Origin of the sequence: Psychrobacter proteolyticus (genome assembly GCF_038155145.1) — a bacterium.
Classification (GTDB): Bacteria; Pseudomonadota; Gammaproteobacteria; order Pseudomonadales; family Moraxellaceae; genus Psychrobacter; species Psychrobacter proteolyticus_B.
Genome location: NZ_JBAKAY010000003.1, coordinates 1 through 57671 on the forward strand (window position 1 = coordinate 1; position 57671 = coordinate 57671).

At 43.1% G+C, this 57671-nt stretch carries 50 protein-coding genes and 1 tRNA gene (1 of these 51 running past the window's edge); 15 read left to right on the forward strand and 36 right to left on the reverse strand.

All coding sequences use genetic code 11. The features are described 5' to 3' along the window. From V6252_RS04355 to V6252_RS04365, 3 genes are all read right to left on the reverse strand, one after another. Window positions 1-673 (reverse strand): hypothetical protein (locus V6252_RS04355; protein ID WP_341609440.1); only part of this gene is annotated, 673 nt, incomplete at its 3' end. 913 nt (window positions 674-1586) lie between these two features. Next, window positions 1587-2270 carry a cupin domain-containing protein gene (locus tag V6252_RS04360; protein ID WP_341609441.1) on the reverse strand — a complete coding sequence of 228 codons (684 nt, stop codon included), beginning with the start codon at window positions 2268-2270 and terminating at the stop codon, window positions 1587-1589. Window positions 2271-2362: 92 nt separating this feature from the next. Next, entirely contained in the window at window positions 2363-3226 is an 864-nt protein-coding gene (locus V6252_RS04365) for a universal stress protein (protein WP_341609442.1), read from the reverse strand. 363 nt (window positions 3227-3589) lie between these two features. Here V6252_RS04365 and V6252_RS04370 point away from each other — a divergent pair, with 363 nt between their 5' ends. The 7 genes from V6252_RS04370 (at window position 3590) to V6252_RS04400 (ending at window position 12054) form a co-directional block, all read left to right on the forward strand. Further along, a complete protein-coding gene (locus V6252_RS04370) occupies window positions 3590-4123 on the forward strand; it encodes a DUF2058 domain-containing protein (protein ID WP_341609443.1) in 534 nt (177 codons plus the stop codon). Window positions 4124-4578: 455 nt separating this feature from the next. Further along, window positions 4579-4983 (forward strand): hypothetical protein, encoded by a 405-nt coding sequence (locus V6252_RS04375; RefSeq protein ID WP_102078490.1) that lies wholly within the window; start codon window positions 4579-4581, stop codon window positions 4981-4983. Between the two features lie 348 nt (window positions 4984-5331). Beyond that, window positions 5332-7380: an FAD-dependent oxidoreductase gene (locus tag V6252_RS04380; RefSeq protein ID WP_341609444.1), complete on the forward strand. Its 2049-nt coding sequence runs from the start codon at window positions 5332-5334 to the stop codon at window positions 7378-7380. 210 nt (window positions 7381-7590) lie between these two features. Next, a complete protein-coding gene (locus V6252_RS04385) occupies window positions 7591-8889 on the forward strand; it encodes an ABC transporter substrate-binding protein (protein WP_341609445.1) in 1299 nt (432 codons plus the stop codon). After that, complete coding sequence (locus V6252_RS04390; protein ID WP_341609447.1) at window positions 8886-10649, forward strand: ABC transporter permease; 1764 nt, start codon at window positions 8886-8888, stop codon at window positions 10647-10649. Before V6252_RS04385 ends, V6252_RS04390 begins: the two co-directional genes overlap by 4 nt. A 79-nt stretch (window positions 10650-10728) precedes the next feature. Next, complete coding sequence (locus V6252_RS04395) at window positions 10729-11361, forward strand: ATP-binding cassette domain-containing protein (RefSeq protein ID WP_341609448.1); 633 nt, start codon at window positions 10729-10731, stop codon at window positions 11359-11361. 66 nt (window positions 11362-11427) lie between these two features. Further along, window positions 11428-12054 carry a CDP-alcohol phosphatidyltransferase family protein gene (locus V6252_RS04400; RefSeq protein WP_341609449.1) on the forward strand — a complete coding sequence of 209 codons (627 nt, stop codon included), beginning with the start codon at window positions 11428-11430 and terminating at the stop codon, window positions 12052-12054. A 43-nt stretch (window positions 12055-12097) separates the two neighbouring features. Here V6252_RS04400 and V6252_RS04405 read toward each other — a convergent pair whose 3' ends face one another. From V6252_RS04405 to speB, 6 genes are all read right to left on the reverse strand, one after another. Beyond that, window positions 12098-12709 (reverse strand): helix-turn-helix domain-containing protein, encoded by a 612-nt coding sequence (locus V6252_RS04405; RefSeq protein WP_341609451.1) that lies wholly within the window; start codon window positions 12707-12709, stop codon window positions 12098-12100. A gap of 247 nt (window positions 12710-12956) precedes the next feature. Continuing rightward, window positions 12957-14483, reverse strand: a complete 1527-nt coding sequence (locus tag V6252_RS04410) for an aldehyde dehydrogenase family protein (protein WP_341609452.1) — start codon at window positions 14481-14483, stop codon at window positions 12957-12959. A gap of 155 nt (window positions 14484-14638) precedes the next feature. Continuing rightward, window positions 14639-16045: a YjiH family protein gene (locus V6252_RS04415; protein WP_341609453.1), complete on the reverse strand. Its 1407-nt coding sequence runs from the start codon at window positions 16043-16045 to the stop codon at window positions 14639-14641. Continuing rightward, window positions 16026-17852, reverse strand: a complete 1827-nt coding sequence (gene dld, locus V6252_RS04420) for a D-lactate dehydrogenase (RefSeq protein ID WP_341609454.1) — start codon at window positions 17850-17852, stop codon at window positions 16026-16028. The genes V6252_RS04415 and dld overlap by 20 nt, the downstream gene beginning before the upstream one ends. Window positions 17853-17946: 94 nt before the next feature. After that, entirely contained in the window at window positions 17947-19668 is a 1722-nt protein-coding gene (locus tag V6252_RS04425) for a 5-guanidino-2-oxopentanoate decarboxylase (protein WP_341609456.1), read from the reverse strand. 149 nt (window positions 19669-19817) lie between these two features. Then, on the reverse strand, window positions 19818-20786 hold the full coding sequence (speB, locus tag V6252_RS04430; protein WP_057760617.1) for an agmatinase: 969 nt from the start codon (window positions 20784-20786) through the stop codon (window positions 19818-19820). 320 nt (window positions 20787-21106) lie between these two features. On the opposite strand from speB, the gene V6252_RS04435 reads away from it, so the two are divergent. Continuing rightward, window positions 21107-22027 carry a LysR family transcriptional regulator gene (locus V6252_RS04435; RefSeq protein ID WP_341609457.1) on the forward strand — a complete coding sequence of 307 codons (921 nt, stop codon included), beginning with the start codon at window positions 21107-21109 and terminating at the stop codon, window positions 22025-22027. Between the two features lie 150 nt (window positions 22028-22177). On the opposite strand, the gene V6252_RS04440 is transcribed toward V6252_RS04435, so the two are convergent. The 3 genes from V6252_RS04440 to V6252_RS04450 form a co-directional block, all read right to left on the reverse strand. Then, a complete protein-coding gene (locus tag V6252_RS04440) occupies window positions 22178-23968 on the reverse strand; it encodes a potassium/proton antiporter (RefSeq protein ID WP_165597632.1) in 1791 nt (596 codons plus the stop codon). Window positions 23969-24247: 279 nt separating this feature from the next. Beyond that, on the reverse strand, window positions 24248-24583 hold the full coding sequence (locus V6252_RS04445) for a GlpM family protein (RefSeq protein WP_227511140.1): 336 nt from the start codon (window positions 24581-24583) through the stop codon (window positions 24248-24250). 189 nt (window positions 24584-24772) lie between these two features. Further along, window positions 24773-26443 (reverse strand): alpha-keto acid decarboxylase family protein, encoded by a 1671-nt coding sequence (locus V6252_RS04450; protein ID WP_341609459.1) that lies wholly within the window; start codon window positions 26441-26443, stop codon window positions 24773-24775. 260 nt (window positions 26444-26703) lie between these two features. On the opposite strand from V6252_RS04450, the gene V6252_RS04455 reads away from it, so the two are divergent. Beyond that, window positions 26704-26778, forward strand: a tRNA-Gly gene (locus tag V6252_RS04455). 460 nt (window positions 26779-27238) lie between these two features. Here V6252_RS04455 and V6252_RS04460 read toward each other — a convergent pair. The 5 genes from V6252_RS04460 to V6252_RS04480 all read right to left on the reverse strand — a co-directional run bounded on the left by V6252_RS04460 (window position 27239) and on the right by V6252_RS04480 (window position 29083). Beyond that, entirely contained in the window at window positions 27239-27364 is a 126-nt protein-coding gene (locus V6252_RS04460; protein ID WP_341609460.1) for a hypothetical protein, read from the reverse strand. Between the two features lie 4 nt (window positions 27365-27368). Continuing rightward, window positions 27369-27593: a hypothetical protein gene (locus tag V6252_RS04465; RefSeq protein ID WP_341609462.1), complete on the reverse strand. Its 225-nt coding sequence runs from the start codon at window positions 27591-27593 to the stop codon at window positions 27369-27371. Window positions 27594-27688: 95 nt separating this feature from the next. Next, the gene (locus V6252_RS04470) at window positions 27689-28102 is read right to left on the reverse strand and encodes an Imm44 family immunity protein (RefSeq protein WP_341609463.1); all 414 of its coding nucleotides are present in this window, start codon (window positions 28100-28102) and stop codon (window positions 27689-27691) included. Between the two features lies 1 nt (window position 28103). Beyond that, window positions 28104-28550: a hypothetical protein gene (locus V6252_RS04475; protein ID WP_341609464.1), complete on the reverse strand. Its 447-nt coding sequence runs from the start codon at window positions 28548-28550 to the stop codon at window positions 28104-28106. An 11-nt stretch (window positions 28551-28561) separates the two neighbouring features. Beyond that, the gene (locus V6252_RS04480) at window positions 28562-29083 is read right to left on the reverse strand and encodes a hypothetical protein (RefSeq protein WP_341609466.1); all 522 of its coding nucleotides are present in this window, start codon (window positions 29081-29083) and stop codon (window positions 28562-28564) included. A 297-nt stretch (window positions 29084-29380) separates the two neighbouring features. Here V6252_RS04480 and V6252_RS04485 point away from each other — a divergent pair, with 297 nt between their 5' ends. After that, window positions 29381-29692 carry a DUF1244 domain-containing protein gene (locus V6252_RS04485; protein WP_341609467.1) on the forward strand — a complete coding sequence of 104 codons (312 nt, stop codon included), beginning with the start codon at window positions 29381-29383 and terminating at the stop codon, window positions 29690-29692. An 87-nt stretch (window positions 29693-29779) separates the two neighbouring features. On the opposite strand, the gene V6252_RS04490 is transcribed toward V6252_RS04485, so the two are convergent. From V6252_RS04490 to V6252_RS04520, 7 genes are all read right to left on the reverse strand, one after another. Beyond that, entirely contained in the window at window positions 29780-30223 is a 444-nt protein-coding gene (locus V6252_RS04490) for an SRPBCC family protein (RefSeq protein ID WP_341609469.1), read from the reverse strand. An 81-nt stretch (window positions 30224-30304) separates the two neighbouring features. Then, complete coding sequence (rluF, locus tag V6252_RS04495) at window positions 30305-31303, reverse strand: 23S rRNA pseudouridine(2604) synthase RluF (RefSeq protein ID WP_341609470.1); 999 nt, start codon at window positions 31301-31303, stop codon at window positions 30305-30307. 306 nt (window positions 31304-31609) lie between these two features. Next, window positions 31610-32314 carry a hypothetical protein gene (locus V6252_RS04500; RefSeq protein ID WP_341609471.1) on the reverse strand — a complete coding sequence of 235 codons (705 nt, stop codon included), beginning with the start codon at window positions 32312-32314 and terminating at the stop codon, window positions 31610-31612. A gap of 303 nt (window positions 32315-32617) precedes the next feature. Continuing rightward, window positions 32618-33775 carry a CaiB/BaiF CoA-transferase family protein gene (locus tag V6252_RS04505; protein ID WP_341609472.1) on the reverse strand — a complete coding sequence of 386 codons (1158 nt, stop codon included), beginning with the start codon at window positions 33773-33775 and terminating at the stop codon, window positions 32618-32620. Next, window positions 33768-35960, reverse strand: coding sequence for a 3-hydroxyacyl-CoA dehydrogenase NAD-binding domain-containing protein (locus tag V6252_RS04510; RefSeq protein WP_341609473.1), 2193 nt, complete (start codon window positions 35958-35960; stop codon window positions 33768-33770). The genes V6252_RS04505 and V6252_RS04510 overlap by 8 nt, the downstream gene beginning before the upstream one ends. Window positions 35961-36016: 56 nt before the next feature. Further along, window positions 36017-37225 (reverse strand): acetyl-CoA C-acetyltransferase, encoded by a 1209-nt coding sequence (locus V6252_RS04515; protein WP_341609474.1) that lies wholly within the window; start codon window positions 37223-37225, stop codon window positions 36017-36019. Window positions 37226-37330: 105 nt separating this feature from the next. Continuing rightward, window positions 37331-38482, reverse strand: a complete 1152-nt coding sequence (locus V6252_RS04520) for an acyl-CoA dehydrogenase family protein (RefSeq protein WP_341609476.1) — start codon at window positions 38480-38482, stop codon at window positions 37331-37333. 379 nt (window positions 38483-38861) lie between these two features. On the opposite strand from V6252_RS04520, the gene V6252_RS04525 reads away from it, so the two are divergent. After that, entirely contained in the window at window positions 38862-39500 is a 639-nt protein-coding gene (locus V6252_RS04525; protein ID WP_341609477.1) for a TetR/AcrR family transcriptional regulator, read from the forward strand. A 183-nt stretch (window positions 39501-39683) separates the two neighbouring features. Here V6252_RS04525 and V6252_RS04530 read toward each other — a convergent pair whose 3' ends face one another. The 5 genes from V6252_RS04530 to V6252_RS04550 form a co-directional block, all read right to left on the reverse strand. Next, entirely contained in the window at window positions 39684-40319 is a 636-nt protein-coding gene (locus tag V6252_RS04530; RefSeq protein ID WP_341609478.1) for a hypothetical protein, read from the reverse strand. A gap of 404 nt (window positions 40320-40723) precedes the next feature. Next, the gene (locus tag V6252_RS04535) at window positions 40724-41707 is read right to left on the reverse strand and encodes an MDR family oxidoreductase (protein WP_341609479.1); all 984 of its coding nucleotides are present in this window, start codon (window positions 41705-41707) and stop codon (window positions 40724-40726) included. Between the two features lie 80 nt (window positions 41708-41787). Then, window positions 41788-42420, reverse strand: a complete 633-nt coding sequence (locus V6252_RS04540; RefSeq protein WP_341609481.1) for a TetR/AcrR family transcriptional regulator — start codon at window positions 42418-42420, stop codon at window positions 41788-41790. A 96-nt stretch (window positions 42421-42516) separates the two neighbouring features. Beyond that, window positions 42517-43101: a YqiA/YcfP family alpha/beta fold hydrolase gene (locus V6252_RS04545; RefSeq protein ID WP_341609483.1), complete on the reverse strand. Its 585-nt coding sequence runs from the start codon at window positions 43099-43101 to the stop codon at window positions 42517-42519. Window positions 43102-43158: 57 nt separating this feature from the next. Further along, entirely contained in the window at window positions 43159-44073 is a 915-nt protein-coding gene (locus tag V6252_RS04550; protein ID WP_341609484.1) for a hypothetical protein, read from the reverse strand. Between the two features lie 736 nt (window positions 44074-44809). Between V6252_RS04550 and V6252_RS04555 the strand changes: the two genes are divergently transcribed. The 3 genes from V6252_RS04555 (at window position 44810) to V6252_RS04565 (ending at window position 49941) form a co-directional block, all read left to right on the forward strand. Then, entirely contained in the window at window positions 44810-46009 is a 1200-nt protein-coding gene (locus V6252_RS04555) for a sugar transporter (protein WP_341609485.1), read from the forward strand. Between the two features lie 370 nt (window positions 46010-46379). Further along, entirely contained in the window at window positions 46380-47675 is a 1296-nt protein-coding gene (locus V6252_RS04560; RefSeq protein WP_341609487.1) for an MFS transporter, read from the forward strand. A gap of 412 nt (window positions 47676-48087) precedes the next feature. Beyond that, complete coding sequence (locus V6252_RS04565) at window positions 48088-49941, forward strand: autotransporter domain-containing protein (RefSeq protein ID WP_341609489.1); 1854 nt, start codon at window positions 48088-48090, stop codon at window positions 49939-49941. A gap of 151 nt (window positions 49942-50092) precedes the next feature. Here the strand turns inward: V6252_RS04565 and arfB are convergent, their stop codons facing one another. The 6 genes from arfB to V6252_RS04595 all read right to left on the reverse strand — a co-directional run bounded on the left by arfB (window position 50093) and on the right by V6252_RS04595 (window position 56436). Then, on the reverse strand, window positions 50093-50506 hold the full coding sequence (gene arfB / locus V6252_RS04570; protein ID WP_102091188.1) for an alternative ribosome rescue aminoacyl-tRNA hydrolase ArfB: 414 nt from the start codon (window positions 50504-50506) through the stop codon (window positions 50093-50095). 185 nt (window positions 50507-50691) lie between these two features. Then, window positions 50692-51534: a CoA ester lyase gene (locus tag V6252_RS04575; protein ID WP_341609490.1), complete on the reverse strand. Its 843-nt coding sequence runs from the start codon at window positions 51532-51534 to the stop codon at window positions 50692-50694. A gap of 344 nt (window positions 51535-51878) precedes the next feature. After that, entirely contained in the window at window positions 51879-52643 is a 765-nt protein-coding gene (locus V6252_RS04580; RefSeq protein ID WP_341609492.1) for an SDR family oxidoreductase, read from the reverse strand. Window positions 52644-52814: 171 nt separating this feature from the next. Beyond that, window positions 52815-53597, reverse strand: coding sequence for an SDR family NAD(P)-dependent oxidoreductase (locus V6252_RS04585; RefSeq protein ID WP_341609494.1), 783 nt, complete (start codon window positions 53595-53597; stop codon window positions 52815-52817). Window positions 53598-53600: 3 nt separating this feature from the next. Further along, entirely contained in the window at window positions 53601-54608 is a 1008-nt protein-coding gene (locus V6252_RS04590; RefSeq protein ID WP_341609495.1) for an NADP-dependent oxidoreductase, read from the reverse strand. 22 nt (window positions 54609-54630) lie between these two features. Next, window positions 54631-56436 carry an acyl-CoA dehydrogenase gene (locus tag V6252_RS04595; RefSeq protein WP_341609496.1) on the reverse strand — a complete coding sequence of 602 codons (1806 nt, stop codon included), beginning with the start codon at window positions 56434-56436 and terminating at the stop codon, window positions 54631-54633. Window positions 56437-56617: 181 nt separating this feature from the next. Here V6252_RS04595 and V6252_RS04600 point away from each other — a divergent pair, with 181 nt between their 5' ends. Further along, on the forward strand, window positions 56618-57640 hold the full coding sequence (locus V6252_RS04600) for a GlxA family transcriptional regulator (RefSeq protein ID WP_101205632.1): 1023 nt from the start codon (window positions 56618-56620) through the stop codon (window positions 57638-57640). Between the two features lie 19 nt (window positions 57641-57659). Here V6252_RS04600 and V6252_RS04605 read toward each other — a convergent pair whose 3' ends face one another. After that, on the reverse strand, window positions 57660-57671 hold the 3' end of the coding sequence (locus tag V6252_RS04605; protein ID WP_341609497.1) for an LD-carboxypeptidase. It continues 1266 nt past the right edge of the window; the window shows 12 of its 1278 coding nt (coding positions 1267-1278); its start codon lies beyond the right edge, outside the window; its stop codon occupies window positions 57660-57662.

Consider the following 57671-nt stretch of genomic DNA (forward strand, 5'->3'; position numbering starts at 1 on the left):
CAGCCTCTTCGTCCTCCTCATCATCATCATCAGCGTCAGCATCAGCATCAGCATCAGCTTCTGCTTCTGCTTCGGCTTCGGCGTCTGCATCGGCTTCTGCATCGGCGTCTGCATCGGCGTCTGCATCGGCGTCTGCATCGGCGTCTGCATCGGCATCAGCGTCTGCATCACTATCATCGCCACTGCTAGAGAAAGCGGCGGATGCTAAACCTAGTCCTGCAAGACCCAATACCCATGGTGCCAGATTATTTTCTTCACTATTTGTAAAACTCTGCCACCAAGTATTCGTTTGTACGTTCTCGCTAACTAATTGATCCTGAACATCACTTCCTTGTAACTCATTTGCATAATCTACAATTTGACCTGTTTCAGTCGAATAGTAGTGATAACCGCCGTCTTCAGCAATACCTACAATTGCACTGTCAATAGTATCGTAAAATTCTTTAATAATTAGATCAGGATTTACGCTTTCTCCTTCAAATGAAACATGAAGATCTTTGTCTACTCTTTTAGTAGCGATACTTTTTGGCGCACGGCCTGCCGTTTCATCAAAAAACTCATAGTTTGTTTTATCGATAGCTTGAATTACTGTGGGTTGGTTACTCTGGGTAAATACTTTGTGCTCAGTAATTGTTTGAATTTTATCATTTACTTTAACTGTGATAGTGCTCATAGGATCATCCTTGATTAATTAATTCTAAATACATATCAATCTAGAATAATGTTTTCGTTTATTAGTATTGTTTACATAATCTTTTATTAAAAAAACTACAGTATCATTCGTATAAAAAGTCGCTCTAAAATATCAATATATTCAATAAAACACATATTTAAATAAAATATTAGTTAAACCTTAATATCAATGTATAAGAAATAACAACCTCACATAATGATGCATTCTATCAACAAAAATCTAATTCACAAACTGTTTAGAGAACTTTTGTTACTTATTATTAGATTTTGTAAATATTCATTTTTTGTTAGAAAATACTTGTATACGTTTCATAGCAAGCTTCGGATATATTTTGTACTGTTACTTTTATAATAATACGCTAGGTTTATAGGTCAACAGAGTTTGTTTACTTATTTGTAAAAAATATTCTATTTTTCGAATATAATCTGATTTTGAAAGGTATATTATCTTTAGATTAACCTGTATAAATACGTTTCAGTAGTTAACCTTGTAGATAACAAGTAGGTTTGATAAGAGAATAGAACTATAATGAATATTTTTTATGAACTAAGATTCTTTAATAAAAATATAAATAATATTAATTCTCATTTACTATAAAAATGAATAGAGTTTTGATGGTAAAAAGACAATATTATCTAAAAGTGCTGTGCAAAGTCATTCTATTTAATTGCTTAGGCTAATTTTTCAGAAAAAGCTATTTGAAAGGTTAGAATTTTTCGAAGGCAGATAAGAAAAGATGATACTTGGTATCTTTTTTTGATGAAGTTCACACAAAAACGAGTATTGCTTATAATATATTAATTTTATGAAGTGATAATTTGGTACGTCATAATTAAGAATTAGAAGTACCAAATTATTTTTATATTTTGTCTATACAATTAATAAATATTATTTAAGTTTCCTCAATGTCTAAACCGATGACATGATTAAGATGGCCAGTTTTTAGGTATATCGTCGCGCCCTCTATCCCTGCTTTTATTTGTACGCTTTCATCTACCGGTAGGCGTATCCAGCTATTCTGCTGATATACCTGTCCACCCTCTATTAGCTCGTCTGCTACAACTAATATTTCTGCACCGCCATGGACTGTCTCGGTGAATAGCAACTCGCCTGCATCGATACGCTGTAGACTAACGTGCTCTACCCCATCAAAAAAAAGCGGGCAGATAGTACGGTTGCCTTGTTGCTGCCAATTAGCATCATTATAAGTGTCGATAGCCACGTGCTGCGTTTCGTCAGACGACATTTGCCGTAACTTGACGAAAATGACAGCACCTTCATCACTATACGGTCTATGACCTGAAGATGGTGGGTTACGTAGATACCAACCTGCTGGATAATGAGTGTCATCTGCAGAAAAAGTGCCTGACAATACCAATATCTCTTCGCCGCCTGGATGCAGATGATGCGGAAAGTAAGAGTTTGGCGCATAACGTACAAGACTGGTAGCGCGAGCCTTCTCTGCGCCCACACGATCAAGCATGACACGCTCCACACCATTTTGTGGTGACTTAATCCATTGATGTGCTTCGGGGGCCAGTGAAGCACGTTGTGAAAAATCTGCATTAATTAGCATAAAATATTCCAAAGATATTAAACAATTAGGGCGTACCCACAATATAAAACTGAGGACACGCCCTAGACGATAAACACAAATATATGACGTTATTACCGCACTAGAATGACCGGCGATAACGTGCTAGCGATAATTTCTGTCGTTGTACTTCCGAGAAACAGTTGCTGCCATTTCGAATGTCCGTACGCACCCACCACCATAATGTCGACATTGTTCTCTACCTGAAACTTTAACAATCCATCCACCGCATCAGAAGCATATAAGTGATGTGCTTCAACGACAAACCCTGCATCTTCTAACTGTGCAGCGGCGGCGCTCATACTTTGTTTGGCGGCGTCGTTATGATTGCCCACCATCACAATGTGACCTTTTAAACCTTTTAATAGTGGACTTTTTGACACCATTCGTGCCGCTTTAATAGAGGTCTTACTACCATCAAAGGCAATCATATAGGAGCTTGGCTCTTCAAATTTTTCTGAGCAAATCAATATAGGAATATCTGACCCACGAGCGACCGTCTCAATCTGACTACCAATATTAATCCGACTGTTCTTATGATCCTCTCCGCGGCGTCCCATCACAATCGCACGATTTTCTTCTTTGAAATGCTCAATGCTAGGAAGCAGTTTGCCGTGGCGTTGATAAACGCGAACATTGACATCAGCGAAACTGCTTTGAATGTGGCTTTTTGCATCTTGTACCAATGCATTGCTATAGCTGTTGACGACTTTTGCTCTTTGCTCATCCAATTGGGACAACTCTTCTAATAAAAACTGACGACTATTGATGCCTATCGCGCCTGACAAGTCACGCCTAACTGAAGCAGGCACGTCACTGACATGTAATAACCCAACAGGTACGTTTAATTTACTGGCATACCATGCTGCATAGTCACAAACCGATTCAGTCACTGCCGAGCCGTCAATACAGGCTAAAATGTGCTGTGATGTTGTCATAATCTGTCCTTAAATTTAATTATTTAATCCTATACAGCTTGTTAGTCCTGACCAAGCTATGCTCTCTGGGTAGGGTATATTTTACTTACTTCACAACAGTTACCTTGCAGAAATCCTCTTATAAAGCAAATTTTCCCCTTCATTTGATAATAACCAATTTACACGGCTTCATCCAGCGATGTGTGCGACCCTTTTGCAATAATTGCAATTTGTTACTGACAGCATCGTGCATGGCTCACCGCAGACTGATACCTAGCTATATATAAAGTCTTATCATCGTCTGACCACATGCGCTAGGAAAGTTTGCTACAATGTATTTTTTAGCATTTATGATTTCGGTATCGTTATTTAGGTGATTGAATTATGGCAAAAAATGCCCTACAGGCTCAATTATTAAAGGCTGGCTTGGTTGATAGCAAAAAGGCCAAGAAGATCAGCAAGCAAACGCAACATGCCAAGCGTACTGGTGACTCAGAAAGCGTCGAAGCAAAAAAAGCGTTGGCAGAAGCGCAAGCTCAAAAGCTAGAAAAGGATCAAAAGCTTAATCAAGAGAAACAGCGCGTATTGGAAGAGAAAGCATTAAAGGCCAATATTGTCCAAATGATTAAGCAGCATCAGATTACTGAGACAGAAGGTGAAGTTAGCTATCAGTTTGTCGATGAGTCCAAAGTAAAGAAAATCGCTATCACTCAGAAACTCTACGATCAAATCGTGGCCGGTCACGTGGTTATCGCACGTTTGGAAGAGAGCTACGCGCTATTGCCTCGTCCATTGGCTGACCGTATCGATTCAAAAATGGAAGGCTTTATGGTTGTGTCAAACGACACTGCTGAGGAAACATTGGCAGAAGACGATCCTTATGCCGCTTATGTGATTCCAGATGACTTGATGTGGTAAGGCATTATTTTACTGCTGTTGGCTTTACTATAGTGTTATAAGCATTCCCTCAAAAGCCCTTTATGGAATTTACGTTCTATAAAGGGCTTTTTGCGTTTATACGGGTTATGCAAATCTTTATAGCGCAAAATAAACGTTAAATGTGTCGATAGACTCAATTAAACGTACACAAATCGGGCTTCTTTAACCTAACATTGCTGGTTTGGTTAAAGAAGGTAACCTAGCGCTCTAATTGCCAGAATATGGATATAATCAACTTGAACAGTTATTCAATAACTACTACAATGCGTTTTTAGTACATTTTGTGGTAATACTTTGTTTATTTTTGAGTAATTGCTCAATATTGTTCATATTTTACCTATGTTTGTTACCTGATAGTTCGGTGCCATCGTGCCCGTTTTATTTGCTTAATTTGTTCCAATTCACTTTTACTTTTTCTCAAAAAGAGATAATTCATGCCAAAACATTTGCCACTCTCACTATTGTTTCTTCGCCTTGGTGTTTTCATCGTGTTCTTCTTTTGGACACTCGACAAATTCGTAAATCCTGAGCATGCCGCCAATGTATTTGCTAAATTCTACGCTTTAGAAAATTTAGGCATCACTATTGTTTACCTGATTGGTAGCTTACAAATCATTCTTATCTTCTCGTTTGTCATGGGTTTATTCAAAAAGTGGACGTACGGCATCATTTTATTACTACATGCCGCCTCTACTTTTGCATCTTTTGGTCTTTACCTAACGCCTTTTGATAACTTATTGTTCTTTGCTGCATGGCCAATGCTGGCAGCCTGTTTGGCGCTGTTCTTAATGAGAGACTATGACACTCTAACATTGGGTAAAAATACGTCTCCAGTATAAACGTCGGCGGCAGTGCTTATTACTACAGTAGTATAAACATCAGACAGCAAGACATAATTTATATACTATTAAGACTGCCGACTTAAATTTTTTATCGTAGTTAGGCGATTCAGACAATTCGATTTGATCGCCACGTTACTTAAATATAGTTACTTAAGTTTAGTTATTCAGATGATGAGCATTCTACTGTTTGAGCAATAACTACGATTTTAGCCTTCGCTCCCTTATTTGGCCGGATTTTCCATGATTAAAAGAATATTTTTAATACTATTAATATTGATATTAGCGGCAAGCTTTTTTTATTTTGACCTAAATCAATTATTGACGCTTGATGGCTTAAAAGGGTCGATGGCGCAATTTAATGAATACAAAGCGCAGTCACCGCTGTTGATTATCGGTGGGTTTTTCTTACTATATGTTGTCGTTACTGCCCTCTCCTTACCAGGCGCTGCGATTTTGACGCTAGCCGCTGGTGCGCTATTTGGTTTGGTTCAGGGCTTACTCGTTGCTTCATTTGCATCGAGTATTGGTGCTACCATTGCCTTCTTGGCATCGCGATATCTACTGCGTGACACCATCAAACAGCGCTTTCCTGAGCGGTTGGCAGCTATTGATGCAGGCGTCGAAAAAGAAGGTGGATTTTATTTATTTACCTTGCGTCTGGTACCCATATTTCCATTCTTTTTGATTAACCTATTGATGGGTGTAACGTCTATTAAAACATGGACTTATTACTGGGTCAGTCAAATCGGTATGCTGGCTGGGACCTTTGTCTTCGTCAATGCAGGGACACAGCTGGCACAGATAGACAGCTTATCGGGTATTTTGTCTTTCAACTTAATTGTCTCGTTTGCGTTATTAGGTTTCTTCCCATTAATAGCAAAAGGAGTGTTGAACATGTTTAAAAAACGCCGTGTTTATAAAAACCACACCAAACCTAAAAAGTTCGATCGCAATATGATTGTGATTGGCGCAGGCGCTGGAGGATTGGTTACAAGCTACATTGCTGCTGCCGTCAAAGCAAAAGTCACGCTGATTGAAGCAGGTGAGATGGGTGGTGATTGTCTAAATTATGGCTGTGTACCTAGTAAGGCCATCATTAAAAGCGCAAAAATCGCTGAACAAATTCGCCATGGTGAAAACTACGGTCTAGAGAACACTGTACCGCAGTTTTCGTTCAAAAAAGTGATGGCACGCGTGCAGCAAGTAGTGGCTGATATCGCACCGCACGATAGCGTTGAGCGTTATACCAATCTGGGCGTCGATGTGGTCAAAGGCTATGCCAAATTGATTGACCCGTGGACAGTAGAGATTCAACTAAATGACGGCGGCATGCAGACCCTAACAGCGCGTACCATTGTCATTGCCACGGGCGCTCGCCCATTTGTACCGCCTCTACCAGGTATAGAAGAAACAGGCTACGTAACCAGTGACACGCTATGGACCAAGTTTGCTGAGTTAGAAGAAGCCCCGAAAAAGCTAGTAGTACTGGGCGGTGGACCAATCGGTAGCGAGCTTGCGCAAAGCTTTGCTCGACTGGGTTCTAATGTGACGCAAATTGAGATGAGCGATCGCATTATGGGTAAAGAAGACCTCGAAGTGTCTACCTTTGCTCACCAATCGCTCACTGATAGCGGTGTCAATATTTTGACCTCACATCAAGCAATGCGCTGCGAGATGCGTGATGGTAAAAAATACATTATCGTCAAACACAATGAAACAGAAATCGATATCGAGTATGATGAGCTTCTTTGTGCCGTTGGTCGTAGCGCACGCCTTGAAGGTTATGGTTTAGAGGCGCTGGGTATCGAAACCAATCGTACGATCGTAACTAATGAATATCTCGAGACGTTATATCCCAATATTTTTGCTGCAGGCGATATTGTTGGTCCATACCAGTTTACTCATGTCGCTGCCCATCAGGGTTGGTACGCTGCGGTCAATGGTTTATTTGGCAACCTGAAGAAGTTTAAAGTAGATTATCGTGTCATTCCTTGGGTGACGTTTATCGACCCAGAAGTCGCTCGTGTCGGTATTAACGAGCAAGAAGCCATTGATAAAGGCATCGATTACGAGATTACTCGTTTTGAGTTTGAAGAGCTGGATCGTGCCATTACGGATAGCGCGGCTAAAGGCTTTATTAAAGTCATTACGCCAAAAGGTAAAGACAAAATACTTGGCGTTACGGTGGTTTCTGAACATGCAGGCGACCTAATCGCAGAGTTTGTACTGGCCATGAAACACGGTCTGGGTCTCAATAAGATATTGGGCACCATTCATAGCTATCCTACTTGGGCTGAAGGCAACAAATACGCCGCTGGTGAGTGGAAACGTGCTCATGCGCCTGAGACCGTATTGAGTTGGTTAGAAAAATACCATACTTGGCGACGCGGTTAGCTAATGGCTGTTAGTTAATGATGGTTAGTTAATATCAGTTAATTAAGGACAGTTTGCTGATCAACGTCATTAAATGATGCAATTAGCAGCAAAGTGTTAAAAGACTCCAATAAAGCTGGTTTAGATTTTGTGGTATCTGTTTGGTTTGACATGGCAGACTATAAAATCTTTACCAGCTTTACTAACATTTAAATCATAACGGAAACTTGAATGCGCGTTATTACCACTTTACCGATGCTCAAACGTCTTACGCGATATAGCACCTACGCTATGGTGATGAGCATTTGTATTGGTATATCAGCAAGCACAGCATCGCCAACTACTGCCAATATTAACCAAGACTTATCACCTTGGCAACAGATAGAAGCCCAAGGCAGCAACCAAGACGTTTATTTCTATGCATGGGGCGGCGACCCACAGATTAACGCCTATCTACAATGGGTCGCCGATCAAGTCGATGATAAATATAATATCAACTTAGTCCATGTTAAATTGAGCGACACCAGTGAAGCAGTCAGTCAGGTACTCGCAGAAAAGTCTGCTCATAATGATGATCAAGGCAGTGTTGATTTGGTCTGGATTAATGGTGCTAACTTTGCCACCATGAGTGAAAATTCGTTATTACTCAAACAATGGGCCAATAAACTGCCCAATTTTGCGTTGACTGATCCGGACAATAATCCAACTGTAAATTTCGACTTTGGTGTGCCGACCAACGGCATGGAAGCACCATGGGGACAAGCCTCTCTGACGTTCTATTACGACAGCTTATCGACCAGTAAACCGCCAACAACGCTAACTAAGCTAACCGCTTGGACAGCACAAAACCCTGGCCGCTTTAGCTACCCAAAGCCGCCTGATTTTTTGGGTATGAGTTTCTTAAAGTACGTCTTAGTCATGCTACATGAACGACAAGACGCTCAAACGGGTAAAAACACTAGTGCACAGCTTAACTTGCCTGCCACTGAAGAAAACACCGCACTCGTATTAGACCCACTGTGGGCGTTTTTGGATGACTTTCATCCAACCTTATGGCGTAATGGCGAGCAGTTCGTGCAGACAGGTGCGCAGATGCGGCGCTTGGTCGATGATACGGAGCTGAGTCTTGCGTTTACCTTTTCAGCACCAGAAGTTCCTGCAGCCGTACAGCGCTATGACTTACCCCAGAGCATTCGCAGCTATGCGATGAGTGACGGCAGCTTAAGCAATACTCATTTTGTCGCCATTCCTTATAATGCTAGCCATCCTCAGGCGGCACAATTAGTAGCCAACTTTTTGATGAGTCCAGAAGCCCAAGCAAAAAAACAAACCCCTTCGGTATGGGGTGACAAAAGCGTACTGGTTCAATCTACACTTAGCCCTGCACAACAAGCATTATTCAAAACCAAGCAGCCCCATCCAAGCGCCCTGCCCTTTGATAGTGTTAAACGCACGGTAAGCGAGCCGCATCCAAGCTGGGTAGAGGCCATCCAGCAAGGCTGGCAAGCACGTTATGGGGTGAGTCCGTGAGCCAAGGTTTTGATAAAATAACGAAAAAAGGTGATAGCCCTAAGCCTATTACGCTTGAGAAAAAAGACCTTTTTACGCGTATCGTGTCTTTTAGCCCCAAAATCTTAATTCTTATATTAATATTACCGGTACTCTGTGGCCTTATCTGTGTTCTATTGCCTGCCCTAAGCTGGCTTCCTGCCCTAGAAAAAACGACTCTGAACCTGCAAGGGTTTATAGACCTATGGCAAACGCCTGGCATCACGCAGATGGCTGCATTAAGTCTTGCTACAGGACTTATCAGCACCCTACTCGCTTTTGTCATTGCCTTAATGATATTGGCCGCGTTTTTTAACAGTGTTTGGTTGCAGCGTATTGAGCATTTATTAAGTCCTATCTTGGTCATTCCTCATGCTGCCGCAGCCATTGCCGTTGGGTTTTTGATTGCGCCGTCAGGTATGTTTGCACGGCTTATCTCTCCGTGGCTAACTGGTTGGGAGATGGCACCCGATGGTATGTTTCCGCATGATCCATACGGTATCAGTATCATCTTGGGTTTAACCTTAAAGGAGCTGCCGTTTTTATTATTAATGGCACTGGGCGCACTTGCTCAGCCTGAGCTTGGCAAAAAACTGCGCCAACAATATACTGTTGCACTCAATTTAGGTTATTACCCAATTACTGCCTTTTTTAAGGCGGTCTTGCCTCTGCTATATCCTTTTCTACGTTTACCTATTTTAGCAGTGCTTGCCTATGCCAGTGCGAGTGTCGAGATGCCATTGATATTAGGTCCTAACACACCTCCAACGCTTGCTGTTTCTATCATACAATGGTTTAACGATGTTGACCTGACATTACGTATCAAAGCATCAGCAGGCGCATTATTGCAGCTCGTACTGACAGCAGGTTTAGTCGCTTTTTGGTTGGGCGGTGAAAAAACGATCAAAGCAATATTCAATGTTTCGTCAGTCAATGGCAGGCGTCATTATGCAGACGCTATCTGGCAAAAAATCACCGCCATTCTTACCGTAGGCGTGATTGGTTTTATGCTACTGTCACTCTCTGGTCTTGTGTTATGGGCCTTTGCAGGATTTTGGCGGTTTCCAGCGATGCTACCAGAGCAATTCGTATTATTACACTTTCAAAGTGCCTTTACCCAAATGAGCACACCATTGGTCAATACGCTTAGCATTGGTGCCGTCAGTACTGCCTTTGCTGTTTTTCTGACTTTGCTATGTTTGGAAGCTGAGCAACTGAGTGCTAAACCACTGTCACACTTCACCAGTTTTATTATTTACTTACCGCTCTTGGTGCCAAGTATTGCGTTTCTATTCGGCTTAGTATGGTTACAGCAGTTAGCCAATCATCAATCAGAATTTTTTAATGTGGCATTTGCCCATCTTTTATTCGTGCTACCTTATGTGTTCTTGTCGCTGGCAAGTAGCTATCGACGCTTAGACTCACGTTTTGCTCATGTGGCCGCCAGCCTTGGCGCTGCACCCATTAAAGTGTTTTTTCAGATAAAACTGCCGCAGTTATTTGCCCCTATTTTGATTGCCATTGCTCTCGGTCTAGCGATCAGCTTTGGTCAGTACTTGCCCACTCTATTGGCAGGTGGCGGACGTATTGCCACTATCACGACAGAAGCGGTGACACTGGCAAATGGTGCCAGTAGGCGTACCAGTGCTGTCTACGCCATTATGCAAATGGCGCTACCGCTCATCGGTTTTATATTGGCTTGGATGCTACCCAAATACTTTTTTAGAAGTGTCACTCGATAGCACGCTAATCATAAACGAAAGCAAACGTTATCAAACATTAAAATAATCAGTCTTAAAAAACGCAACCAAAGGGTTCCTGATGCCATCATCTTTACAGATAAAAGACTTACAACTGTTTCGTCAAAGCGAGCCGTTACTGAGTATCAATGAGCACATTGCTGGTGGCAACATCTTAACCGTGATGGGCCCTTCTGGTAGTGGCAAGTCCAGCTTACTGAACTGGCTAACAGGCACTTTGGCGAGCGATTTTACCGCGACGGGTACTGTCTGGTTAAACGATAAAAATGTGACTCACCTGCCTGCGCATTTGCGCCGGATTGGTGTGCTGTATCAAGATGCACTGCTGTTTTCGCATCTATCCGTCGCGGGCAATATTGCTTTTGCCATGCCAAAAGGAAACAAAAAACAGCGAGTTGAAAAAATAGCGCAGTCTTTAACGCAAGTGGGCTTAGAAGGGATGGGAGATCGTCATCCTGATAACCTATCAGGTGGTCAACAAGCACGTGTCGCCCTACTACGCACGCTGCTAAGTGAGCCCAAAGCAATACTACTTGATGAGCCCTTTAGCAAACTCGATACCCAGCTGAGAATGGATACGCGGCAACTGGTATTCGATCAGATTCGTACTCATAAGTTGCCTGCTATTATGGTCACGCACGACCAAAGTGACGCTGAAGCAGCCAATGGCAAAGTTATCTATGTAGGACAATAGTTTTAGATTCAGAGTCAAACACTCAACCAAAATGACAAAGAAAGCAAAATATAAAAGGCAGCTCGCATGTTAGACAAGTTTATTACGCCCGTTATCAAGCCGCTGCTGACCCCGATAGTAGCGACATTGCATAAGCTCGGCATCACGGCTGATCAGCTTACAGTAGCTGGGTTCTTGGTCGGTATGTTGGCATTACCACTACTCGCGTTTGAGCTATGGCATGGCGCGCTAGCAGCAATTATATTGAATCGTATCTTTGATGGGCTGGATGGCGCAATGGCACGCTACGCACAGCAAAGCTCAAGCGCTGGCGGCTACTTAGATATCACCCTCGATTTTTTGTTTTATGCCGCTGTGCCACTCGGGTTTATTTTGGCCAATCCTGCGCAAAACGCTATTGCAGGCGCGTTGTTATTAGCGGCATTTATCGGTACAGGTTCGAGCTTTTTGGCCTTTGCGATTTCTGCAGAAAAGTTTCAATTAGACAAGCCTCAGTTTAAGTATAAAAGCTTTTATTATCTTAATGGTCTTACTGAAGGTACCGAGACCATTGCTCTTTTTATCGCTCTCTGTATTTGGCCTCAGCATTTTGTGCTACTTGCTGGTATCTTTGCTACCGCCTGCGCTATTACTATTTTCACTCGTATACATGGTGGGTATCATACCCTCAAGCAGCTCGAATCTACCAAGTAAGCATCTAAAGATATACACCATATTGAAACCCAGCAATGAACTTCTAAGCATTTACCGAATCATCGAGTCGCAGCGCCTCTATAGATAAGGCCATATCTTCAGCAAGGGCGTGTACCGTTGAGCTCTCTATGTCACGCTGTGCAAAGGCACGCAGCCCCATAACTTCTGCTTGTAAGCGGCGACCAAGCCTAACCGGATCAAGCTCACTATCCATCTCACCGATATTCTGCGCTTCCTTAAAGCATTCTATAAAACGCGTCTCCATACCTGCCAGCAGCATTTCTACCTTGGTTAACGCTGTTTGCTCACGCGCACCCAGCTCTAGTAAGCTTTTGACCAACATACAGGCTCGGCTCGGTAATGCTTTGTCACGAATCCCGCCAAGCTGACGTATATAAGCGGCCAGTCCCAATAAAGGCGTTTCATGATGGCTCAACACTCGCTCAAGCTCAGTCAATCCTAGACGCGCATAGTATCCTAGCGCCTCTTGGAACAAGCCTTCTTTATTACCAAAAGCGGCATAGATACTGCCTGGGCGCATATCGAGCGCTTGCTCGATGTCTTTTAGAGACGTGGCATGAAAGCCCTTTTGCCAAAAAAGCTGTAGCGCACGCTCCAAGGCGTCATGACGGTTGTAAAGTGCGGTGCGTGACATAATGTGCCCCATTTAAAAAGCCGTGACCTCATATAAAAATGGGCACGGCTATAAAACTTGAATGATTGCTCAATTTTATCCTGAATGGGTGCGACAGTAAAGTTAATATAAGAAACGGTCTGGTAAACAAACGTAATGCTAGGGCGCGACTTAGCTATCAGCAATCATTTCACAATAATTCAACAGTCATGCTGATAGCTAGTAAATGGTCTCTACAGTGGCTAGTGATAATCTAATTGAAATCTAATTAATCGGTCAGCAATACGTGTTTGCTCTTCTGATAAGCGGACAAACCATCACCGCCCAACTCACGGCCAATACCGCTTTGCTTAAATCCGCCCCAGCCTGCTTCTGGCAATACGATTTGTTGCTCGTTAATCCAAATATGTCCGGCTTTTATTTGGAGTGCCATCTCAAGTGCTTTAGTCTCATCGGCGCTCACGATGGTTGCTGCTAGAGCATATTTGCTATCATTGGCTAGGCGAATAGCTTCCGCATTGTCGGCAAAGGTTGTACTGACTAATACAGGTCCAAACACTTCCTCCATCCATAACTGACTGGTTACTGGTACGTCTGTATAAATCGTTGGGGTTGCAAAGTATCCTGACCCCTCTACTATCTCACCGCCCGTTAAACACTCAAGATTTTCATTCACTGCAATATCAAAGTATTTTTTGACCTGATTTAAATGTTGCTCGCTCACCATCGGACCCATTTGCGTCTCTGTCGCAAAACCATCACCAATTTGCAAACTTTCCGTTTTTACTTTTAACGTCTCAAAAAGCTGTTCAGCGATGTCTTGATGGACAACCAATCGCGACGTGGCCGAGCATATCTGACCTGCATTGGTAAATATACCGCCAATGATTAAATCACAAGCGTAGTCAATATCAGCATCTGCGCAGACCACAATAGCAGATTTGCCGCCTAACTCTAGGCTAATATCTTTGATGCCTTTTGCTGCTTGGATCATGACCTTTTCGCCGACGACATTACTACCAGTAAACGATATTTTGTCAATCAGCGGATGGCTGGTCATAGCAGTACCCACTTCGGCAGCACCTGGTAAAATATTAACCACTCCTTTTGGCAAACCTATCTCCGATAAGATATTACCTAGCATAAGCTCTGGTAATAATGTCACTTCAGACGGTTTCAATAGCACGGTACAACCTGCCGCTAGCGCAGGTGCCAGCTTCCAAGAGGTCGTCACCATTGGAAAATTCCAAGGGGTAATCAGCGCGCAGATACCTACAGGCGCGTATGTCTTTAACAAACGACTACCTGACTCAAGCGTTGAGACCTTAGACCACGTTGCCTGATCTGTGATAAGGTTGGCATAGTAGCGATAGCAGGCGATAGCATCACCGACGTCTATCTTTGCTTCTTCAATTGGCTTACCGTTGTTTAATACAGACAATCCAACCAACTTATCGAATTGCTGCTCCATAGACTCTGCAATCGCATTTAGATAGCGGGCACGCTCGCTTTCCGTGGTCTGTGACCAGCTAGCAAACGCTTCATCAGCCGCTGCAACTGCCTGCTCTACATGGGCACTGGTGCATAAGCGCGTCGTTGCAATTACATTGCCTGAATTTGGATCATACAACGCATGGTTATTCGTATTGTCAAAGCTTGCATCACCAGAATCGGTCGCGAGCGCTTCAATCGTAACCCAGTCACCATTGATATAAGCGGCATTTAATACAACTTCGTTTTGAGCCGTTTGTATGGCAGTTTCTCTGGTTAAATCTGTAGAGTTCAGCATTTCCATAATGGTCAATCGCCTTATATTTTTGATCAAATTGTCTTTATGTGCGTAACGTCCGTAACGTCATTGGCTAAATGGTCGGTGTAGCTGACTACAGAAAAACCGACCATTTGCATATTATCGTCAGGCTAGATGCCTTGTGAATACTAGACACGCCACTAATACAGTAGATGCGCCACAGACGTAATTACTACCAAGCTGATAAGCGTACGAAGGATAAAGATTAAAAATAGCTCTAATACATTTAGCTTAATGTTTGACTTCAAAATCAGCGCACCCACTTCAGACATGTAGATAATCTGAGTAATTGAAGCAGCACCAACGATGAAACGTGTCATCTCACTTTCAATGCTTTTACCGACCAATGCTGGCAAGTACATATCTGCAAAGCCCATAATCATGGCCGGGCCAGCTTTGGCCGCTTCTGGAATATGTAACCATTCAAGTACTGGCACTAACGGTGTCGCAATCCAATTAAAGACAGGCGTGTACTCTGCTAAACCAAGACCAATCGTACCGATAGCGAACGTTACTGGAATCAATCCCAAATAGATATCAAACAGATTGTGTACGCTTCGTTTGAACACTTTACCTAAGCTAGGCATAGAATGCGCGCGAGTGACGGCACGATTGACCGCCCACTGGTACGTTGTATATTCAGCAGGGATGCCTTCATCTAGCATACTTTTGCCCGAGTGATACGTATCAGGCTTGAGTGACAATGGCGGTATACGTGGCATAATAATCGCAGCGATAAAACCAGTTAGCGCAATGGTCAGATAAAAGAAGACGAAGTTATTATCCACGCCGATGGTTTTGGCAACCACATAGGTAAAGGCGATAGAAGTGACTGAAAATGTGGTCGCGATAATGGCAGCTTCACGCTGGCTGTAGAAGCTTTTGTCATACTCTTGCATAGTGACTAGCAGGCCGATAGACGCTGCACCAAACCAAGAAGACATTGCGTCGACAGCAGAACGACCAGGCAGTTTGAAAAGCTTGATAAATAATTTACTGGCTAAAGTACCCAAAAACTCCATCAAGCCGAAATCAGTCAAAAATGGCAGCGATAAAATGGCAAAGAAGAACAATGGAATCAAGACAGGTATCAAATCCTCAAAAATGACACCGCCCGTATTCCGATTGATAATAAACTCAGGGCCGACTTGTAGAAAAATCATCCAAACAAATGCCATTCCTAAAAACCGGATAGCAAGCCAAAACCACTCAATATCAAAGAGTTTTTTAGCGAGCGAACCTTCATTTAGATTTGGCTTCAATACTTTGACGGCTAGCGCACCAAAAAAGGATATCGTCACGAGCGCCATCGTGATATAGGTCACCAAACCACCTAAGGCGGATTGTAATGTATCGGTCAACACACCCAATAATATCGTGACTTTACCATCCCACTCAAACGGTATGATAAATAACGCAATACCCAATGCTGAAAACAACAAAAACTTCCACATTGCTGCACGCCACTGTCCTGCTTTTGGCGTTTCTGGATCGACCGTATTATTCCCTAAAATCGGCTGCTGCGACTTATCCATATAACTCGTCATTTAACTTCTCCTTGATGGGCGATGATTGCCAGTTTTTCCATTTCTCTGTCTGACCAATACCTGGGTTAAGCGAATTGGTTGGATCCAGTTTTTTATAAAAATAATGTAGCTCAGTTTTAGCAGGATACACATGCCCCACATTGTGTTCAGCGGGATACTCAATATGACGTTTATCATAAAATACCAGCAGGTCTTCCTTGAACTGCTTGGCATTGGTCTTAGGTTTCAATAAATAGTCTTGGTGCAGCACATGGCAGAAAAAATGTCCCAAATAAAAAGTTTTGCTGACTTGTTTTTGTAAATGTTCAGGTAGAGTCTCGTCCCAATCTACAGCATTTCTAGGTAAGGCAATATCGGTCGATAGCAGCTCGCTAAACTTGTCTTGATTTAAATTGTGATAACGAAACATGGCAGCGGTCGCGGCACTGCGAAATACCAATAACGATTGCGATTCAAGCTCTGTGCATACATGCAGCGCACCTTGATATTGCTGCATATGATTTTGCAAAAAATTCTGCGCAGCGGCGATATTGTTGCCATCATTTTTATCAGAATCTCTATCGGCATTTTTATTAATGCCATTATCAAAACCATCTGCGACTTTTATAATCAAATGGTATTTATATGAGCGTGCCTGCGTGGTCAAAGTGGCTGGTAATGACGGCGGTATAAACCTAGATGTTAGTTGTAGTATCCGATCTGGCAGCGTCTTTGGCAGGTGCCATTTATTCAGATAGTAGCCAATCTTTGCTTGCAGTCGATACAGCGATCCTATCTTGCTAGCAGGAAGCTTACGCATGCTCAGACAAGTGTCTCGACCATAGTGCATGGTAATGTCGTTATAGTCTTTGTGCATATACTCAGCCAACACAGGTAATTTTAACTCGCTTTTTAACCATTGTTTTCTAAGTGTGGTCAAGGTATCAGCGTCGTTAGTCGAGATATAAAACGTTTGCTCATTTTTAGGCTTGGCAAATGTCGCTACCCTCACCGCAAATACAATGACCTTGCCAGCTGAGCCAGATGCTTCATACAGACCGTTGGGATCATTGTTAAATCGAGCAGGTGTCTCTGCCTCACAATCACTGACTTTGTATTGATAATGATGGTTGGTACAGGCGTTACTGTTACTCGTACTATTTGAGACCTTATTAAACGTGCCAGCTTGCAGGTTCTCTAGCATTTCCTCTGGCTGTGTGCCCAAATCCAGTCCTAGATGATTGATTAACTCAAACTGACCTAAGCTGTTACGTCTGGCAAATAACGCCATCTCAGTATAAGCAGGTCCACGCTGCACCAACATCCCGCCCGAACTGTTGCAGATGCCACCTATCACTGATGCACCTACGCAACTAGAGCCCAGCACTGAATGCGGCTCACGCCCTAATGGCGCAAGGATAGACTCTAATTGCTGAAGGGTGGCAGCTGGCAAAGCGATGAGTTCTGTCGCGTCATTGAGCAGATAAATACCACTCAATAACTGCATCGAGATGATAACCAGCGGTCGGTCATACTCACCATTCGGAGTTGAGCCACCCGTCAGACCAGTATTGGCCGCTTGAGCAATAATAATCACATCAAAAGCGGCACAGATATTAATGACGCGCCATAGTGCCACAAGAGAGTGCGGTATCACAACTGCAATGGTAGCGTCTGTGATAGCCTCAATTGCACCTTGCACATAAGACTGCTGTTGGCTAGGTTTTGTCAATACATTGGTCGTACCAACGACAGCAGCAAGCGCCGTCAACAAACGCAGTATTTGCTCATGTCTACTTTCTGACATCTCTCTAGCATTTGGCGTCATGAACGTGCTTCCTTGCGTAACCAGCGTTTGTCATTTTTTAGACCTGTGACTATCAGTCTCGTTATTATCCGTAGCATTAAAGGCCGTATTACTGCTAATTAAAATAAGTCACTGTCTCAGCCATTTCCTTTAGAAAATCATCCGCTTCATCAATCTCATAAATGATCGGCTGTTTACCTTTCGTATCTGTCTTTAGTGCGTCTAGCAGTTGCTGCTTATCGGTTATTCTACGATAGCCAGCGCCAAACCCTGCTGCTAGTGGCTCAAAGTTTGGCGTTTTGATATTGACGCCAATCAATGGTAAACCGCCCTCTTCCATGTAACGACGAATCTCACCGTAGCCTTGGTTGTTCCATAGCAAAACGATCAATGGTAGCTCAAGCTCGGCTGCGCAGATAAGCTCAGCAATCGTAAATTGAATACCGCCATCACCCATTAGACTGACGACGGGTAGATTTGAGCCAACCATGGCCCCGATAGCAGCAGGCAAACCATAGCCTAATGTGCCAAAACCCGTCGATGAGTTAAACCATTTACGCGTCGCTAAGGCTTCAAGACCAAGGTTACCGCTATAGACAGGCTGCGTTGAATCACCAACGAAAATAACGTCTTCTACTTCATCTCTAATTAGCTTCAGTAAGGCATTTTGACCCGCAAAGTCTGTCGTTACATCCTTTAAGATGGCTTGTTTGGCCTCATTTGCTCGTGACAGTGCTTGATGATCGAATGTCTGACCTTCTAAGCGACTACATAAACCACTAATCGCCATCTGTGCGTCAGACAGTACCGCAATATCTGCTCTAAATGGACGCTGCAACTGCTGAGCATCACAGTCGATACGTACCAGCGTGCCATTTATCTTAAACTCACCATTAAAGAACACATCATAGTCAGTCTCACCAAGCTCAGTACCAATCGCTAATACCCAATCCGCCTCGGTAATCACGGCTCGGCCTGCGTCTAATGACTGGTTGCTACCCAAACTTAACGGATGACCAGGTGGCAGCAAGCCTTTGGCATTAATCGTCAAAAACGTTGGTGCATCTATCAGCTCAGCCAATCGCTGTGCATCGTGATCGACATCGACACAGCCGCCTCCATAAAGTATTACAGGGTTTTTTGCAGTTTTTAATGACTGTACGATTAGGTCTAATTGCGTAGGATTCGGCAATGGTCTTGTGACCTGCGGTAGGCTCAAATTACTTGTACCAGCTTCGCTATTTGCTACAGCAGTTAACTTAGGCGGCTTAGCAACATGGCTAGCATCAGCGGTGATGACATCGATAGGCAGCTGAATATGTACAGGGCCAGGACGTGCCCCATCAAATAAGGCAAAAGCTTCTGCGATAACTTTTGGTAACGATTCAGGTTGCCAAATGGTCTTACTCGTCAATGCTACTTTGCTAATCATACCTTGCTGATCATGCAGCTCATGCAAATGCCCTTCGCCACTACCCGTGTCTTTGACTTTATTGACACTAGAGATCACTAGCATCGGTATCGAATCAGCCAGTGCTTGCGCCATCGCCGTCATAATATTGGTCATACCAGGGCCAGTGATAATAAAGCATACGCCAATCTTGCCAGAGGCACGGTAATAGCCATCTGCCATAAACCCAGCACCTTGTTCATGACGCGGTGTCACATGACGAATATTGGTATTAGGTAGACCGCGATACAGCTCTACCGTGTGCACACCAGGGATACCAAAAACGGTCTCTACACCATAATACTCTAGCCACTGCACCAATAGCTCACCGCAGGTCAATGATGATGTGTCAGACAAAGAAGAAGGCGTTTGCGTCAATTGGGTCATGGGTCAGTCATCCTAAAAAATTTCGCTGAATATTCAGATAATTATCAATACCTCAAAACAACCTTTGTATTTTTTCTTTCATACCGATTATTAGTCACTAATTACTGGCTGCAAAGGCTGCTCATTATAGAGGTAATCATTGATGGTGATTAGTAAACCGCCTTAACCTTGTCGTCATAGCGTACGCCCGGCAGGATACATAGCATCTCGAACAATAAATTCGCCGCCAATACCGAGGTATTACCAAATGGATCGTACGGTGGTGATACTTCAACTAAATCCCCACCTACCACATCTAGGCCGCGCATACCGCGTATGATTTCGATACCTTGAGTAGAGGTCAGGCCACCGATTTCAGCAGTACCCGTACCTGGGGCAAACGCAGGATCAATACCGTCGATATCGAAGCTCAAGTAGACAGGACCATCACCTAGCTTTTCGCGTACTTCAGCCATAAGCGGTGTGAGCGACTTATACCAACACTCTTCAGCAGGTACCACGCGGAATCCTTGCTCAGTTGACCAGTCAAACTCTTCAGCGCTGTAGCCTGTACCACGTAGACCAATTTGCACCACACGATTACCATCGATGAGGTTTTCTTCAACAGCGCGGCGGAACGGCGTACCGTGAGCGATTTTTTCGCCAAACATATCATCATTGATATCAGCATGAGCATCGATATGTACCATACCGACAGGGCCATGTTTTTTAGCAAGTGCGCGCAGAATCGGTAACGCGATAGTATGATCGCCGCCTAATGTTAGAGGAATCGCGCCGTGTTTGACGATTTTATCGGTATAGAATTTTTCGATAATATCAACGCTTTTTAGCAGGTTGAATGTATTGATAGGCACATCACCGATGTCAGCGACTTGTAATGACTCAAAAGGTGCAGCGCGAGTGGCCACATTGTAGGGACGAATCATTCTTGACTCATCACGAATCTGTCTAGGACCCAATCTTGCACCGCTACGGTTGGATGCACCAATATCTAAAGGTACGCCAACGAACGCCACATCTAACCCTTCAGCATCGGCTTGAGTTGGCAGACGCATCATAGAAGCGAAACCGCCAAATCTTGGCATATCATTGCCGCTTAATGGTTGATTGAATGTCATAAGTTACTTCCTTGTTCTATTTGGTTTAAGTACACAATTTGCTACATGCCATTGACAATACATAAATATAAGCGCATGAACCATGGTAAAATTCAGAAGCAAACTTCTATTTTTTCGTAGTAAACGAAATTTACATATTATTATCAGAAGTTTTGACAAGCAGAATATTTTGTTAGGTAATCTTAAAACCTTGATAAAATTAGCTTTTACTTTTTATTCCTTAGTGGATGGTACGAATACATATAGAAAAGCAAGGTTGATGAAAATTACTCAATTCTTATCCATTACTATTTAATTAATTTGATATAGGGTGGCGATCGATGCTAGATGAGCTGATAAAAATAGATATAAAAACGCTGCGTAGTTTTATGGCCATCGTAGAGTGCCAAGGCGTGACAGCCGCTCAGTCACGCTTGAATGTCACGACTTCTGTCATCAGTGGACATTTGACGCATTTAGAAGACCGCTTAGGAATGACGCTGTGTCATCGTGGTCGAGCAGGATTTAAGCTCACAGAGGACGGTGCGGCAGTGTATGAGGCTTGTTTGAGCTTTACCGAAGCCGTTGCCAGCTTTCAACATCAATTGCACTACATCCGTCAGTTAGACTCTGTGCGTGGCGGTCATATCAGACTGTGTTTAATCGATCAGATGCCGACGCTTTTTTATGATGCGCTGCGTCAGTGCTTGGCTGCTAGCTACCGTGGCAATCCATTGATACACTTTTCTATTGACGTACAAAGTCCTGAGAGCATGATAGAAAAACTCCTCGGCAACGAGAGTGATATTGGTGTGGGGTATTTTGGTAGCTTTCCACCGCTACTGACCTTTCAACCTGCTTTTATCGAAACACAGGTCGTCTGCTGCGGGCGTGAGCATCGCTCGTTTCATGAGCCTGACAAGCTAACATTTGAGGAATTAGAGCAAGACCATCATTGGGTGAAACGAGGTTATATTACTGATGTCAGTATCAATCATATTCGCCCAAAGATACTGAGCGCGACTACTTATCAGATGGAAGCCACCGCACAGCTTATCCTAGCAGGTCATCATGTCGGTTATTTGCCACGTGATCTAGCAATGCGCTACGAAGAGATGGGACTGATGAAAATACTACTGCCTGATGAGGCAAGCTATGAAGTGAAGCATCACTGGGCATACCGAGAAAACCTACACAAACATGTGGCAGATTTTTTGAATAAAATGATAAATTTGTTGTCAGAGAATTATTCTAAAGCCTAATTTATCAGCAGATTTTGCTACTCGGACTCTCAGTGTTTCTTAATCACAGTGTCCTAGTAGCTAGCGCATTGTCTTTAAAGTAATGCTTTCAAAAATTAAGCCTTATCTTACTATTTTGATAATTAGCTCTTACAAAGCTATGATAAACATTTAGGCGGTCGCTGCTTGGTCTTGGTACTTTAGACCAATGGTTCTTAGCTTCCCTTTGTCATCGACTTCCTTAATAACCAATGACCATTCATCACTTATTACAACGGTATCGCCTGACACTGGCGCAGTACCTAAGTGTGATTTCACGTACTCGGCCACCGTCTGCTCCCACATATTTTTTGCGCTGTCTTCATCGGAAGTTTTGAGTGTTTTTACCAGAGTCTCAGACGCCATAATTCCTGTAAAAAACGGCAAGTCTCCAAGCTTAACACTCGGTGATAGCAACCAATCGCCATAGAAATCATCGATAGCTTTGCGATCTAATGTCGTGTCATTAAAAATCTTGGCGATTTTGCTCGCGTGATTACCTCTCATGGCATACCAGACACTGTCGCCGAATTTTAGCTTTGTGTTGTCATCGACTACTACGATTTGCTGATTACGCACTAGCGCAAAGACACTGATTTCATCTGGATTGATACCTTTGGAGATACCCATAGGATGACGCCCAATGGCAAATGCACCCGACTTTGCCTCAAACTCATACAGCGTGATACTGGCCTTATCAGATACCCAAACTTCATGTTCTTCTTTTGGGTCTTTATTGGTTGGGATACGTACCTTAAATAGATTGGCCATCGTCGGGATGGTTGTGCCTTGCAAAATCAACGACAGAACCACGACGCCAAAGGCAATATCAAACAGCATAAAAGCGTTATCTATACCAGCCATGACGGGTAAAATCGCTAAGGTGATAGGCACTGCACCGCGCAAGCCAACCCAAGAGATAAACCCAATCTCTCTGTCTTTAAATTTGAATGGTTTTACGCTGGTATAGACGGCAATAGGACGCGCCACAAATATCATAAAGAGCGCGATTGCAACCGAATAATGCCAGACATTGAGGACGTTTGATGGAGTGACCAACAGTCCTAATACCACAAACAGCACCGCCTGAGACAGCCAAGCAAAGCTGTCCATCACTCGCATGACATGCTCTGTCGAGCGCACCTTGTGGTTGCCGATTAACACACCAGTGAGGTATACCGCCAAAAATCCACTGCCGCCAATGAGATTGGTCGCAGCGAACACGGCCAAGCCAGCGGAGAGGATTAAAATGGCGTACATGCCTTCTGCCAAATGTACTTTAGGCAATAATCGGGATAAGAAATAACCGAACAATAAGCCCATACCTAGCCCAAAGCTCAACTGCTGTAGCAATAAAACTAAAAAGCCAAATACTGTCTGACCATCAGGATCAACATTTAGGGCAATCAAACCAGTGACTAATAAAATAGCCAAGGGATCGTTGGCACCAGACTCAAGTTCAAGCGTAGCCTGCACACGGTCGTTAAGCTTGACGCCGCCATTACGTAATAGAGAAAATACCGCTGCTGCATCGGTTGAGCCGACAATCGCAGCCATCAGCAGACCAAAGCGCCAATCGACATCGAGCAGCCAAGTGACAAATACCCCTAGCACCATGACCGTGACCAACACGCCCCACGTGGCCAGCGTAATCGCAGGTTTTAGCCCTACTCGAAACGATTTAAAAGACGTACGTAAACCACCATCTAGCAAGATACAAGCTAAGGCTGCTTGCCCAACGAAATTGGCTAGCGCATATTGAGAGAACTCAATACCCAAGATACCCTGCTCGCCTGCCAACATACCCACTATCAAAAACAGCAACAACAATGGTACGCCTAAGCGCGCCGATAATGTACTCGCCATGATACTGGCGAAAATTAGTACTGCGCCTACGAGATACAGGATATTTAAGGTATCCATTTTTTTTGAGCCCTATTTTTTATTATTAAGAATAGTAATTGATTGCGATGGGGTTTTCGTTATCTTGCTGTTAGTAGATATTACACCAGTGAGCCTATCATAAGCGGCCGTTATTCAAAATATGAATGACAATTATTTATGATGATATTAGCATCACCATCAGAACTAGCAGCCAATACTAAATCAATAAAAAAGACTTCAATAAAAAACGCTCTAATATTAAAGTTAAGCTTGTAAAATATCATTGCTGTGCTAAAAGAGTTTACGTCTTAATATTACTTAACCCTGAATGTATTGCCATGTCAGTACCAGAATAGCCGCCGCTATTGTCCAAGCGACCACCCCTAATAGCAGTGCCTTGTATAAACTCATATAACTGATGCTAAAAAATACCACAAAGGTATAAATCAAATGCGGTATGACACCAAGCATACTAAATATCAGCGCGACCTTTAAATCAGCAGGACTGCGCTCAGTACCAACGATAAAGTGACTGATTAACGTAAAAGTGGGGAATAGCGGCGCAAGTGCCGCCAAATAGAAAAACCGGGTTTGGGCGAACATTTGAATCGCCAGTACCATCAAGGCGCCGATAAGCATTTTTAACCAAATCACGACGGGTCTGTCTCCTGTTGACTATCAAGGCTGAACGTAGCCCAATCCGCCATGATACTAAAGTCTGCAAACTGACATAAGAGCAATCGCTGATTAATTAATCTGTATGATAAAAAAATGCAAAAACCCCATCTAGCTAAGTTGCTAAATGGGGCTGTTACTTTTATTCATTAAGCTTTTACGAATGACTTAGTCCTTTTTTGGCTTTAATGCCGCGCTGATGTCTGCTAGCAATGGCGGAATATCATGCTTGTCTGCGATCACCTCAATCATTATAAGCTTATCGGTAGTCGCAGCAGCTTTGTCGAAAGCAGATTTTAGCTCGCCTGCTGTCTCTGCTTTGAGTAGTACACTATTTTCTTCTGTCGCGCCAAACGCTCGCGGCATGATTTGCCAATCGCATTTAGGAATATCATTATAGTATTGGTTTTCGCCATGAATCGCGCGCTCTACCGTATAGCCGTCGTTATTGATTAAGACTATCACAGGATTGATGCGTTCTTGAATCATGACCGCTAGCTCTTGGATCGTTAGCAATGCTGAGCCGTCACCAATTAATAACACGCTACGCTTATCTGGCGATGCGATTGCCGCACCCAAGCTGGCAGGTAACGTGTAGCCAATTGACCCCCACATCGGCTGCCCATATGATGTTACCCCTTCTGGTAGGCGCACATCACTGATACCAAAATAGGCCGTGCCTTGTTCAGAAAACACCAAATTATTGTGATCTAAGCGGTCAGCGATAATATGCCATAAGTCATCTTGGCGGATAGCCTCACTGTCTTTACCTTTTTGTTCGTGCGGCTTAACTTCTTCACAGAAAGGTTTTGGCACGATATTAATGCCAGAGGTCATCACTTCATGTAGGGCTTGCAACGCATCTTTTAGCGCAATCGGTGCAAAGTTCTTACCACTGATAGAAGCACGCTCATAATGCAAGTCTACGACCACATCTTCATTGATATCTTGGCTAAACCCTGCGGTGGTAGTGTCAGTATATTGCACCCCTACTTTGATGAGACATTCGCAGTTTTCTACCGCATCTTTGACAATTGGACGCGAAGCAACACCCGCATAAGTGCCTGCCCAACGGTCACTATTTTCATCAAGCAGCGTCTTGCCCCAAGATAGCGTGGTATAAGGAATATCGGTATCAGCAATCAACGCTTTGAGCTGCGACTGCAATCCCAAACGATGCACCATCAAATCTGCCATTAGGGTCGTGGTCTTATTTGGCAAAAACTCGGTTAGTGCTTGCTTAAAATCTGATAATGCCGCTTGGCTGGTAATATCTTCTTGGCTATCGATCAACTTGGTCGTTGGTGGATAGATAGGCTGACGCGCAACGTCTGGTGATAATAGTAGGTAACCTGGACGATGCTTTTTGAGAATTAAGCGAATCACTCTATCAATTTCTGAAGCAGCATTTTCAGGAGTAAGCTGCGCTCGTGCTACCGTCACAGGCTCAACCATCTTAATAAAATGATTGAACACGCCATCACCAAGCGAATGATGAATACGGCGCTTTGAATCTTGTAGAGCCGTGCTTGGTGCACCTACGATATGCAATACCGGTGCGTACTCAGCAAAAGAACCTGCGGTCGCGTTAATCGCTGACAGCTCGCCTACGCCAAAAGTCGTCACCATGGCGGCAAACCCACGCTCACGTGCGTATCCATCCGCAGCATAGCCAGCATTTAGCTCATTTGTGTTGCCTACCCAGCGTAGCTTGTCAGAAGCAAGAACGTTATCCAAAAAAGTTAAGTTAAAATCACCAGGTACGCCAAATATCTCAGAGGCGCCCGCTTCTGCGACACGATCAAACAAATAATCAGCGATGGTATATTGTTGACTCATTTTTTATCCTTATGACTTATCTTTGTAAGTATTGATAATTGTGAATGTGATTGAGATTAAATTATAAAGTGCGTCCCAGCTTATTTATGTACTACAAAGCTTTTGGAATACATATTATAATAAACCGTTATAACATATATCCATGGCCAGAAGACACGCCTATTTTAATAACTTTAATTTTTTTCGTCATAGATGTTGACACCTAAAAAAAACTGCGTATAATACGCCTTCATCAACTGACGATAGTTAATTGATAATTAGCGGGAATAGCTCAGTGGTAGAGCATAACCTTGCCAAGGTTGGGGTCGAGAGTTCGAATCTCTTTTCCCGCTCCAAATATGGCTTGAAAAAGCACTAAAAGCCTCACTCCTTAAATAGGAAGTGAGGCTTTTTTTTGTTTGTTTTTTGAGGGCTACTCCACTTAAGCTTATGTGTTACGACACTTACTCACAGACTCATTCGCTTATCTTTCAACTCTTCACAAAACCCGGTGTAAAGCTTATAAGTAATTAAATAACTTCTTCCTTTTGACAAACAGTAAAACATATCTTTTTTTAAGTAATATGCCATATCAGAATCATTCACATCTAAAAGATATAATTTATTAGACTGCTTAAAGTCAGTAATCCAGCTATTTGCAACTTTACTGTAATGAGACAGTTTTATCGAAATTTTTTCTAAACAATACAACGATGCCATGAATAAAAAGTTTTTAATATCACACCAAATGAGCTCGTTTAAAACTGGATTGCCTATTTCGTCAACTTCCTCACGGTAAATGATACCTGTGGACTGTTAGATACATAAAAGGCCTGATTTATTTTTACTGTCAGGGTTGCTGTTACCTTTATCAAATATTCCCGCTGCGATAGCAGGTACAGCAAGCCCTGCCGTACCTGTAATAGCTGCAATAGCTTTCAAATTCTTAGGTAAGTTCCTTTTGCTCATCAATAATCTCAGTCCGACCCGCCTGAGTCAACACACGCGTATCAATACCCGTATCGACAGCCAGTCCACCTGTTTGCACATCTTTAATAGTTGTTTCAGTATTCAAGGCGTCACGGTTGACGCCTGCTAAGCTGTCCTTACCTGTGAGTGCGTCCCCTGTGACAATAGCGCCTTGGCCAACAGTGGCTTTGGTGAGAAACATAAAAAAAGCTACGATGCATGAAGTATCGTAGCTTTCTGATCTAATTGCGCTTAACTTTTATGTGTACGGCTCATCCCACACTACAATCAGTAATGTTAATGAGCAATTATCCAGCCATTTTTTAAAGCAACGCTTTGTGTATCTTGACGTAAGCTTTCAATGCCTGCTTCGTTTAGTCCCTTTTCAATTAATAAATCTAGACTTCGCATCAGCATCTCGTAGATAAACTGTTGCTGACGCTTGGCATCTCCATTTACAAATTCAGGGTAATCAATTTGTAATTTAAAATCCATTTTCTTAGTCTTTGGTGAGTATTTTATGACTTCACAATATCGCTCTTGATCTACTTTGTCTTTCATTAAAATTGCTATGCAGCGCCATTTATCTAAGTCAATATCATAGTCTTTATCGTTGATTTTTACGTTTATTTCATCTTCTACGAAGTTTCTTGCGGTTCTCATCTCATGACCAATATCACCACTATATTCCGAACTTATCCATAATTTCATGTTACCTACCTTTAAGCTCAGGGAGTGACAAAGTCATAAACTGCGTCATGCCATACTCAAAATCACGCTCTAACTTATCTTCATCTATGACTTCACCAAGTTCTATAGCTTTTTGTTTTAATAAATCAAAACAGGATCTGACCCCTTCGGCAATGTATGAGCGTAACTCTACATCGGTTTTATTCTGCCAGCGCTCTTGTGGAATGGTGAAATCAATAGTGTAAACATTCCTACTTGCTGACTTTTGTAGAAATTCTGCTCCTTCAGACTCAAAGTTTTGATGTTTACCACTAACTCTAAAAACAATGGATAGGAAGAGCAATGTTTTAAAATAATCACTTTCGTCCTGTTTCTGATAAAATATTTTGTTTAACAAAAGATGATAAGAACCTATTATTTTGTCAGCTTGAGTACTGCCACTTTGAGCACCAAATTGAATCATATACATTGTTATACTCCTTAATCGTCAGTATTGTTTTTTATATGTGGTGGTATATAGTTGGGGTCGTATTTAGGGTGAGAGGGATCGCGTTTGCCCGCCCATGACTCCTTATTATCTGGTCCTGGATGGCGTTCGGTTATATTACGCTCTATCTGGACAGCTTTATTTCGCGGACGCTCGCCGATTACTCTAATTCTTCCACCGTCAATTTCAGCATCTGTGTATCTAGTATTGGCATTTTGTGAAATGCCTGTTTTTAGGTAATTTCCCTCGGCATCATACTTTTGGTAAATTTCGGTAGGCTGGTTTCCTAAAGTATTACCATGCTCATTAGGCGAGTTGGTTGTCCGTTGAACCCCATTATCATCAATCACATAGTAACCACCACTGTCTCTTTTATAGATTTCATTACCACTATCGTCACGCTTACCCGTACTGGTTAATCTTCCACCACTTGGGCCTGTGATACTACCATCAGGATTGTAAGTGTATGCTCCTTCTTTCGCATCACCAATAGCGCCTCTTTGACCATTACCCATTCTTGGAGTCGAGAGTTCGAATCTTTTTTCCCACTACAAATACTTACAAAGCCTAAAAGTCAGCACCATGACCAAAACGTGACCATTTCGTGCCCAATCTTCAAAACTGAAGTCTCTTTTCAACTGTGAGAGTTATAGTACTATTAGAATTGACTATCACTACAGTGCACTCTGATTAACGACTGACTGAGCCATTCATAAACTTTATAGATGTTGAGCCCATACAGGTTGCGCAATATTTATATCGTTAGTATCATTTCAGTTTTGAAATGACTCAATTACAATTAGGAAAATATTATGGCAAAATTAGAATCAAACATCGAATTAGAAGCCGCGGCATTTCGTCGCTTACTAGCTCATTTAGACGAGCGTAAAGATGTACAAAACATCGAGCTGATGAACCTTGCCGATTTTTGTCGTAACTGCTTATCCAAATGGTATAAGGCGGCTGGTGAAGAACGTGGTATTGACATCGACTACGAGGATGCGCGCGAACTTGTTTATGGTATGCCTTATGTTGAGTGGAAAGAGAAATATCAACAGAAAGCAACGCCAGAGCAGTTAGCGCGTTTTAACGAGATTGAAGCTGCTAAGAATAAAACGGATTAAAACTGATAGTGATGGCTCAAACAAAATAAGCCATCACTAGGGCGTGTCCTAAATAACTATATCAAAAAATCCAACATTGCCGCTAGATTAGCGGCTTTCTATAGATTTGAGTATGCTACTAAACCCTATGGTTCCTTGTTTCTGCATTTGACGGTCAAACAGGCGACCGACTAATGGCAATGGTACCGTCAATCGACCCTCAGACACCCAAGTCACGCGTGTGGTGCCATCGCCCAAGTCTTTTAAGTCAATGATACCTTTATCATGCTGCATTTTGATAGGCTTAGATTTTTCGATTTGGTATTGCATATGAGTAGGACGTTCAAACGCTGTAATCCGCTCCCAGAACTTAACGGGTCCCGTTTGAATGCTACGTAAAGCCCCGACGCCATTGCGCTCCTCGTCACCTTCATTCACCAACTTAGCCACTCCTACCGCTTTAAATGAGCCATAACTGGCATGGTCACTCAGTGCTTCAAATACCTCATCAATCGGTTTTTTGACAATGCGCTCTACTTTTATTTTAAACATAATATTATCTCATTAAGATTAAAGTTATTTAGCTTACTGCCATTTTAAAAATAAATATAGTAGCCACATTGTGAAAAATTATTACCGTGAAGAGCCTCTTCCTTTTGAAGGACGCCTGCCATTGGTAGTAGGTTTTCCATTGCCTCCAGACTTACTATTACCCCCTGACGGCTTACCACGACCAGTAGGACGTCCACCTTTAGAACCTGCTGGTTTTCTAGCATCATCCTTGGCGTATTTGTTACGCCCCTTTGCTGCCCCTGCCGATTTTGTAGATGGTTTTGACTTTGACGAAGCATTCGCACGAGGTTTCTTTCGTGGCGCATTACGAGATTTCTTGTTTGAGTGATTGTCTTGTGAAGAAGAGTCTTCTACAGATTTAAGTAGCACGGACAGCTCTTTTGGAGTTAAGTCTCGCCAGTCACCAACAGGAAGCCCCTTGAGACTTACATTCATAATCCGCGTACGTTCAAGCTTGACGACTTCATAGCCAAAGTGCTCACACATACGACGAATTTGACGGTTCAAACCTTGAACGAGCGTGATATTAAACACATTAGGAGCTACTCTAGTCACTGGGCATTTTTTGGTCATCTTGCCAAGCATCGGCACACCGCCCGCCAAACCTTCGATAACACTATCCGTTAACGGCTTGTTTACTGTAACTAGATACTCTTTCTCATGATTATTGCCAGCACGTAATACCTTATTGACCAAATCACCATTGTTAGTCAAAAAGATCAAACCTTGGGAATCTTTGTCTAAACGGCCAATCGGAAAAATACGTAAACTATGTCGCACAAAATCGACAATATTATTTTTCTCAGAGCTTTCTGTAGTACTCACAATGCCTACTGGCTTATTTAATGCAATAAAAATAAAATCATCAGGCTCTCGCGGCTCAATAAGCTGACCATTAACTTTTACTGCATCACCAGCAACCACCTGATCACCGACCGACGCACGTTTGCCATTGATGTATACATTACCTTGTTCAATAAAGCGGTCAGCGTCTCGCCTAGAGCAAATACCACTTTCGCTGATGTATTTATTTAAACGAGTCGAGGAAGCGTTGAACATAAAGCACCGTTTTACCTGATAATAAGCGTTTTTTGCTAAGAAAAAAGACTAAATTGAATGGATCAACAATAACGAAATAGCTCACATTATATAGGAAATTGACTGACCCTTTGAGGAGAGATGGGTAAAAACCTAGAAATGTATAAAGTCATGTGATTTTGGATGATGTTGAAAGAACTTATTTATGAGATTAGGAATTTAAAAAGCCTCTCCATTCATCATACGAGCAGTGAGGCTTTTTTCTAGTTTTTTATTTTCAAATCTATTCTTTTGACATTAGATCACTCTACTAATCTATATTCCACACTACTCAGCATCATCCAACAGTTTATTAAGCTCGTCCACCATTGGATCGTCAATGATACTGCCTTCTACATAGCTGATTATCTCATCTACAGTCGTCAGATCCATTTCACGAATACCTAAACTGGCTAGTTGCGCATTAATCGATTCTAAGCTGTCATTATCTTCAGTATCATCTAATAAATCCTCTTCAAATCTACCTCTGACAAACCAGTACATTTTTTCTAGTACGGTTTCTTTTTTGGTCAAAGTAGAATAACCATCGCCATAAATGAACAGGTTGAAATGATAAGGTATTTCTACATCATTGATGAAAAATGTACGTTGGCACTCTAATGTATAGGCTTGAATCTCTTCACTCTCAGCGCTTTCATCACTTTTGTTGTCTTCATCATACTCAATCGCCTCTTCTATCAACTCACCTAATATCTGATAGTCGCCGACTTTGATTTTATGATTATAAATGATAGCAGAGTCTGCGATTGCATCAAAAATAATGGCACTGACATCTAAGGTGTGGTTATCGATATCATAGAATGCTTTTAACGCTGGCAAAAACTTGGTCAGCTCTTCTTCCGGCACTTGAATGAGAAACTGCTGCTCGTATATTTTAATCATATCTTCAGGAGCATAGGTATTAGCAGTATTGGTCTCGTTTCTACCTGTTGGCTGCAAAGGTAAAAAATTATACGGGTTATGTTTGGTCATTCAGAACTGCCTTTTTGCTTAAGTTAAATTTATTAAATGTCTGTGTTGCTCAATCTCTAAGAGCCTTTGAACGTGCTACTATTTTTCAGTACTGTAAGACTTTAGGATTTATGGGTGTATTGTCTCTTATTCAGGCAATTTTAGATAGACAGTTATAAATATACAAGTTCAATCACTCTGGTTTAGACAGGCAGTCAGAATAATACAGACTAAAAAGACGATGCTAGCCAGCAGCAGATTGGTATCGTTTTCAAGGGCTAAACCCATCTTCTCTTTTCTCTAAGACTACTTACATACTAATTATCAATTCACCTGTTGCCACCCTGACGTCGCATGATGTTCATCTTGATGTGCAAATAAAGGGTGAACTTTGGCTTCATGTAAACTCAACACAGGGGTCACACAGACATCCGTTACTGAAAATACAAGTTGCCAATACTCAAGCGTTTGACTGGCAAATTTTTCCGCGATTGTGTTGGTCGCGGCTTCACTCTCGGGTCTATTGGGCATGATACCAAGTTGCCAGTGTATTTCTTTAAGCGACGGCAGCTCCAATACCTCACATAGACCTTGCCAAAATTTCAGCTCCAAGGAACCAACCGCCATATGACGCTGATCAGCGGTTTGGTACAATCGATAGCATGGTAATGCACCGCCTAAAAAATCATGCTGCGGCAGTAGAGTGTCGTTTAAGCCATCTCCTGAAAGGCTATTAATCAGTTTGCCTGTGACCTTTGGCATGACCATATGATTGTACAAACTGTGCGTCATACTAATAGCAATGTGTCGTCCCCTGCCCGTACGCTGGGCGGCAAATACAGCAGCCAACAATGCTATCACGGCTGTGTCACTACCACCTGCCAAATCCGCAAACTGGATATTGGGCATAGCCTGCTCACCCTGCGCTGTTCTTAGCTGATCTAGTACACCGCTCATAGCCATAAAATTGATATCATGACCTGCCTTATTGGCCCAGTCATGATTCACTTGAGAGCCATTTTTTGAGTCAGCATCTTCTAAGTAAATACCTTCTTTTACGTAATTGCCTTCTTTTACGTAATTGCCTGCTACACCATAGCCAGTGATTGACACTATTACTAGCTTTGGATTGATGGCATGCAAGGTCTTAGCATCTAGCCCCATTTCCGCCAAGATACCTGGGCGAAAGCTATCTAGCATCACATCAGCTTCTTTGAGATGTGCTTTTATAGCTTCAATGGCTTTGGGATCATGAAAGTCATATTTTTCGGTCGTCTTACCGTGGTTTAGAGCTACGAATAACTCACCAAATACCCGAGCAGGATCACCTTGTTTGGGTTCGATTTTAAGGACGTCCGCGCCCAAATCTGCTAGCAAACGCGTAGCAAAAGGCCCCGGCAAGTTACGAGTTAGATCGATCACTCGTAACCCTTGTAGACAGTCTCCCATTTGATCATGATTTGATACATGCATGTCAGTCATCGGAGAAGGCCTCGCCTTTGGCTGCCATATCTAACAAGATTTGAGCTGGCTCAAAACGTTCGCCGTATTTTGCCGCGAGCTCACGACTACGTTTGATGAACTCGTCCAAACCAATTGCATTGATAAACTGTAGCGTACCGCCATGCTGCGGTGCAAACCCCCAGCCAAAGATAGACCCTATATTGGTGTCGGCAACTGAGCGCACAACATTTTCCTCATAGCATTTAGCAGATTCATTGGCTTGAATAAACATCAAACGGTCAACCAAATCTTGCTGCGAGGGTTGCTCTGATTTTGGCGGATATAAATTTACCAGCTCAGGCCATAGATGCTTATCACCCTCTATTGGATAGTCATAGAATCCTTTGCCATTTTTCTTACCTTCGCGCCCATGCTCATTAACCAGCGTTTTTAGTATGTCATAAGAAGGCCGCACTACGATTGGCTTACCTTCGACTGCCATATCAAGCTGCTGCTGTTCGCTGACATGCAATGCGAGGCTCAACGACACTTCATCTTGCAATGCTAGCGGCGGCATCGGCATACCTGTTTTTAGTCCGGCGACTTCGATGCTACGCGGATGCATACCCTCTCCTAGCATCGCAATACCCTCTGAAACATAGGTGCCAAATACCCGCGAGGTATAAAATCCGTGGCTGTCATTGACGACGATAGGCGTTTTACCTATTTGCACAACATAGTCGAAAGCTTTGGCCAATGTCGCATCGTCGGTTTGCTCGCCCATGATAATCTCAACGAGCGGCATCTTGTCTACTGGCGAGAAAAAATGCAGACCGATAAACTGGTTTGGTCGCGTACTGGCTTTTGCCAGTCCAGTAATCGGTAGCGTTGAGGTATTAGACGCATAGACGGCCTTACTTGAAATCACTGCTTCACTTTGCTGGGTACACTTTGCTTTGATTTCTCGGTTTTCAAACACCGCTTCGATAATAAGATCACAATCTGCCAAATCATCATAAGAAACGGTTGGCGTGATGCGTTCTAAGAGAGCTTGTTTTTTCTCTTCAGTAGCACGCTTTCGGCTGATGGCTTTATCCAAAATACTAGCAGAATACGCTTTGCCTTTTTCTGCATTGGCAATTTCTGTGTCCAATAAGACAACGTCTATACCTACTTTGGCAGTGACATAAGCAATGCCAGCGCCCATCATGCCAGCGCCCAAGATACCGACCTTTTTAATTTGGGTTCGCTCAAACCCTTGGGGCCTAGACTGACCTTTCTTGATACTATTCAGCTGCGTCCATAAGGTGTTAATCATGTTTTTAGATTCAGTAGACATCACGCAAGCGGCAAAATAACGCGACTCAATTTCAAGCCCTGTATCGATATCTACTAGGCATCCTTCAAACACACAAGACATAATGTGAGTAATCGCTGGATAGTTGCCATGTGATTTTTGATTGGCCATGGCTGGGGCGATAGAGAATATAGGAACTACCTTTGGATGCTTACTATCGCCGCCAGGAATTTTAAAACCTTTCTTATCCCATGGCTGCTGCGCGCTTGGATTACTTTGAATCCAGTCTTTTGCTTGCTTCAGCATATCTGCTCGATCAGTAGCGGTCGCATCAATAAGTCCAATGTCTTTTGCCGCAGCTGGTCGTAATTCTTTGCCCTGAGTCATCAGCTCCAGTGCTACCTGAATACCGACCAATCGAGGCAAACGCTGAGTACCGCCGCCGCCAGGTAGCAAGCCCAGTTTCACCTCAGGCAAACCAAGCTTGGTCTTGGGCGTGTCAATGGCAATACGATAATGACATGCCAGTGCAAGCTCTAAACCGCCGCCTAGTGCGGTTCCTGTCATAGCAGCGACCACAGGCTTACCTGAGGTCTCAAGCTTGCGCAAACTTCCCTTTAATTCTTCGGTCAGTGAAAATGCTTGCTCGGCTGTCTTTATCTGGTTTAATTGATCAATATCTGCACCAACCACAAAGGTTTCTTTAGCCGATGTGAGAATCAAGCCTGTAGCGGCATCATCATTGATGAAACTATCGACCATCGTGGCGAACGACTCCGTAAAGCCATCACCGATAACATTCATTTTTCGTTTGCTTTGGTCAATTGTGACGGTGACGATACCATCGTCGTCATCACGCTGGGCAGAGAAGTTCTCTAATTCATTAATGGCTGTTACGCTATCTGCTGTCTGGTTATTTGTCATCATTTTTATCCCTTAAATGATTCTTTGTATATTGCGTTTTAGTTTATTTTAGAAAGAAGTTAAACACGCTCGATAATGGTGGCAATACCCATGCCACCGCCCACACATAGCGTAATCATAGCTGTCTGTAGGTCACGTCGTTCTAACTCATCAAGGACAGTCGTCATCAGCATCGCGCCTGTTGCCCCAAGCGGATGACCCATGGATATTGCACCACCGTTGACGTTGACGATATCAAGCGAGATGCCAAAATCATCAGCGGTATTCATCGACACAGCAGCGAAGGCTTCATTAATCTCCCAAAGGTCTATATCAGAGGCTTGCATGCCCGCTTTATCGAGGGCTTTTTGGCAAGCTGGTGTCGGACCTATCAGCATAATGGCAGGCTCTGAGCCAATAACTGAGGCCATCGTGATCTTGGCGCGTGGTTTTAGCCCTGCTTTTTGACCAGCCGCGGCGCTACCAATCAAGCAAATTGCTGCCCCGTCGACGATGCCAGAGGAGTTACCTGCATGATGCACATGATTGACGGTTTCAATCGTCGTATATCTGTCCAATATCACACTATCAAAGCCCATTTTACCCGGCATAATAAAAGAAGGTTTTAGCCCAGCTAAGGTTTCGACATTGGTATTAGGACGGATGGTTTCATCTTTATCTAACAGCATCATGCCATTGATATCGGTGACAGGAACGACAGACTTATCGTAATAGCCACTCTCCCATGCCTGTGCCGCGCGGCGATGCGACTCGGTGGCAAAGGCATCGACATCACTACGATTAAAGCCTTTGAGCGTTGCGATGGTATCTGCACCCACTCCTTGCGGTACGAAATGCGTCGCTTCATTGACACGTGGATCCATGTACCACGCCCCTCCATCAGAGCCCATCGGCACACGGCTCATAGACTCAACACCGCCTGCCACTACCATGTCTTCCATACCTGACATGACTTTGGCAGCCGCCAGATTAATAGATTCCAGACCAGAGGCACAAAAACGAGATAAGGTAAGACCTGCCACACTCTGTGCCCAGCCAGCATCGATAGCAGCAATGCGGGCGATATCAGAGCCTTGCTCACCCACTGGTGTCACGCAGCCAAGTACCACATCATCGACCAAACTGGTATCCAAGTTGTGACGCTGTTGCATCTCTTTTAACAAAGTTCGCGTCAGCCAAATCGGTGATGCCTGATACAACGAACCGTCCTTTTTTCCTTTGCCCCGTGGCGTGCGGATCGCATCATAAATATAAGCAGTCTCAGTCATAAAAAATCCTTTTTTTATTTTGTAAATTTTGTAAAGAATATGCTGATGTCCTATTTAACTTGCTAGATAGGACATGGGCTTGTAACCAATCAATAAGCTACGCGGCTACATAAAGCGTGAAGCCAGTTCCTTCATAATCTCATTGGTACCGCCATAGATTTTTTGCACGCGCGCATCAGCATATAAACGAGCGATAGGATACTCTGTCATATAGCCATAGCCACCAAACAGCTGCACGCATTCGTCGATGACTTCACACTGTTTTTCGGTGACCCAATATTTGATTAATGAGGCATGCGGTACAGAGAGCTTGCCATCTAACATCGCATCCACTGCCGCATCACACATGGTGCTGGCAGCGAGATAATCGGCATAGCACTCCGCCATCTTAAAGCGGGTATTTTGAAACTTCCAAATAGGTTTGCCAAAGGCTTCGCGCTCTTTTACATAATCTAGCGTTAGATTGATAGCAAGCTTCATCGAACCAACCCCTGATAGCGCAATGATTAAACGCTCACGCGGCAACTCCTGCATCATTTGGATAAAGCCCATACCTTCTACCGTACCCAACAGGTTCTTTTGTGGCACACGTACATTGCTAAAGAACAACTCTGATGTATCCTGCGACGTCAGACCAATCTTGTCGAGATTGCGCCCACGCTCAAACCCTTCTACTTTGTCCGTTTCTACGATGATAAGTGAGACGCCTTGCGCACCTTTTTCACGGTCTGTTTTGCATGCTAGTAGGATAAGATTGGCGTGCTGACCATTGGTAATAAAGGTCTTAGAGCCATTGATAATGTAGTCATCACCATCTTTTACCGCATAGGTTTTGATGTTTTGTAGGTCGGAGCCAGTACCAGGCTCGGTCATGGCGATAGCACCGATATATTCGCCCGTTGCCATTTTGGGTAGCCACGCTTGTTTTTGTTCTTCAGTACCGTGGTCTAAAATATAAGGCGCGACAATACCTGAATGCACCATACCGCCAAATCCTGACTGATTGGCTTCGGTCTGTGCGTAGATAAGCGCCGCTTCATGACCAAAATCCCCGCCGCCGCCGCCATATTCAGCTGGTATCGCTGCACACAAGAACCCCATCTCGCCCGCCTCTTCCCACGCAGCGCGATCAATCATGCCATTCTTGCGCCACTGCTCATCTTTAGGATCCCAAGATTGAAACATTTTTAAGGCGCTGTCGTGCACCATCTGATGCTCTTCGGTCATCCAGTTTGGGGTAAATTTTTCGATACTCATGATGTCTATCCTTGACAAGGTGAAGTGAATAACAACTATATAGTCAAGTCTATATAAATCCGCTACAGCGTCATCCTCACTAAGCATACTAATGTATAACTTGCACTTGGTTTCCTTGTATCGAAATTATATTGAACTGACTATAGCTAAGCCATTTTTTAAATTTATGGTAATTTATATTACCGTTATAGATATACTATAAATTCTTTGTATTTATTAATACACGAGTCTTATACTAGGCTACGAAAAACTACTTCGCAATCAATTAAATAAAAATGGTAATTTACATTACTTATTGATTTAATCACGTTAAATTATCGAGCAAATCATTTAACTGATAGGACGTATCAAATAGCCAATACTTTAAGAAGCGATAAATATGAAAACCTTTAGTCAGTCAGATAGCCTCACGCAAACTCGATCTCTAGCGCCCCTATCCGATATGCGGCCCGCAACTTTGGATAAAATTGAGCAAGCCGTTCGTAAAGTCTTTGCAGGATTTGATGCTAATGAGGTGACGATGGCGCAGATTGCAAAGTCTGCAAACGTCTCTTTGCAAACGCTCTATAAGTATTTTGGAGACAAGCAAACGCTGTTTTATACCATTATGGATATTGTACTCGGCAGATTGGCCGCTCGAATTATGGATCATCTGCAAGGGATTGATAGCGTACAAGATCGTCTACGTAAGACACTGTGGGTCTGCTTTGATTTTGTCGACTCGCATCCAGATGCGGTAATGGTGCTGTCTTCTGTCTCAGCCTCGCGGATACGTAATATCGCAATCTATGAAAACAAAGAGCTTATTGGGGCGTTTTTGGCGGTATTAGAAGATGGGCAAAATCGTGGGGTGCTCAATGACACTGTCCCACTGCACATACTCTTCGATGTGTTTATGGGGTTTATCAGTCGACTTGGCTTAATGCATACCATTCGCCAAACAGAAACACCGTTAAATGCAGAATTTGATACGCTATTTGTGATCTTATGGCGCGCCATCTCTAAACCTGAAGTCTAAAGCTGAAAGCTTAAAATGAGTTTTATAAAACTGATACTTAGCAGTGTTTGACTCTTAGAATAAAACATAATGTAAAAAACCAAAAAGCCCACGATAACGTGAGGCTTTTTTATATTTTTTAGTCAATATGATTATTCAATCAATGTCATTAACAGCTCGTGCTGCTTACACGCTCAAAGCTTTTTAGATACTGCTAGATTTTGGCAATCCATACTCTGCATGGTCGACCACATGGTTGTTTTGTTCAATAGTCAGTCGATAGCCTTTGATAACACCGTCGTATGGCAAACTGCCCTCATACTGCTGATAATGCTCGAAGATGCTGTCTTGAATCACTGATTTACGGGCAGCATCGTCCAGTTTGGCAAAACCGCTAGGCAAGTGTACTTGCGCAAAACGTGAAGCCGCACCACGAGACATCCAGTTATCAGCACTCGCAAATGTAAAATCCACTTCCGCTCGTAAGCTATATCTGGGTAGCGTATTAGAGTAATTTGCTAAATCATATTTAATCTGCGCAATATCTTCTGCGAATGGCTGATACGGTATCTCAAGTACGGCAAACAGTTTTGCTAAAAATTCATCAGCGGTAAAGTGTTTGTCCATATAGCTACCATCAAGCCCAAGGAATTTGCTCGACAGTACATGGCGCAGGCGGTCATAGGCAGGTATAGTGTGTTTAAGAGGATAACCCATTTGCTTGACGATATCTTGCGGACGCAGCTCAAGCGACTCTATTTGATTGATGATATATTGCGCTAGAGAATGGCGTGGGTGATAACGACGGGTATATTTAGATGGATTAGCAATGTGGCTCATGATATTGAACACCTTAGACTCCTGTAACTCCGACGAAAAAGTATGATATACGCCCAAATAGGCAAAAAATCAGGCACAAATGAGGTTGTCGGAGTACAGGCTCATGCGCTTTACCAGAGTTGTTTTATATCGTGCTGGAAGTTGCAAGGTTTGTCGCGCCGCCATGAGACTATTGTCATGGTCGGCGATAACAAAACTGTTAAACCCACGATAGATCGTTCAACGATGATAGCACATCAGATGACAAAAAATAAATACCGATATTTGTGACCGTTTGTGAATACTTCTTTTTCACTTTAATTATTCAATCTTAGACCTTTCGATGCATCATTTATTCATGTATTAAATAAAGGCTCAACATCGAAATGTTAGTGTTGAAGTGTTGAAGTGTTAAAAATTAACGTTTAACGATTGACGTCAACAACTATTCGACCACGAACTTTACCATCCAATAAATCGCTGGCTGTCGGAATGACTTCGCTTAGACCAACCTCTCTAGTGATTGCATCTAATTGCATCATATCCAAGCTTGTGCTTAAACGCTGCCATGCTTCTACCCGCTCATCATAAGGTCGCGTCACACTATTGATACCAAGCAAACTGACACCGCGCAAAATAAATGGCGCAACAGTAGCAGGGAAATCCATGCCTTGAGCCAATCCACAGGTAGCGACTAAACCATCTTCACACGTGCTAGCACAAACGTTGGCCAGCGTATGACTACCAACAGAATCAATTGCGGCGGCCCATTTTTCTTTTCCAAGTGCACGTCCCGGACTACTCAATTCAGCACGGTCTATGATCGTCGTTGCACCAAGGCTCTTTAAGTATTCCGCTTCCTCTAAGCGACCCGTAGAGGCAGTGACAGAGTAACCTTGGTTTGCTAGAAGTGCGATAGCAAAACTACCAACGCCGCCATTAGCACCAGTCACCAATACTTCACCACGCTCTGGTGTGAGTCCATGACGCTCTAATGCGATTAGGCAAAGCATCGCAGTATATCCTGCCGTACCTATTGCCATTGCTTGACGTTCAGTCATCGATTCAGGAAGCGGGATGAGCCAGTCACCGTTTAATCGCGCTTTTTGTGATAGACCGCCCCAATACTTCTCACCCACGCTCCAACCATTTAACAACACCTTGTCGCCAACTTTGTAGCGAGGATGACTGCTTGTTTCGACAGTACCCGCTAAATCAATCCCTGGAACCATGGGAAATGTGCGTACCACAGGGCTACGACCCGTGATGGCCAGTCCATCTTTATAGTTAAGCGTGCTATATGCCACACGAACCGTGACATCCCCTTCTGGCAATTGCGTGTCCTGTATCTCAGTCAGATTAGACTGATAAACATCGTCATTTTTTTCAATTAATATTGCATTGAACATAGTAGCTCCTATTTAGACCAATCATCTATAAATGAGTAAAAAATAATTTAGACCGGTCGTCTAAAAATATGGATAAAAAATTACTTCTGTATTCCTGCTACAAAACCTCGGAAAAAAGTATCTAATGGACTGACGTCTTGCACCAACTTAGCACGCAAAACCGCACCTTCCCAACCAATCCAAAAAAAAGCAGCAAGCTCATCACAATCACTATTAGGATGTATTTGTCCTTGTTGTACTGCCAGACGCAAGCAAGCCGCTAAACGCTCTTGCCAATCAAGCAATACGTTTTCCAACTCACAACGAAAACTGCCAGGCAACACAACAATCTCTTGGCCCAAGTTGCCTACCAAACAACCGCGTCGAAATTCATGCTTGATCATTCCCGACTTAGCATCTTCAACAAAGTCACTAATACGCTGCATAGGAGATACTTGCTCATTCAGAAAACAATGATCTAGCTTGCGAGCAAAATACAACGCGTACTGCCGCAACACTTCCTGTCCAAATGCTTCTTTGTTTTTGAAATAATTGTAGAAAGAGCCTTTAGGCACATTGATACGTTTGAGTATGGCATCGATACCAGTGGTCGCAAAACCTTGCTCTGTCAACATCTCCATCCCAGATCTCAAAAGAGCTTCACGGGTATCCGTAAACTCTCGTTCAACATTGGGTGGACGCCCTCGACGGGCTTTTGGCTTAGTAATCGTCATGCATAAATATTATGACCGATCGTCTTTAATGTCAATCAATTATTTTTAGTGGTCTATTTATCCATCAGTCGCGACAGTTTTTGACTGCCCTTGCTATTAGTTTTCACCATGATATGTTGCCTCATCCATCCAAACGATGGGATCTTCGCACAGATGCGTTACGTGATACCAGATATCACTGCTACGAGCGATACGATGATGACCGCCTGCAAAGTAATCAACTTCCCAGCTGTCAGGCAGATTCACTAAGGTTCGTCTAGCGACTGCTACGTCTAAGCTTTCATCGTCGACTTCTACCATAACTCGTACCATCTCGGTATTGGTCGTGGGAAAAGATAGCTTCATATCAACTACGTCAGGGATACGGTCAACCAATACCTCACTTGGATAGATACAAGGCGCAATCAACAGTGCCCGCAAGTTGTATTTATGGGCAAAATGATTGGCAAACCAGCCACCAAGCGAATGCCCTGCCAACACTACTTGCGGGTACTGTGCGATTTTCTCGCGAATCAAAGCATCATAAATCTCAAATATTTCTGCAAAATTCTCTCGATAGTTGACCGTTTGGCAATATTTAGGCTCACGTGTGATACAGGTATATTTACTGGTCTCATTGCTTGAATCGAGACCATGGAAAAACAATAAGAACGTGTCGTTATTTTCGATAGGAAACATCATAAGGTTCTCCTTTTTTAATTATTATTTAGGTTTCTTCTTGATAATTTTTTTTATAAATCAAACTGGTTTTTGGCTAGCAACCTGCGCTTGATGCAAACTCAAAAGCTCCTCACAAGCCTGCATTGAGGTATTTTTTGCAAAACCTTCGTTAAACCAAAAGTCATAAACCGCTTGGACAATGGCTTTCACCGCTTCTGCATTTTCTGGCTTTTGTTCTATTAGTTTCATCGCAATGTCTTGCGCTTGTATATCCGACTCGCTATAGGGCGCGCTCCAGCCCACGCCATAACGATAGAGCACATCATTGATTGCCAATATGAATATGGCATTTGATATGCCAAATGACCCGATAAGCCTGTCAAGCATTGCACAGCGCTCTTCATAAATACTGACCTCTATCGGCATATCAGCTTGATCAAACAAACAGTCACAATTCACCATGTGCGAGGGTTTACTAAAATCATCCCACAGCAACGGATAAGTTCCTCGAATCCCGCCCTTTTCCGCTACATTAAATTGCCAAATCGCATAATGAGTATCTGGCCCTTTATAAGGCACATGTATGAACCACTGCATCATTGCATCACTATCATACATAATATGAGTGCTACCAATTCGCACGCCCTGCTTAGGCAGTACATCCTGATACACGCTATTTATGTCATCACTATAGAGCTTCACTTTACGTAAGTTTTTATCACTGCTATCGCCTAACTCCGCTCGTGCTTCTTTTATGCTTCGATAGGGTTTAAAGGGTGCTACCCATCTGAGCGTCTCATCGGTATTGTTCACGAAGTAAATATCATCTTCATAACTGTCTACAGAAACCGTTTCGAGGTAAAACAATGGCTGTTTTCGTACTCGGCCTTTCTCATCATTTGCTAGTGCCGTTATACCAGATAGCTTTGAGCCAACCGACCACTGCATATTGTCTAACCGTTTTTGTTCAAACTGATACGTTAATGTCGTCATCGTTATATCCTTATTATTTTGATTTTGGTTTTTTCGCTGCAGTTTTTCATTGTTGTTATATTCTGAATGCTGATTTCAAGCCAGCCGAGCCTATTCGCCATTGTTTAAATGACGTCATTATCTATAAAGTTACGTAAATTAATCGACTTGGTAAGGTAGTAGTTTTTAATTCGGATAGGCTTTTTAGCCACAGTTTTTCGCTGTTACATTGCTAAGATTTTTGCAACGCTAACGAGCTTTTTTCTGCTAAGTTTTTCGTTCATTAATGAATATGGTTTTTGAGTTTGTACAGGCGCAGCAGTTTAGGATTAAACGTAAATAACATTGCTGAAAAAACATTGCTAAGATAGCGTTTAAGACTCAGTTAAGAAGTGAAGCGTTGCGCTCCGAGGGTTAACTGGTTTTTATCTCATGTTATTTTGCCTGACCTAATAACTATAGTATAAGCTCACATAAAAATAAAGCTGTTTAAAACCTTCTACGACAACTGGTGTCGCTTTTCTTTCAATGAGTTGTAGTTTAGTCGTTAGCAAGTATCCCAACGCATTAAATATGATTAACGATAGTTTCATATTACTCAAGTATCCTCAATAAACGTCCAATTAACAATCCTTATCAAAAAACACCTTTCACGATTGACGTGGGCTTGCTATCTTGCCCCGCAAACCTTGTATTCTAATTGAGCCTGCCCCACTTTGACCTATCACACGTAGTATTCGCATCTGTATTGGATTTTATGACACATAACCTTGAGGCCAGTTCAAACGCTCGCCGAACTCAGTATTTTCAAGTATTTTTGATGGGCGTTAGTGCCTTTATTATGAACACCACAGAATTTGTTCCTGTGGCGCTGTTGAGCGACATTGCCCAAGACTTCTCTATTACGACGGCAGAGACTGGCTGGATGTTGACACTCTATGCTTGGATTGTTGCAGCGATGTCATTGCCACTAATGCTATTAACCAGTCGATTTGAGCGCAAACGCTTGCTCTTGGGGCTTTTTGCCGTATTTATTGCCAGTCATGTACTGTCCGTATTTGCCTGGAGCTTTGATGTGCTACTCATTAGTCGCGTTGGAATTGCGTTATCGCATGCGATATTTTGGTCGATCACAGCTGCAATCGCGATACGCGTCGCGCCTGAAGGCAAAAAAGCCATGGCGCTTAGCGTACTGGCGACGGGTACATCGTTAGCAATGGTACTGGGTGTACCGCTGGGGCGTTTGGTTGGGCAATGGTTTGGCTGGCGAGCGACCTTTGGCGGTATTGGTGTCATCGCCTTAATTGTATTTATTCTACAATCGAGACTCTTACCAACGCTACCTAGTATGTTTGAAGGATCTTTTAGGAAGATTCCAGAACTACTTAAAAACCCTTTATTGGTTTGTCTATACCTGCTTATTTTATTGGTCTTTACAGCCCACTACACAGCTTATTCTTATATAGAACCATTCATGCGCCAAGTCGGTAATATCAGTGAAAACGCTGCGACTTTTGTACTGTTGCTATTCGGTGCAGCAGGAATTGTGGGCAGTGTGATTTTTAGTCGTTGGGGTGATCGGTTCAATACCAGATTGATGCTAATATCGACCATACTGATGCTCGTGTCTATGCTTGCGCTGTTGCTAGCAGTGACCTCTGTATGGGCGCTCAGCTTTATTGCCTTACTGTGGGGCGCGGCGCTCATGCTACTGATTATCTCCATGCAGGCCAAAGTCATCATGGTCGATGTCAATGCACAAGACATGCTGATGTCGATGTTCTCAGGTATTATTAACTTAGGAATTGGTACGGGTGCGCTATTCGGTGGTTATGCCGTCACGCACATCTCACTATCTAGCGTAGGGTACACAGGTGCGGCTATCGCAGCTGTGGCATTACTCTTAATGCTATTTATGATTAAACGATTTCCTGAATTGAGTAAACGACTTGGCTAGCTAATAAGCCTATATTAAAGGATAGCCAAAAAATAGCAGTCGGGAAGGAATCGTCAGAGAACAACAAGCAGAATGCCAGCCATCTAAATGGGCTGGCATTTTCTTTATGTATGAATATAACAATGTGGCCTATAAATCATTTCAAGGATTTCTTACACATTCATTGAACGGACGTTCAGGTGCAGTTATACTAATTTTATTGGACATAAGTATACTTAAGCTATAAGCGTACTCAATAAAGGACTGATAGAGGTTAAGCACAAAAGGATGAGTGTGAAATGGATACTATTCAAAACAAGGAAGTCACTACCTACGATCTAAATTTAGGTACGATATATATTACCAATTTTCAACTTGATGGAGATTCGTGATGTCTGATCGAATGACTCAACGAGACAGTCGAGATCAAGGAAATCAAGGAAATCAAGGAAATCAAAATAACAATGCGCCCTTTAGATTGGGTAAATTGCATTATGCTTGGATCGTTGCCGCTACAGGCTCTGTAGCAATGTTCTGCGGACTTGGGTTAGGACGATTTGCATTTGGCATGTTACTACCATCCATGTCATCTTCTTTAGGATTAAATTATACTCAAAGCGGAATCTTGGGATTTACCAACCTAATAGGATATCTCGTTGCGGTGCTTCTAAGCCCTTTTGTTCTACCTCGGTTAGGTACTCGAACGACTGCAACAGCTAGTCTACTCCTCATTGCTGTCTCGATGCTTGGTATGGCTTTTACCACCAGTTTTCCAGTACTCTGCGCACTCTATGTGTTGACAGGTATCGGTAGCGGCGGCGTGGTCTTACCAATGATGAGCGTCATGTCGCATTGGTTTTTCCCTTCACACCGCGGGCTTGCTCTAGGACTGGTTATGGCGGGGCCTGGATTTGGTATCATTTTATCAGGCTTTGTCGTACCCAAACTCTTACCCATCTCTACTCTACTGTCTTGGCAAACAGGTTGGCTAATTTTTGCCGTGATTAATATTGCGGTGGCTTGGCTTACTTTCGCTTTGATTCGCAATCATCCAGACGATGTTAGTCAAAATCCTTTTGGGCGCGCACCTACCTTACCTGTTAAAAATAAGAAAAAGCTAGAACGTAGCAATATTAAGCTGCTTGTACATTTAGGTGTCATCTTTGCTATTTATGGCGCCACCTATATGGTTTACGTCACCTTTATTGTCACCAGCATGGTTGGCTCGTATCAACTGAGTGAAGCGACTGCGGGCGGAATTTGGGCATGGATTGGACTGCTTAGCATGTCCTCAGGCATGTTGTTTGGCTGGATTTCTGACCATATTGGTAGACGCCTTGGTCTGGCGTTGGCTTTTTTCTTCCTTGCCATCGCTTATCTGTTGGTCGGACTGACTGATTGGAGTTTAGGGCTGTACTTGTCAATTATTCTGTTTGGCTTAGTGGTGTGGAGTGTGCCTGTCATTATGGCAGCTTCGGCGGGCGATTATTTCGGGCCTGCGGCGGCGGCAAGTGCGCTCGCAGCGCTGACCTTTACTTTTTCAGGTGGGCAAGCTCTTGGGCCAGTAGCCGCAGGTTATCTTGCAGAAGTCACTGGTGACTTTAGTATCAGTTATATGATATCTGGTATCGCAGCTTTTGTAGCACTTGGACTTGCATTATTATTGCGTCCACAAAAACAAGCTTAATTTCAGTTTCTATAGTATTGATACTGCTAACTATACTTACTCTTGCCACCAGTGACGTCTGTATGCGCATTTGGCCCGATTACCTTGCTGTGGAGTGCTGCTTTGATACTATTCATGAGCAAGCAGTTGTTTAGGCCAAATAAGCGATATCGATAGATAATTCTTATACTTTTCAACAAAGACAACTAAATAAAAATCAGGTGCTTACAGCATAATTACATAGAAGGAAACAAAATATTATGTGAGCGAGACAGTATGAGTTTTTAATACTTACTCCCCCTTTTTTATGCTCTAAAAACTTACTTAAATCAGGCAATATTCTTGCAATTTTGCAATCAAAACGATTGCTAGCTTTCTAAAAAGTGGTTACACTCGGTTGACAAACTATTACATTGATGACAAGGAAGTCGCTATGCCTCGTAATACCTCACGTTCTAAAATTGGCCATACCACTCTTAAAACTTTTACTAAAAGCATGCTTGCTATCAGCCTATCTATCGCTGGTATTACTCACGCAAATGCTTATGACAGTGTCACTTTTTTCGGTGATAGCCTGACCGATGGGGGCTATTTTAGTCAAGTTGTACCAGGTCCTGCTCAGTTTACCACCAACCCTGACAACACATGGGCGACCTCATTCGCTGAGCAGCTAGGTACCACGGCTGTTCCCGTTGTCTATCTTGGAAATCAAACTGGTAATAACTATGCTATTGGCGGTGCAAGAGCAGGCGAAGAAGCGCTTTTCCCTGGCGGTATTCCTATTGCTTCTGCCAATAGCCAAGTCGATAGCTACCTCGCCAATAACACAGTAGACTCTAATGGACTCTATGTGGTGTGGGCAGGTGCAAATGATTTACTTGCGGCGGCTGAAGATCCTGCTAATGCCCAAGCGACCATACTTGGAGCAGTAGCTAGCCAAACCGAAACGATTAATGCATTAAAAGACAATGGTGCCAAATATATCTTAGTACCCAATATTCCTGATGTCGGTCTAACTCCTAGAGTTATTGATCAAGGGCCTGTAGCACAGGCGCAAAGTACTGGTGCTACTAGTCTATACAATCAATTCATGCTTAGTGCCGCAGCAAATACTGGCGCTAATATCATACCGCTAGATATGTTTAGCTTAACTCAAGAGATCATTGCGTCGCCTGCTCAGTATGGTTTCACTAATGTCACCGATGAAGCTTGCGGTGACAACAATAGCTCTTTAACTTGTGGACCTGATACTCTTGTAGAAGAAAATGCCAACGAAACCTACTTTTTCGCTGATGGCATACATCCAACAGGCGCTACCCATCAACTGATTGCTGACTATGCAAATGCTGTTGTCACTGCGCCTAGCTTAATCGGTGTGCTGCCACATATTGCAACAACAACTGGACTTGCGACCAATGAGCGCTTACAGTCACACGTCAACCAAATTCAAAGCAGTGAGCAAAAACCTGCCCGTACACTATGGGCCGTCGGTGAAGTCGCTAATCAAGAAATTGCAGGGTTTGATGGTGATAATAATACTCAAGTATTGCTGGGTGTAGATTTTGCTCATCCTAACTCAGCCAATGCAGTGACAGGCTTATACGGCAACATCACTCAAAAAGACTTTGAAAACTCAGACGTTGGCACAGGTTTGAGTGATATTGATCTAGGAGAGATCGGTTTTGGTGTCTACCATAGCAACAAGTTTGGCGGTTTACAGATCAATGGTGCTGCAGGATTTGGCAACATGGATGTCGATGTCACACGTGCTGTCACACTTGGTAGTAACCAACAGCAGTTTAAGTCAAATGCTGATGGCAAGCGCTTTTATGCCAACCTGCAGGCAGGCTACCCAATGCAAGTGAGCAATATTGCCGTTACGCCTTATATCGGTGCCACAGCGAGCCGCGTAAAAATTGACGGACTCAAAGAAAAAGAGATGTCTGGCATTGCTATGCAGTTCGATGAGCAGAAATACTCTACGACATATGGCAAGCTTGGCCTCAAAGCCAATCATAGCTTGATGGAGAACCTAAACTTATTTGGTGATATTCATTACCAAAAGCAGCTGAGTGACAATCGCGAAGCGGTAACCGCACGTTTAAATACGCTCCCAAATATCAGCTTTGAGACGCCTATGGTCGAAACTGATGAGGATAACGTTGCTATGACACTTGGCCTATCTAGAAGCTTTGGTCTATTGAATGCCAATGCTGGTGTCACACATTCACAAGGTAATGACGACGACTCAACCAGCTTATTCGTTGGACTTAATGGTGCATTCTAAATAAGTCGTTAATCTAGAATAATGGTATAGGTGACAATTAATCGCCTATACCATTCTAAATTCAAACGTTGCCATAACCTACTACGATTTTTGTTCTATAAGTTTTCTGCCGTAAAAATTCTTAACAATCAAACCTACTATAACAAATTTTCTAAAAATCTACTTTACCGCGCAAAGCCTTTGTCTTACCGCGTTGGGTCTTTTTATCCACCCGTTTACGTTTGGCATTTCTGCTTGGCTTGGTCGGCCTTCTCGTTTTATTAACGTAAGTGGCTTTAGTGATAAAACTTTGCAAACGCTCAAGCGCATCTATTTTATTGCGCTCTTGCGTACGAAACTGCTGCGCCTTGATAATCAGCACGCCTTCCTTTGTTATTCGGCTATCTTTGCTATTTAGCAGTCGCTGCTTGTACTCATCGCTTAGACTTGAGTTGTTAATATCAAAACGCAAGTGAATGGCAGAAGATACTTTGTTGACATTCTGCCCACCTGCGCCTTGCGCTCGTATAGCACTGATCTCTACCTCATTATCATTGAGACTGATATTATTATTAATGAAAATCATAGTTTGCTTTTATCGAATGTGAATGGATATGGTTCATGATAAAGCATTATATAGTCAATCTTCTATAAATTAGGTACGGTGTCAGTCTCGCTTAGTATACTGCTTGTAATACTTTCACTCGGCGTCCTTGCCTCCAAATTATATTGAACCGACTACTTATATTTAACTAAATATGGATTGGTTTGCTACTTTGTCAACAGTTGACGGCTGCGCTCAATCACTGGCGCATCGACCATCTCGCCATCTATTTTGAATACTGCCTGCCCGCTGCGCTCGTATTCTTCAATCACACGCTGAGCAAAGGACAAGTCGTCGTCTGTTGGTTGCAATGCTTGTTGTACGACCGCCACCTGTTTGGGATGGATACATAGCATTCCTGACATCCCCATTTGTGACCATAACTGTACTCGATCGCTCAGTCCAACTTCGTTATTGAAATCAGGATAAATGGTATCGATGGGCGGCGATAATTGGTGCACTTTTGACGTCAGGATTAGTTGATAGCGGATTTGATTGGCGATGATGTCTGCGGCAGGTGTTCCTACTTGTACTTGCAAATCATTGCACAGATCTAAAAATCCATAACTAAACGCGGCCAACCCGACTGCTTTTGCCATACTATCGACTTGATACAATCCCAACGCACTCTCGAGCAAGGCAATCACAGCTAAATTGGTAAGCTGATGCACGCTCTCTATATCGGCGACTTGCTCGGCTTTGGCCAACAACACACCAGCTAAATTAGGCGTTTTCTGACAGAGAACTATGTCCTTGAAAAACTCCTCGCTACCTGCCTTATTAATACGCACCCAAACCGGCTGATAACCTGCACTGTCGTGATATTGCTGTAATGCTTCGCGTGCGGACGCTTTATCTTCTGGCGCAACGGCATCTTCTAAATCTACAATAACCGCATCTGCACCACTAGCAAAGGCTTTCGCCACTCTATCGATGCGAGTCGCTGGCACAAACAGCCATGTTTTATTTTGAGAAATCGTTTTTATTTTATTGTTGATAACTGAATCCATGCGTGACTCCATCATATTGTCCAAGTAGCTATTAGCATATTTATTATGCCACTATACAGCTGATGCTCATTTAAAATTAACAATTTATTCGATAGTGCAAAACCAAGATTACTTAGACATTCTATTAAAAAACCAAATCAAAAAAACCGCATGAAAGAATTATTCATGCGGTTCTTGATTCTCATGCAGTTTTAAAAAATTACTTTCTTATCTAACCTATGTCTTATAGTCGATTCAATTTAAAAGTAGTACAAGGCAACCGAGTGTAGATGTATATGTAATACTTCAAGCGAGGTTAACGCTGTAATACTTTTTATAGTGGAATGACTATATAGATTATCTAATTAAGCTAGCATGCCACCATCGACAACGATAGTCGCGCCTGTGGTATAGCTTGAGGCATCCGACACTAGATACAATACGGTACCAGCCATTTCGTCAGGCTCAGCCACACGTCCTAGCGGAATCGAGTGTAGTGCCATTTTTAAGACTTTATCGTTAGTAGTCAATGCAGAGGCAAACTTAGTATCCGTCAAACCTGGCAATAGCGCGTTGACACGGACATTCAGTGGGCCACATTCTTTAGCAAACGCTTTGGTCATGCTAATGACTGCCGCTTTGGTGATTGAGTAAATACCTTGCTTATCGCCAGCCACTAAACCATTGACCGATGCGGTATTCAAAATAACACCGCCACCCTGCTCTTTCATCATTTTGCCAGCGGCCGTCGACATAAAGAAGTAACCACGGATATTAACTTCAACCGTCTTATCAAAAGCGGCTAAATCTGTATCTAAGATATGGCCATAGTAAGGGTTGGCTGCAGCGTTATTAACTAAGATATCAATTTGACCAAATTCACTTTTGATATGCTCAAAAATTGCGTCAATTTGTTCCATATCTCCTACATGACAAGCGAAAGCACTGGCTTTATGGCCGTCAGCTTTGATGCTATCAGCGACTGCTTGGCAAGCATCGATTTTTCGGCTTGAGACAATCACATGTGCGCCTCTTGATGCCAATAAACGAGCAATAGACTCACCAATACCACGGCTAGCACCAGTTACTAGAGCAACCTTACCAGTTAAATCAAATAAATCTTTCATCATTATTCCTTATATTTTTATAAACTTTATATTTTCAATAATTTTTGAGCGCTGAACTCATATATCTAAAACGTGTATTTAAAATCAGATAACTAAACGCAGATAATCGCTGTCACAACTAACAGCGATTATCGAGCACTAATGAACTGAACAAAGAGCGCTCAACGATCACGGTTACGCTAGCATACCACCATCTAAGGTGAAGGCATGACCATTCATAAAGCTGCTTTCATCGCTGGCAAGCCACGCAATAGCACTAGAGATTTCACTGACGTTTCCTAGGCGGCGCAATGGACTGGCCTTTATCGTTGCTTGCTGCGTACGCTCATCCATCGTTGCCATGGTGTTGCGTACCATTGGCGTATCAATGAAGCTTGGGCATACCGCGTTAAAACGGATATTGGCACGAGCATACTCATGGGCGGCAGACTTGGTCAGACCCATGACCCCATGTTTAGCCGCACTATAGGCTGAAATCATAGGCGCTGAACGCAAACCTGCAATAGAGGCGACGTTGATCACATGACCACCACCATTAGGTATCATACAATTGACCGCAGCACGCATACAGTGCCAAACGCCTTTTAAATTCACTGCGATATTACGATCAAAGTCGTCATCGCTTAGCTCGTGCATTGGCGAAGGCTTGTGATCGATACCAGCATTGTTTACCACAACATCTAGGCCACCAAGCGTTTCTACTGCAAAGTCGAACAACGCACGTACCTCATCACCACTGGTCACGTCTACTTTTTTGAAAACGATACTGTTGCCAGAATCTTGACCTTGTTTGGCAACCGCTTCACCCATTTCTTCTGCCATATCACCAATGACGACTTTTGCGCCGCGACTGGCTAGCAACAACGCACTTGCTGCACCAATGCCTGATGCACCGCCCGTGATCAAAATTCGTTTGCCAGCTACATCTGATGCAATTCCATTTGTATTCAGTGTCATGATCTATCCCTCTACCTTAAGTACTAGTTTGCCGAAATTTTCACCGTTAAAGAGCATCATCAAAGTATCAGGGAACGTCTCGATACCTTCAACGATATGGTCTTTCACTTTCATATCACCTGACTGAATCCAGCCAGCAATCTCTTTCATAGCGATTGGATATTCTTTGATATTATCGAATACTACGATGCCTTCCATGCGAGCACGATTGACCAATAATGATAAATAGTTCGATGGGCCTTTTACTGCTGTGGTGTTGTTATATTGGCTGATAGCCCCGCAAATAACGATACGCGCATGCAGATTGATCTGAGTAAGCACGTCATTTAAGATATCACCGCCTACGTTGTCAAAGTATACATCGACGCCGTCTGGACAGGTTTTCTTTAGGGCTTTTTTCACATCTTCGTTTTTGTAATCAATCGTCGCATCAAACCCAAGCTCATCGACCAAGAACTTGCATTTTTCAGCACCGCCTGCGATACCGACAACGCGGCAGCCTTTAATTTTGGCAATCTGACCGACCAAGCTACCAACGGCACCAGCAGCGCCAGAGACGACCACGGTCTCGCCTGCTTTTGGCTGACCCGTTTTTAGCAGACCGAAATACCCTGTCATCCCCGGCATACCGAGTACGCCTAAGTAATAAGACAGCGGCGCTAGGCTTGGATCAACTTTATGCAGACCAGTACCATCGCTGACCGCATATGACTGCACGCCGTCGTGACCTGCGACATAGTCACCTACTGCAAATTTCTCATGCTTACTTTCAACCACTTCACCCACAGTACCGGCGCGCATAACTTCACCAATTTGTACTGGCGCGATATAAGATTTGGCATCGTTCAACCAACCACGCATCGCCGGATCGATAGAGATGTATTCAACCTTAATCAGTAACTGACCATCGGTAATCGTCGGTATTTCTGTCTCGGTATAATCCCAAGTTTCAGCGCTTGGCTCGCCTACTGGTCTTGCTTTTAGGCGCCATTGTTTATTAATTTTTGTCATTTCTCTTTCCTTAGAGTTGTCCTTAGAACCAGTCCGCTTGCATGTCAGTGCAAACTGAGTTGGTGTTGGTTAATAATTCGATGTCGCGTTTAACTAATGGTAGTTCCCAATCAATGAAGTATTTGGCCGCTTGTATCTTGCCTTTATAAAAGTTCTGCTGCTCGACATCTTGCGTCGTACTTAGTAGCTGCTCGGCTTTACTGGCTTGACGAATCCAAATCCAACTCAGTACAATTGAGGCAAAAATGTTCATCAGTGCTTGAGCATTACCAGTAAGGGTTAGCGCTTCTTCTGTCTGCAATACTTTGCCCAAATGCATGAGCACTTCATGCAACTGACCCATATAAGGCATCAGCTTGCCTGCAAGTTGTGCGCTCTCAGGTGTCGTGATGCTTTCTAAATCTTGTATAATTTCACGTTTTAGGATTTGAATGCCTAACCCACCTTTTTGCCATAACTTGCGGAATGACAAATCTAGCGCCTGCACACCGTTTGTGCCTTCATGAATGGGATTTAGACGATTGTCACGCCAAAACTGCTCAGCTTGATATTCACGCGTATAGCCTGCGCCGCCCAATACCTGAATACCTAAGTCATTGGCTTTTGGACCATATTCAGATGGCCATGCTTTTAGCACTGGCGTTAGCAAATCCAACAACTCTGTTAGCTCATTTTTTAATGTTTCGTCTTCACAGGTATTGATACGGTCAATTAGGTTTGAGCCATATAAGCACAATGAGATGCCACCTTCAGAATAGGCTTTTTGTGCCAATAGCATGCGCTTTACGTCACCATGCTGAATAATGGCCGTTGCATCATCTTCAGGCTTATTGTTTGGCGCAATGCGACCTTGTGTACGGTCTTTGGCATAATCTAGCGAATACTGATAGCCGCGATAACCAATCATAGAAGCGCCAAAACCAACTGCGATACGCGCCTCATTCATCATCTTGAACATATAACGCAAGCCAAAATGCTCTTCACCGATTAAATAACCATGACAATCGCCTTCATCGCCGAAGCTCAATGCCGTAGAAGTCGCACCTCTATAACCAAGCTTATGAATCAGTCCAGTCAAATGTACATCGTTACGCTCGCCAACAGACAAGTCAGCGTTCAAGCGATACTTAGGCACGGCAAATAAAGAGATACCTTTTACGCCACCTGGGCCACCTGGTACTTTTGCCAATACCAAATGCACGATATTGTCAGACAGCTCGTGATCACCTGCTGAGATATAAATCTTGCTACCCTTGACGCGGTACGAGCCATCGTCTTGTTTTACAGCGATGGTTTTGATATCGGCAAGCGATGAACCTGCATGTGGTTCAGTCAGTGCCATGGTGCCGGTGAACTCACCTGTCAGCATACGCGGCATAAAGGCCGCTTTGATATCATCACTAGCAAAATGCGAGATGACGTTGATTGCCGCAGTGGTCAGAAATGGATAGGCAGTCGTTGATGGATTGGCTGCCATAAAGTAGCCTGCCACAGCAGTCATAACCGTCTCAGGCAACTGCATACCGCCGTCTTCGAAGCTATAACGACCAGCAATAAACCCAGACTCGCGGAACGCATCAAAAGCGACTTTCACATCGTTTATCATGCTGACTTTTTTGCCATCGAACTGCGGCTCGTTCTTATCCGCAATATGGTTATGCGGTAAAAATAAATCTGTCGCAATCTTGTTTGCCGTCTCTAATACAGCATCAAATGTCTCACGGCTATGCTCTGAAAACTTTGCGTGCTCGGTGAGTGATTCTGTGCCTAGTACATCATACAATTGGAAAGGTAATTCGAAATCGTTTAGGAGGGTATCTGCGGCCATAGTATTCTCATTAACTGATTAAATGTGGTTATCAATTGATATTAGTCTAATTTGATACTTGTCCGTATTGTCATTTATGACATAATTATGGTCAAATAAGACATAAACAGAGTGTCTAACTGGTTAAAATCAACCAAATAACAGCTATTTTGGTAAGCACAGCAAAGGAAACGAGTGACTTATGCCCTATTTCAAACCTTTTAAAATGATTATTCTTGGCTTCGATGGTGTGCTTGGTAGTGTACTATCTGGCGCATTGGACTTGTTTTCATTCACGGGGGTCAGCTGGCAGCGCTTTTCGAATGAGTCTGTAGAGCCACGATTTAATGTGCAAATCGCAAGCTTGGGTGGCGGTGATATCAGGTGCAGTAATCGGTTAATCATGCAAGCCCATTGTGATATTCGAGACGTGACAGAGTGCGATTTATTGCTTGTGCCCACCATTGGCGACTCTATTGATAAGGTGTTGAAGCAAAACAGTGAGCTGCTGCCGCACTTAGTACGGCTTGCAAATACCAAGGCCGATATAGCAAGCAATTGTAGCGGTGCATTTTTTTTGGCAAAGGCAGGATTGTTAGATCATAAGATAGCCACCACTCACTGGGGCTATGCCAATAAGTTTAAGGCAGATTTTCCATTGGTGGACTTACAAGAGAATCAGTTTGTGACCCACTCAAGAAGCGAGTCAACAAACCAGTCGGGCAATATATTTTGTGCAGCTGGCGGCAGCGCCTTTTATGATTTGGGGCTATTATTGATAGAAAGGTACTGCGGACGTGAGATTTCTACGCAGGTAGCAAAAACCCAAATTATTGATAGCAAAAGAGGCAGTCAAAATAGCTATACCAATGTGACCCTGCACAAGCCGCATTCCGACCATTTGATTAAACAAGTCCAAGAATATATCGAAGAAAACTTTCAACATTCTTTACAGGTCAGTAGTTTAGCCGCTATGGTAAATATTACCCCGCGCACTTTAAATAGACGTTTCCAGTCCTGCGTGGCGATGCGACCGATTGAGTATATTCAGGCCGTCAGAATTGAACAAGCCAAACGCTTACTTGAATTAGGCGATGTATCAATAAAGTCGCTTGCCGATCAAGTAGGTTATGATGATATCTCTTCATTCACGCGTCTATTTAAACGTGCGACAGAGCTGACGCCTAAAGAATATCAAGATAAGTTTTCGCGATTGGCTATTTAAAAAGAACAGTGCTTAGCGTTTAAGCATTTTG

Excerpts from the sequence above, each read along its gene's own strand:
- V6252_RS04480 (WP_341609466.1), bottom strand. The coding sequence starts at position 29,083 with ATGGGTAATGGTCAAAGAGGCGCTATTGGTGATGCGAAAGAAGGAGCA.
- V6252_RS04410 (WP_341609452.1), bottom strand. The coding sequence starts at position 14,483 with ATGGAAATGCTGAACTCTACAGATTTAACCAGAGAAACTGCCATACAA.
- V6252_RS04470 (WP_341609463.1), bottom strand. The coding sequence starts at position 28,102 with ATGAAATTATGGATAAGTTCGGAATATAGTGGTGATATTGGTCATGAG.
- V6252_RS04580 (WP_341609492.1), bottom strand. The coding sequence starts at position 52,643 with ATGATGAAAGATTTATTTGATTTAACTGGTAAGGTTGCTCTAGTAACT.
- V6252_RS04535 (WP_341609479.1), bottom strand. The coding sequence starts at position 41,707 with ATGTTCAATGCAATATTAATTGAAAAAAATGACGATGTTTATCAGTCT.
- V6252_RS04375 (WP_102078490.1), top strand. The coding sequence starts at position 4,579 with ATGCCAAAACATTTGCCACTCTCACTATTGTTTCTTCGCCTTGGTGTT.
- V6252_RS04360 (WP_341609441.1), bottom strand. The coding sequence starts at position 2,270 with ATGCTAATTAATGCAGATTTTTCACAACGTGCTTCACTGGCCCCCGAA.
- rluF (WP_341609470.1), bottom strand. The coding sequence starts at position 31,303 with ATGTTCAACGCTTCCTCGACTCGTTTAAATAAATACATCAGCGAAAGT.
- speB (WP_057760617.1), bottom strand. The coding sequence starts at position 20,786 with ATGACATTCAATCAACCATTAAGCGGCAATGATATGCCAAGATTTGGC.
- V6252_RS04530 (WP_341609478.1), bottom strand. The coding sequence starts at position 40,319 with ATGAGCCACATTGCTAATCCATCTAAATATACCCGTCGTTATCACCCA.
- V6252_RS04465 (WP_341609462.1), bottom strand. The coding sequence starts at position 27,593 with ATGTTTCTCACCAAAGCCACTGTTGGCCAAGGCGCTATTGTCACAGGG.
- V6252_RS04425 (WP_341609456.1), bottom strand. The coding sequence starts at position 19,668 with ATGACCCAATTGACGCAAACGCCTTCTTCTTTGTCTGACACATCATCA.
- V6252_RS04515 (WP_341609474.1), bottom strand. The coding sequence starts at position 37,225 with ATGACTGAGACTGCTTATATTTATGATGCGATCCGCACGCCACGGGGC.
- V6252_RS04405 (WP_341609451.1), bottom strand. The coding sequence starts at position 12,709 with ATGTCACGCACCGCACTTTACAACCGTCATGACGCCTTGGAGCGTGCG.
- V6252_RS04435 (WP_341609457.1), top strand. The coding sequence starts at position 21,107 with ATGCTAGATGAGCTGATAAAAATAGATATAAAAACGCTGCGTAGTTTT.
- dld (WP_341609454.1), bottom strand. The coding sequence starts at position 17,852 with ATGACGCCAAATGCTAGAGAGATGTCAGAAAGTAGACATGAGCAAATA.
- V6252_RS04450 (WP_341609459.1), bottom strand. The coding sequence starts at position 26,443 with ATGAGTCAACAATATACCATCGCTGATTATTTGTTTGATCGTGTCGCA.
- V6252_RS04400 (WP_341609449.1), top strand. The coding sequence starts at position 11,428 with ATGTTAGACAAGTTTATTACGCCCGTTATCAAGCCGCTGCTGACCCCG.
- V6252_RS04505 (WP_341609472.1), bottom strand. The coding sequence starts at position 33,775 with ATGACTGACATGCATGTATCAAATCATGATCAAATGGGAGACTGTCTA.
- V6252_RS04415 (WP_341609453.1), bottom strand. The coding sequence starts at position 16,045 with ATGACGAGTTATATGGATAAGTCGCAGCAGCCGATTTTAGGGAATAAT.
- V6252_RS04380 (WP_341609444.1), top strand. The coding sequence starts at position 5,332 with ATGGCGCAATTTAATGAATACAAAGCGCAGTCACCGCTGTTGATTATC.
- V6252_RS04540 (WP_341609481.1), bottom strand. The coding sequence starts at position 42,420 with ATGACGATTACTAAGCCAAAAGCCCGTCGAGGGCGTCCACCCAATGTT.
- V6252_RS04365 (WP_341609442.1), bottom strand. The coding sequence starts at position 3,226 with ATGACAACATCACAGCACATTTTAGCCTGTATTGACGGCTCGGCAGTG.
- V6252_RS04525 (WP_341609477.1), top strand. The coding sequence starts at position 38,862 with ATGAAAACCTTTAGTCAGTCAGATAGCCTCACGCAAACTCGATCTCTA.
- V6252_RS04585 (WP_341609494.1), bottom strand. The coding sequence starts at position 53,597 with ATGACACTGAATACAAATGGAATTGCATCAGATGTAGCTGGCAAACGA.
- V6252_RS04550 (WP_341609484.1), bottom strand. The coding sequence starts at position 44,073 with ATGACGACATTAACGTATCAGTTTGAACAAAAACGGTTAGACAATATG.
- V6252_RS04395 (WP_341609448.1), top strand. The coding sequence starts at position 10,729 with ATGCCATCATCTTTACAGATAAAAGACTTACAACTGTTTCGTCAAAGC.
- V6252_RS04490 (WP_341609469.1), bottom strand. The coding sequence starts at position 30,223 with ATGTTTAAAATAAAAGTAGAGCGCATTGTCAAAAAACCGATTGATGAG.
- V6252_RS04485 (WP_341609467.1), top strand. The coding sequence starts at position 29,381 with ATGGCAAAATTAGAATCAAACATCGAATTAGAAGCCGCGGCATTTCGT.
- V6252_RS04560 (WP_341609487.1), top strand. The coding sequence starts at position 46,380 with ATGTCTGATCGAATGACTCAACGAGACAGTCGAGATCAAGGAAATCAA.
- V6252_RS04370 (WP_341609443.1), top strand. The coding sequence starts at position 3,590 with ATGGCAAAAAATGCCCTACAGGCTCAATTATTAAAGGCTGGCTTGGTT.
- V6252_RS04600 (WP_101205632.1), top strand. The coding sequence starts at position 56,618 with ATGCCCTATTTCAAACCTTTTAAAATGATTATTCTTGGCTTCGATGGT.
- V6252_RS04475 (WP_341609464.1), bottom strand. The coding sequence starts at position 28,550 with ATGTATATGATTCAATTTGGTGCTCAAAGTGGCAGTACTCAAGCTGAC.
- arfB (WP_102091188.1), bottom strand. The coding sequence starts at position 50,506 with ATGATTTTCATTAATAATAATATCAGTCTCAATGATAATGAGGTAGAG.
- V6252_RS04575 (WP_341609490.1), bottom strand. The coding sequence starts at position 51,534 with ATGGATTCAGTTATCAACAATAAAATAAAAACGATTTCTCAAAATAAA.
- V6252_RS04520 (WP_341609476.1), bottom strand. The coding sequence starts at position 38,482 with ATGAGTATCGAAAAATTTACCCCAAACTGGATGACCGAAGAGCATCAG.
- V6252_RS04565 (WP_341609489.1), top strand. The coding sequence starts at position 48,088 with ATGCCTCGTAATACCTCACGTTCTAAAATTGGCCATACCACTCTTAAA.
- V6252_RS04595 (WP_341609496.1), bottom strand. The coding sequence starts at position 56,436 with ATGGCCGCAGATACCCTCCTAAACGATTTCGAATTACCTTTCCAATTG.
- V6252_RS04590 (WP_341609495.1), bottom strand. The coding sequence starts at position 54,608 with ATGACAAAAATTAATAAACAATGGCGCCTAAAAGCAAGACCAGTAGGC.
- V6252_RS04440 (WP_165597632.1), bottom strand. The coding sequence starts at position 23,968 with ATGGATACCTTAAATATCCTGTATCTCGTAGGCGCAGTACTAATTTTC.
- V6252_RS04545 (WP_341609483.1), bottom strand. The coding sequence starts at position 43,101 with ATGATGTTTCCTATCGAAAATAACGACACGTTCTTATTGTTTTTCCAT.
- V6252_RS04500 (WP_341609471.1), bottom strand. The coding sequence starts at position 32,314 with ATGACCAAACATAACCCGTATAATTTTTTACCTTTGCAGCCAACAGGT.
- V6252_RS04510 (WP_341609473.1), bottom strand. The coding sequence starts at position 35,960 with ATGATGACAAATAACCAGACAGCAGATAGCGTAACAGCCATTAATGAA.
- V6252_RS04385 (WP_341609445.1), top strand. The coding sequence starts at position 7,591 with ATGCGCGTTATTACCACTTTACCGATGCTCAAACGTCTTACGCGATAT.
- V6252_RS04555 (WP_341609485.1), top strand. The coding sequence starts at position 44,810 with ATGACACATAACCTTGAGGCCAGTTCAAACGCTCGCCGAACTCAGTAT.